Genomic DNA, 57287 nt, shown 5'->3' with positions numbered 1-57287 from the left:
GGCACCGCGCATCCAGCCCGTGCAGCCGCATCACCGCACCACTGAGCCAGCGCCCGCCGGGGCGTCGCACAACCCCCTGGTGCGTCCGTACGCCATGACGGGCGGTCGTACCAGGCCCCGTTACCAGCTCGCCATCGAGGCGCTGGTGCACACCACAGCGCAGCCGCACCAGATGCAGGGCCAGCTGCCCGAGCATCAGCGGATCTGCAACCTGTGCCGGGAGATCAAGTCGGTGGCGGAGATCTCCGCCCTGCTCACGATCCCTCTCGGCGTGGCCAGGATCCTCGTCGCCGACTTGGCGGAGGCGGGCCTGGTCGCCATCCATCAGCCCGGCGGCGACGAGAGCGCCGGCGGCCAGCCAGACGTGACACTGCTCGAAAGGGTGCTCAGTGGACTTCGCAAGCTCTAGCGGAGGGCCTTCCCGCTCCACCACGTCCGCGAAAATCGTGGTGGCCGGCGGCTTCGGCGTGGGCAAGACCACGTTCGTCGGCGCCGTCTCGGAGATCAATCCGCTGCGCACGGAGGCCGTCATGACGTCTGCTTCGGCAGGCATCGACGACCTCACCCATACCGGGGACAAGACGACCACGACGGTCGCCATGGACTTCGGCCGCATCACCCTGGACCAGGACCTGATCCTCTACCTGTTCGGTACGCCCGGCCAGGACCGGTTCTGGTTCATGTGGGACGACCTGGTGCGCGGCGCGATCGGCGCGGTGGTCCTGGTGGACACCCGGCGCCTCGCCGACTGCTTCCCCGCGGTCGACTACTTCGAGAACAGCGGGCTGCCGTTCGTCATCGCGCTGAACGGGTTCGACGGGCAGCAGCCGTACCAGCCGGAAGAGGTACGGGAGGCGTTGCAGATCGGGCCCGACACGCCGATCATCACGACGGACGCGCGGCACCGGGCCGATGCGAAGTCGACGTTGATCACGTTGGTCGAGCACGCGCTCATGGCGCGGTTGCGGTAGGTTTCCGCGGCTGCTGGGCTGCCCCGGGCGGTTTCGTCGCCGGCCGCGGGCAGTCCGGGGCCTGTCGCGCGGGTCCCGCGCCCCTAACGGCAGAAGGGCCCCCTCTCTTGGGAGGGAGCCCTTCTCTGTGTCTGTCCTCAGCGCCAGCTGTGGGGGGCGCGGAAGCCGTTCTCGCGTTCCAGGCGGCGCCAGGGGGCTCTGGCCCGGCCGCGGTGGGCGGGGGTCGGAGTGGCGCTGTGGGCGGCGGCGCGGGCCAGGAGGATCGCCGTGAGGGCGGCGACTTCCTCGGGCTCGGCGTGGCCCTTCTCTACGCGGATGTCAGGGGCGTCCATGGGTGTCAGTCTCCGGGAGTCAGACGTCTGGGGGGTTGCCGTGCCGGGAACGACCGGTTACTGCGGCGGGTTGCCGTGCTTGCGGGAGGGCAGGTCGGCGTGCTTGCTGTGCAGCATCGCCAGCGACCTGATGAGCACCTCGCGGGTCTCGGCCGGATCGATGACGTCGTCCACCAGGCCGCGCTCCGCCGCGTAGTACGGGTGCATCAGCTCGGACTTGTACTCCTTGACCATCTTCTGGCGCATCGCCTCGGGGTCCTCGGCCGAGGCGATCTGACGGCGGAAGATGACGCCCGCGGCGCCCTCGGCGCCCATCACGGCGATCTCGTTCGTCGGCCAGGCGAAGGTCAGGTCCGCGCCGATGGACTGGCTGTCCATCACGATGTACGCACCTCCGTACGCCTTGCGCAGAATCAGCGAGATCCTCGGCACGGTGGCGTTGCAGTAGGCGTACAGCAGCTTCGCGCCGTGCCGGATGATCCCGCCGTGCTCCTGGTCGACGCCCGGGAGGAACCCGGGGACGTCCAGGAACGTGACGATCGGGATGTTAAAAGCGTCACACATCTGGACAAAGCGCGCAGCTTTTTCCGACGCCTCGATGTCCAGGACGCCCGCGAGGACCTGGGGCTGGTTGGCGACGATGCCGACGACCTGGCCGTCCATCCGGGCCAGCGCGCAGATGATGTTGCGGGCCCAGCGCTCGTGCACCTCCAGGTAGTCGCCGTCGTCGACGATCTCCTCGATGACCTTGGCCATGTCGTACGGCCGGTTGCCGTCCGCCGGGACCAGGTCGAGCAGGACGTCGGAGCGGCGGTCGGGGGCGTCGGAGGACTCGGCGCGGGGCGGGTTCTCCCGGTTGTTCTGCGGGAGCAGCGAGAGGAGGTACCGCACCTCGGCGATGCAGGTCTCCTCGTCGTCGTAGGCGAAGTGCGCGACGCCGGAGGTCTCGGCGTGCACGTCGGCGCCGCCGAGGCCGTTCTGGGTGATCTCCTCGCCGGTGACCGCCTTGACGACGTCCGGGCCGGTGATGAACATCTGGGAGGTCTCGCGGACCATGAAGACGAAGTCGGTGAGGGCGGGGCTGTAGGCCGCGCCGCCCGCGCACGGGCCGAGCATCACGGAGATCTGCGGGATCACCCCGGACGCCTTGGTGTTGCGCTGGAAGATGCCGCCGTAGCCCGCGAGGGCGACGACGCCCTCCTGGATGCGGGCGCCCGCGCCGTCGTTGAGGGAGACCAGCGGCGCCCCGGCCGTGATGGCCATGTCCATGATCTTGTGGATCTTCTTGGCGTGGGCCTCGCCCAGCGCGCCGCCGAAGATGCGGAAGTCATGGGCGTAGACGAAGACCGTGCGGCCCTCGACGGTGCCCCAGCCGGTGATGACGCCGTCGGTGTACGGCTTCTTGGCCTCCAGGCCGAAGCCGGTCGCCCGGTGCCGCCGCAGTTGCTCGACCTCGTGGAAGGTGCCGGGGTCCAGCAGCAGCTCGATGCGCTCACGGGCCGTCAGCTTGCCCTTGGCGTGCTGCGCCGCCGTCGCCTTCTCGCTGGGACCGGCCAGCGCCTGCGCACGGATCTCGTGCAGCTCGGCTACTCGTCCGCGCGCGTCCGCCGGCTCACCCGGTGCCTCATCCAAAACGGTCATGTAGCGACCTTACGAAGCAGAGCAAGGAAAGGGGGCCGTCGACTCTGTACAGTCTCCGGCCTGTTTTCCTGGTACGACTGAACAGAACCACCCAGGGACAGTGCCGTTTCGACTGGTCAGAGGGGTCTCCGGTTGTAGGGGCCGGACAAGAAACGGGATCGAGCCGCAATCGAGGCTCCCTGGACCACCCGGTCAGCCGAACCGGTGCAGCAACCGACGGTACAGGCCCGGCGCGAGGCCGCGTACCCGCCCCGGCAGGGTGAGCCAGCCGGGGACGTGGACGTCGTCGCGGCCGTGCCGTACGGCGTCCCAGACCGCGCCCGCGACCCGGCCCGCGGAGGTGGGGCGGGGGCGGGAACGCCGGTACGGGGTGCCGCGCCGGTCGAAGAACGCGGTGTCCACCGGGCCGGGTACGACGAGGGTGACGCCGACGCCGGTGCCACGCAGCTCCTGGCGCAGCGCCTCGGCGAACGCGGCCGTGCCCGCCTTGGCGGCGGAGTACACCGCCTCGTCGCGGACGCCCACGCTACCCGCGACGGAGCCGACCAGCACGACCCGGCCGCGTCCGGCGGCGACCATGGCCGGGAGCACCTCGCGGACGAGGTGGAGGGTGGCGTTGAGGTCGGTGTCGAGGACGTGGTCGATGTCCGTGTGCCGCATCGTCAGGAACGGCCCGGCCCAGCCGATGCCCGCCCCCGCCACGAGCACGTCGACCCGGCCCGCGGCCCCCAGCGCCTCCCGGGCGACCCGGCGCGGCCCCTCCGGCTCGGTGAGGTCGGCGGGCAGCACGACGGCCCCGGTCCCCCGGGCGGTCTCCGCGAGCCGCCCCCGGTGCCGTCCGGTCAGCACCAGCCGCCAGCCCTCGGCGGCGAACCGCCGCGCGGTCGCGGCCCCGATGCCGGAGGAGGCGCCGGTGACCAGCGCCACCGGGGTGTCGGGGGGCGGCGGCGGGGGCGGTCCGGAGGCGCGGCCCGGCAGCCTGGTGGCGCTGGTGGCCGAGTCGTGGACGGGTCCGGGGCCGGAGCCGGTCTGGGTCACTTGGCGGTCTCCCTGGCTGTTGGTCCGGTGGGGCGGCCCGGGGCGGGGGGTGGGGTCGTGCCCGGGCTGTCCCGAATGCGGGGCCCTCCCGCTTCCCAGGACACCGCCACCGGGGCGCCCGGCGCCAGCGGTGGAGCCGTTCGTACGAATATCGGCCACCCGGCCGGGTCCCGCGACCGAAGCGCCGCGGGCGCCGGACCACCCCTGCGGGCCGCGCGGTGCCGCCAGGCGGCGGTACGGGCGGTGCGCGGGCCCGCCCACCGGGATACGAAGGGGAGACCCTTCTGTCGGCCCCCGTGGCGAGGTGACCATGCGCGTGCTGCTCGTCCACCCCAGCGCCCTGATGTACTCCGAGATCTTCCTGCGGCTCGAACCGCTCGGCCTGGAACGGGTGGCGGGCGCGGCCCGCGACGCCGGGCACACGGTGCGGGTGGTGGACCTCCAGGTGCTCAGTCAGGACCGGTTGCGCCGTGAGGTGATGTCCTTCCGGCCGCAGGCGCTCGGCATCTCGCTCAACTACCTGGCGAACATCCCCGAGGCGATCGAGCTGGCCACCCGGGTGAAGCGGGTGGTGCCGGGCTGCTTCGTCTTCTTCGGCGGGCACAGCGTGTCCTTCGTCGCCGAGGAGGTGCTCCAGCAGGCGGACGGCGCCGTGGACGCCGTGGTGCGCGGCGAGGGCGAGCCGGTGATCGCGCCGCTGCTGGACGCCGTACGGGACGGCGGGGTGGACGGTGTGCCGGGCATCGTGACGGCTTCGGGGCGGGGGCCCGCGCCGCTGATGCTGCACAGCATCGACTCTCCGCTCCCGGCACGCGACCTGATGCGCAACCGCCGCCGCTACTTCATCGGCGAACTCGACCCGTGCGCGTCGATCGAGTTCACCCGCGGCTGCCCGTGGGACTGCTCGTTCTGCTCGGCGTGGACGTTCTACGGCCGCAGCTACCGCAAGGCGTCCCCGGAGGCCGCCGCGGCGGAGCTGGCGAGCATCCGGGAGCCGAACGTGTTCATCGTCGACGACGTGGCGTTCATCCGGCCGGAGCACGGGAACGCGATCGCCGCGGAGGTGGAGCGGCGCGGCATCCGCAAGCAGTACTACCTGGAGACCCGCAGCGACGTGCTGCTGCGCCACCCGGAGGTCTTCGAGCGGTGGGCCCGGCTGGGGCTGCGCTACATGTTCCTGGGGATGGAGGCCATCGACGCGGCGGGCCTCGACCTGTACCGCAAGCGGGTCAGTCCGGACGAGAACATCAAGGCGCTGGAGGTGGCCCGCAAGATCGGCATCACGGTCGCCATCAACCTCATCGTCGACCCCGCCTGGGACGAGGAGCAGTTCCGGGTGGTGCGGGAGTTCGCGCTCGCCGTGCCGGAGATCGTGCACTTCACCGTGATGACGCCGTACCCCGGCACGGAGATCTGGCACACCGAGTCGCGGCGGCTGACCACCCGCGACTACCGCCTCTTCGACATCCAGCACGCCGTGGTGCCGACGACGCTGCCGCTGGGCCGGTTCTACGAGGAGCTGGTGCGCACCCAGGCGGTGATCAACCGCAAGCACCTAGGGCTGCGCACCGCGTTCGGGGCGGCCCGGATCCTGGGGCGCAACCTGTTGCACGGGCAGACCAACTTCGCCCGGATGCTGTGGAAGTTCAACAAGGTCTACAACCCCGAGCGCCAGCTCGCCGACCACCGGATGCCGGTCCGCCACGAGCTGCCGCTGCCGAAGCGGCTCGACGTCGGCGACCGGCGGCAGTTGTACGTCCACACGCGCGGGGCGACGCAGGGCGCGCCGAGCCGCCGGGTCGCCGAGTAGGCCGCAGCGGTGGTCGGGATCGCGGTCCCGGCGGCGCTCGCGGCGGGCGGCTGCTTCGCCGTCGCGGGGGTGTTCCAGCAGCGGGCCGCGGCGGCGCGTCCGGACGACGAGGCGCTCTCCCCGCGGCTCCTCGGCCAGTTGGTGCGGGACCGGCTGTGGCTGTGCGGCATCGGTCTCGCGGTGCTCGCGTACGGCTTCCAGTCGCTGGCCCTGGCGTTCGGGCCGCTGAGCCTCGTCCAGCCGTTGATCGTGGCGGAGCTGGTGTTCGCGGTGCCGTTGTCGGCGCGGCTGTACCGGATCCGGCTGGGGCGCCGGGAGTGGCTGGGCACGGTGGCGGTGGCCGGGGGGCTGGCACTGGCGCTGGCGTCGGCCCGGCCGCGGGGCGGGCGTCCGGAGGCGGCGGGGTGGGGGGCGTGGCTGCTGGTGCTGGGGGCGACCGGGGCGCTGGTGGTGCTGGCGTTGGCGGTGGGGCGGGGGCTGTCGGGGCCGTGGCGGGCGTCGGCTACCGCGCTGGCGGCGGGGGCGGTGATGGGCACCCAGTCGGTGCTGCTCGCGGCGACCGTGGACCGGCTGCGGCACGGGCTCCTCTCGGCGCTGGCCGCCTGGCAGACGTACGCGCTGGTCGTCGCCAGCGTCGGGGGGCTGCTGCTGATCCAGAGCGCTTTCCAGCAGGGGCCGTTGGCGGCGAGCGTGCCGGTGATCGACGCGGCCGAGCCGGTGGTCGCGGTGACCGTCGGGACCCTGCTCTTCGGCGAGACGGTCAGCACCGGGTGGCCGGTCAGCGCGGTCACGGTGACGGGGCTGGTGTGCGTGGTGGCGGGGGTGGTGGCGCTGGACACCTCGCGGGTGGTCGCGGCGCTGCACGGGCGGGGGCCGGAGCCGGGGTTCACGCGGCGTGGGCCGGGGGTGTGTGGTCGTCCGGGCTCGGGCGGGTCCAGTGCGGCAGGAGGTCCTCGGTGAGGACCCGGGTCCAGGTGGGGTGGTGGTGACGGGCCGTGGCGGCGGCGGCCCGGCGGACCCCGGTCAGGTGGTGGGGGTCGGTGACGAGCGTGGCCAGGGCGTCGGCCCAGGTGTGCGGGTCGTCGGCGGGTACGACGATCCCGTCCCGGCCGGGGGCGCTCAGCCACTGGGTGGTCGTGGCGCCCTCGGGGAGCAGGACCGCGAGGCCGCTGGCCATCGCCTCGGCGACGACGTTGCCGCAGGTCTCGGTGCGGGACGGGAAGGCGAACACGTCGCAGCCCGCGTACACCTCGGCGAGCCGGTCCTGCGGGAGCGGGCCGAGCAGGGTGGCGTCGGCGCCGAGCAGCCGGTGGACGGCGCCGGTCTCCGCGCCGGAGCCCACCATCACGAGGTGCGCGGCGTCGCCCCGGTCGCGCAGCAGCCGCAGGGCGTGCGCCAGCAGGGGCAGCCCCTTGGAGGCGTCCAGGCGGCCCGCGAACAGCACCAGCGGGCGGTCGGCGGGCAGGCCGTGGCGGTGGGTGAGCAGGGCGCGGGCGGTGGGGTCGGGGTGGAAGCGGTCGTGGTCGGTGCCGCGGCGCAGCGGGCCGACGCGGTGCGGGCCGAGCAGCGGGGCCAGCTCGGCGCGTCCGGCCGGGGTGGGGACGAGGACGCGTTCGCAGGCGCCCAGCAGCCGGTCGCGGCGGCGCCGCAGCCAGCGTTCGGCCTGGTCGGCGAGGACGTCGCCGGGGTGGTGGCCGGGCAGCGGCAGCGCGCGGTCGGCGAGGTGGCGGGTGTAGACCGCGGCCAGCCTGGGGACGTCGGTGTGCACCGACGCCACCAGCCGGGGCACCGGGTCGCCCCTGCGGGCGGCGGCGCGGGCCAGCCGGACGGCCGTGGTGGCGTAGGCGAAGCTGTGGGTGAGGTGCCAGACGTCGTGCCGGGGCAGCAGGGCGGCGAGACGCGGGTGGTACGGGGCGAGGTCGGTGGCGTCCCCGGCCCCCTCGGCGGAGCTGAGCCGGGCGGTGCCGAGCACCGGCCGGAGCATGACGAACCGGACGTGCGGCGCCAGGGTCTCCACGTGGTCCCGCTCCCCCAGGAAGTACACGGTGAGGTCGGGCACGAGGCCGTCGGGGAGCCCGGCGGCGCTCTCCGCGAACCGCTCCCAGCTCTTGACCTGGCCCCCTGACATGGCGTTCCGCGTCAGCTCGACCAGGACGGCGACCGAGTCCACGGTCACTGGGTACCACTGGGCCGGATGATCCAACCGCGACACCCGCCGATGACGTTGAAAGCCGGAGGGAATAGGTCTACCGTCGACCACGTTAGGCTCGTTGAATGTTCAACTTACTGGCCCCGCGGTTCTCCTCCGAGCCGCCCGCAACCCCTTGGGAGACATCATGAGCGACCAGAACCTCACCGCCCTGACCGGTGACTACACCATCGACCCCGCCCACACCACCATCGGCTTCGTCGCCCGGCACGCCATGGTCACCAACGTCAAGGGCAAGTTCCTCGACTTCACCGGCACCCTGCACCTGGACGGCGGCGACCCGGCCAAGTCCACCGCGTCGATCGACGTGCAGATGGCGAGCATCGACACCGGCAACGCCGACCGCGACGGCCACCTGAAGAGCGCCGACTTCTTCAAGATCGACGAGTTCCCGACCATGACCTTCCGGTCCACCTCGGCCGAGTCGCTGGGCGGCGACGACTACCGCGTCACCGGCGACCTGTCACTCCTCGGCGTCACCAGGCCGATCACCGTCGACCTGGAGTTCAACGGCGCCGCGAAGGACCCGTTCGGCAACGAGCGCGTCGGCTTCGAGGGCAAGGCCACGATCCTGCGCTCCGAGTGGGGCCTGACCTGGAACGCGGCGCTGGAGACCGGCGGCTTCCTGGTCTCCGACAAGATCAAGCTGAACTTCGACGTCTCGGCGATCCGCAACGCCTGAGGCCGGTCCCGGAGGGGGCTTCAGAAGCCGCCGCCGAAGTCCCCTCCCCCGAACCCGCCGCCGAAGTCGCCGCCCCCGCCGAAACCGCCGCCGAAGTCACCGCCGCTGAAGTCCGCCCCGGAGACGTCGCCGCCCTCGTAGCCGCCGAAGTCGCCGTACCCGGAGCCGTAGTCGGCGGCGTACGCCGAGGTCGCCATCATGTTGCCCAGCAGGGTGCCGACGAGCAGCGCCGGGAGCAGGCCGCTGCCGTAGTAGCCGCCCGCCCACGGGCCGTAGGCGGGGCCCGCCTCCCAGTACGGGCGGCGGGTGCCGGACTCGGTGACCACCTCGCGGGCCAGCGGGTCCCGGCCCTCGGCGAGCCGGGCCTGGTCGACGGCGCAGACCGGCACGTCGCGCGGGGTGCCGCCCAGCGGGGCCCACTCGGTGTCCGCGACCGACAGTCCGTGCCGTGGGTCGAAGAAGCACGGCGGACGGCGCTCCGGCAGCGGGCGGCCCGCACGGCGGGCGGCCAGCCGGGCCAGCGCGAAGCGGCCGTCGTCCAGGGACTGGGTGACCGGGCGGACGTCCTCCGGTTTCAGCGCCGCCGCCATGTGCGACTTGGCCGTCTCGTAGGCGTCGAGGGCGTGCTCGTAGTCCTCGCGCATCGCGTCCGTGGCGCCCGGCCCACCGGGGTGGAAGTCGAGGCGGTCCAGCTCCTCGCCGAACGCGGTGATGTCCTCGTCCACTACCACCCGCAGCTTCTCCAGCGCGGCCCGCTGCTCCTCCGCGTGCCGACGGCGGTTGCGGCGCACCAGCGTGTACGCGCCCGCGCCCCCGGCCACCAGCACCGCGCCGAGCGTGATCAGACCGCCGGTGGACACGCCCTCGGCGCCGTCGCCGCCGCTCCAGCTGCTCGGCGCCGAGCCGCCGACGTTGCGCAGCGCGCCGTCGACGAAGTCGTTGAGCTGGGCCTTGGCGTCCCCCGCGCCCTGTACCGAGGCGACCAGGTTGGACACGCCCTGCTGGCTCAGCACGCTGCCGTCGGCGCGGGCGTCGAACGCGTCGCCGAGCCTGATGGCGTACAGGCCGGTGACGCCGGTCTCGGTGCGGAGGTTCCGGAAGAGGTCCTCGGTGGGATAGCCCTCGGGGAGGACCGCCACGAAGACCGGCTTGTCGGCGTCCTCGATCTTGGCGGCCAGGGCGTCCGCGTCCGCGGCGGAGAGCTGGTCGGAGGCCGCGGGGTCGACGTAGACGGGGCCGTCGCGGAGGGCCTTGGCCACGTCGGAGAGGTCGGTGGCGGCGTGGGCGTGCGACGCACCGGCCAGCAGGATCGCCACGGCGGCGATCAAGGTCGACAGGAGCAGGCGGGCGGACGTACGCGGCGCGGCCTTCATATGTTCGAAGTTACCCGATTTCGGGGAGAAACGGGCCTGCGCCCCCGGCGCGGGGACGTGCGCTTCGCGCCGGGGGCGCCGGGGGTACTCGTGGTCGTCGGGTGCGGGGCGTCGGTGGCTGGTCGCGCGGTTCCCCGCGCCCCCGCGGGCGCGAGCCGACCCGCCTCCGCTCACTCCGCGGGCTCTACTCCCGCCCTGAGCAAGCCGTACGTGTACGCGTCCTCCAAGGCCTGCCAGGACGCCGCGATGACGTTCTCCGCCACGCCCACCGTCGACCACTCGCCCGAGCCGTCGCTCGTGGAGATCAGGACGCGGGTGGTGGACTGGGTGCCGTGGACGCCCTCCAGGATGCGGACCTTGTAGTCGACCAGGTCGAGCTTGGCGAGCTGGGGGTAGATCTTCTCCAGGGCCACCCGCAGCGCGCGGTCGAGGGCGTTGACGGGGCCGTTGCCCTCGGCGGTGGCGACGATGCGCTCGCCCTTGGCCCAGAGCTTGACGGTGGCCTCGTTGGCGTGGGTGCCGTCGGGGCGGTCCTCGACGATGGCCCGCCAGGACTCGACCTCGAAGTAGCGCGGCGGCTTGCCGCCCTGCACCTCGGCGCGCAGCAGCAGTTCGAAGGAGGCGTCGGCGGCCTCGTAGGTGTAGCCGTTGAGTTCGCGGTCCTTGACCCGCTCGACGACCCGGCCGACCAGCTCGCGGTCGCCGCCGAGGTCGATGCCGAGTTCCCGGCCCTTCAGCTCGATGGAGGCGCGGCCCGCCATGTCGGAGACCAGCATCCGCATGGTGTTGCCGACCTGCTCGGGGTCGATGTGCTGGTAGAGGTCCGGGTCGACCTTGATCGCGGAGGCGTGCAGGCCCGCCTTGTGGGCGAACGCGGAGACACCCACGTAGGGCTGGTGGGTGGAGGGGGTGAGGTTGACGACCTCGGCGATGGCGTGCGAGACCCGGGTCATCTCCCTCAGCCGGCCGTCGGGGAGGACCTTCTTGCCGTACTTCAGCTCCAGGGCCGCGACCACGGGGAACAGGTTGGCGTTGCCGACGCGCTCGCCGTAGCCGTTGGCCGTGCACTGCACGTGGGTGGCGCCCGCGTCGACCGCGGCGAGGGTGTTGGCGACCGCGCAGCCGGTGTCGTCCTGGGCGTGGATGCCGAGCCGGGCGCCGGTGTCGGCCAGCACCGTCGCGACGACCGCCTGCACCTGCGCCGGGAGCATCCCGCCGTTGGTGTCGCAGAGGATCACCACGTCGGCGCCCGCCTCGGACGCGGTGCGGACGACGGCCTTGGCGTACTCCGGGTTGGCGCGGTAGCCGTCGAAGAAGTGCTCGCAGTCGACGAAGACCCGGCGGCCCTGCTCGCGGAGGAAGGAGACGGTGTCGCGGACCATCGCCAGGTTCTCGTCGAGGGTGGTGCGCAGGGCCAGTTCCACATGCCGGTCGTGGGACTTGGCGACCAGCGTGACCACCGGGGCGCCGGACTCCAGCAGCGCTCTGACCTGCGGGTCGTCGGCCGCCGTGGTGCCCGCGCGACGGGTCGCGCCGAAGGCGACCAGTTGGGCGTGCCGGAAGTCGATCTCCTGCTGGGCACGGGCGAAGAACTCGGTGTCCCGCGGGTTGGCGCCGGGCCAGCCGCCCTCGATGAAGCCCACGCCGAAGTCGTCCAGGTGCCGTGCGATGGTCAGCTTGTCCGCGACGGTGAGGTTGATGCCCTCCCGCTGCGCGCCGTCGCGCAGGGTGGTGTCGAAGACGTGGAATGAGTCGTCCAGCTCGCTGGTTGCCGTCTCGGTCATGGTCTGAAGGCTCCTGAGTTGATCTCGGTCTACCGGAATGACCGGCTCCACCGTCCTTCTTATGATCCCTTACGCTCCTTGCCCGGTATGCGGTGGTCCGGGCAAAAGAAAAACCCCTCGCGGGTGCGAGAGGTCTGCGCGCGGGTCGAGGACGACGGTGGCCGCCCGTACCTGGTCGTACGTGGCGGTCACTGCGGACCGGCGCGCCTGCTGCCAATAATCATGGCGAACGAGAGCACGGGGGCAGTCTGGCACAGCCGTTGACCGGATCTCACCGTTGTCTCAGGATGCGGGCGGGTGAGGTCGGGGCGGCGACAGGGACGCGTCCAGGAACTCCCGCACGTGCCCCAGGATCCGTGTGCGGTCCGTGCCGCGCGGGCCGAGGGCGACGTGGAGGGAGAAGCCGTCCAGGAGCGCGCGCAGCCGGGTGGCGAAGCGGTCGGCGTCCACCGGGCGGAACGCGCCGTCCGCCATGCCCTCGGTGAGCAGCGCCACCAGGTCGCGGTGCCAGGCCCCCTCGATGGCGGCCTGGCGCTCGTGGGCGGCGTCGTCGGCGTTCCCCGAGCGGTTCCAGACCTCCAGCCACAGCGTCCAGTGCGGGTCGCGGTGGCCGTCGGGCAGGTACAGGTCGACGTAGGCGGCGAGCCGTTCGCGGGCGGGCGCGGCCCGGGTGAGCAACCGTCCGCGCTCCACGCCGAGGCGTCCCTCGCTCCACTCCAGGGTGCGCAGGAGGAGTTCGTCCTTGGAGCCGAAGTAGTACAGCAGGTGGCCGCTGCTCATGCCGACCTCACGGCCGAGCGCGGCCATGGTCAGCTTCTCCAGACCGCGTTCCGCGATCATCGCCATGGCGGTGGCGAGGACGTCCTCGCGGGGCGGGGCGGGCCTGCGCCGCACACCGGCCATCTCACTCGCTCCTAGGTCCGGTCGTTTGGATCATGCCGCAGACGCGGCGCTGCACAGCCACCGCCGATGCCCTGCGACCTGATCCGAACGACAGGCCCCAGGTCCTCGGCTGCTGCTGGGTGACGCAGTGGATGCCTCCGCCACCGGCGAAGATCGTACGCGCGTCGACGAGGGTGACCGTCCGGTCGGGGAAGAGGCGCCGGAAGATGGCCGCGGCGGTCTCGTCCCGGGGGTCGTCGAAGCCGCAGAGCACGACGCCGCCGTTGCAGAGGTAGTGGTTGACGTAGGAGTAGTCGGCCCAGTGCCCGTCGGCCTCCAGGACGGTCGGGGCGGGCACCTCCACCACCTCCAGCGGGCGGCCCCGGGCGTCGGTCCGCGCCCGCAGCAGGCCGATGACCTCCCGCGTGACCTCGTGGTCGGGGTGCGCGGGGTCGGGCTGGTGGTGGGCGACGACCACCCCGGGGCGGGCGAACGCGGCGACGATGTCGACGTGCCCGAGGGTGCCGTAGCCGTACGGGGGGTAGTCGGCGGTGAGGCCGCGCGGCAGCCAGATCGCCTTGCTGGTGCCGAGCCGGGCGTGGACCTCGGCCTCGACCTCGGCCTTGGTCCAGCCCGGGTTGCGCTCGGGGCCGAGCTGCACGGTCTCCGTCAGCAGGACCGTGCCCTCGCCGTCGACGTGGATCGCGCCGCCCTCGTTGACCAGCGGCGAGGTGTACGTCGTCGTGGCGCCCGCGAGGTCCGCGACGTGCGCGGCGACCTTCGCGTCGTGCTCCCAGCGGGCCCACTCCTGCGCGCCCCAGCCGTTGAACGTCCAGTCGACGGCGGCGAGTTGCCCTCGTCCGTCGGTGAGGAAGGTGGGCCCGACGTCCCGCATCCAGGCGTCGTCGAGTTCCCGCTCGACGGTGTCGACGCCGTCGCCGAGCAGCGCGCGGGCCTCCGCCGACTGGCCGGGGCCGCACACCACGGTCACCGGCTCGAAGCGGCGGACGGCGCGGGCGACCGACGCCCACGCGGCCCGTGCCGCGGCCAGCCCGGCGGGGTCGTCGAAGGTCGGGTTGGCGCCGGGCCAGGCCATCCAGGTGCGCTCGTGCGGGGCCCACTCGGGCGGCATACGGAAGGTCATCGGGGGTCCTAGAGGAAGTAGAGGCGGTTCAGGGCGACCGAGTCGGCCGGTTCCGAGCGCAGCGGCTCCCCGTCGAGGGTGACCAGGCCGGTGCGCTGGTCCACGTCGACTTCTCCGGTACGGGTGTTCCGTCGCAGGTCGGCCGGTCCGATGCCGCGGGTGCCGCGCACCGCGACCCGGCGGCGGCGGGTCGGCAGCCGGTCGCCGCCCTGGTCCACGGCGGCCCGGGCGACGAAGGCGACGGAGATCTCGGCCGGGGTGGCGCCGTGCGCGCCGAACTGCGGTCCGAGGACGAGGGGTTCGCAGGTGTCGGTGGCGGCGTTCGGGTCGCCGACCACGCCGTACGCCGGGAACCCCGCCTTCAGGACGAGCTGCGGTTTCGCGCCGAAGAACTCGGGTCGCCACAGCACGAGGTCGGCGAGCTTGCCGACCTCGATCGAGCCGACCTCGTGGGCGAGGCCGTGCGCGAGGGCCGGGTTGATCGTGAGCTTGGCGACGTAGCGCAGGACGCGGTCGTTGTCGTGGCCGTCGTCGGGGGCGCCGAACCGGGCCTTCATCTTCCCGGCCAGGGCGAAGGTGCGGCGGATGGTCTCGCCCGCCCGGCCCATGCCCTGCGCGTCGGAGGAGGTGATGCCGATCGCGCCCAGGTCGTGCAGCACGTCCTCGGCGCCCATGGTCCCGGCGCGGATGCGGTCGCGGGCCAGGGCGGCGTCGCCCGGCAGGTCGGTCTTCAGGTCGTGGACGGCGACGATCATGCCGTAGTGCTCGGCGACCGCGTCCCGGCCGAAGGGCAGGGTGGGGTTGGTGGAGGAGCCGATGACGTTCGGGACGCCCGCCATCTTCAGCACGTTGGGGACGTGTCCGCCGCCGCAGCCCTCGATGTGGAAGGCGTGGATCGTGCGGCCGTCCAGGACGCGCAGGGTGTCCTCCACGGAGAGGCACTCGTTCAGCCCGTCGCTGTGCAGGGCCACCTGGACGTCGTACTCCTCGGCGACGCGCAGCGCGGTGTCCAGGGCGCGGGTGTGGGCGCCCATGTCCTCGTGCACCTTGAACCCGGAGGCGCCGCCCTCCGCGAGGGCCTCCACCAAGGGGGCGGCGGAGGACGACGAACCCCGGCCGAGGAACCCGATGTTGACCGGCCAGGCGTCGAAGGCGCCGAACGCGTGCCCGAGCGCCCAGGGCGAGTTGACGCCGACGCCCCACACCGGCCCGAACTCCTGCCCGATGACCGTGGTCACCCCGGACGCCAGCGACGCCTCCATGATCCGCGGCGACAGCAGGTGGACGTGGGTGTCGACGGCCCCGGCGGTGGCGATCAGGCCCTCGCCGGAGACGATGGACGTGCCGGTGCCGACCACCACGTCCACGCCGTCGAGGGTGTCGGGGTTCCCGGCCCGCCCGATCGCGTGGATCCGGCCCTCGCGGATGCCGATGGACACCTTCCGTACGCCCTGCACGGCGTCGATCACGACGACGTTGCTGACGACGACGTCACAGGTGTCGCGGACGGCGGCGGCCTTGAGGTGCAGTCCGTCGCGGGCGGTCTTGCCGAACCCGGCCAGGAACTCGTCGCCGGGGCGCTGGGCGTCGGACTCGACGCGGACGACCAGCCCGGAGTCCCCGAGCCTGATCCGGTCCCCGGCGCGCGGCCCGTGCACGGCGGCGTACTCGTACGGGTCCACGCTCACGCTCCCAGGTATCCGCAGGCGGCGGCCCTGCGCAGGGCCTCCTGCCGGGCGCCGGGGGCGTCCAGCGGACCGTCGACCAGCCCGGCGAACCCGATGGCGACCCGCGCGCCGCCGATGGGCACGAGCCCCACCTCGACGCTCTCCCCCGGCCCGAACCGCACCGACGACCCGGCGGGCACGGCGAGCCGCATCCCGTAGGCGCGCTCGCGGACGAAGTCCAGGCGCGGGTTGGCCTCGAAGAAGTGGAAGTGGGAGGTGACGGAGACCGGCACGGTCGCGGTGTTGGTGACGGTGAGCCGCGCCGCCGCCACCGGCTCGTCGTGCGCGGGCCCCGGCAGCAGCGCGCCCGGCGCCCCGGCACCCTGACCGCCGCCGATGGGGTCGTTGACGACGGCGAGCCGGGAGCCGTCGTCGAAGACGGCCTCCACGTGCACCTCGGTGACCACGTCCGCCACGCCCGGCAGCACGTCCTCGGGCCCGAGCACCGACCGGGCCGCCTCGACGGCCTCGGCGAGCCGCCGTCCGTCCCGGGCGGCCTCGCAGACGGCGTCCGCGATCAGCGCGGTCGCCTCGGGCACGTTGAGCCGCAGTCCCCGGGCCCGGCGGGCGCGGGCCAGCTCGGCGGCTCCGAAGAGCAGCAGCCGGTCGCGCTCGGTGGGGGTCAGTCGCATGGGGTGGGCACCTCCTCCGACGTTAGAGCGGCACTCTAACCTGTTAGAGCAGCGTTCTAAAGGGTGAGGGGAGATGCGGCGAGGCCCGCACCCCGGTGCCGGGTGCGGGCCTCGTCGGAGGGAGCGGGCAAGGCTCAGGTGAGCCGGTGCATCCAGCCGTGGGTGTCCTCGGTGGTGCCGCGCTGGATGTCGAGCAGCGCGGTGCGCAGCCGCGTCGTCGTCTCGCCCGGCTGTCCGTCGCCGTGGGTCCACTCCGCGCCGGTGCGCTTGACCGTGCCGACCGGGGTGATCACCGCGGCGGTGCCGCAGGCGAAGACCTCGGTCAGGGTGCCGTTCTCCGCGTCGCGCTGCCACTGGTCGATGGAGACGCGGCCCTCCTCCGCCTCGTAGCCGAGGTCGCGGGCGACGGTGAGGAGGCTGTCGCGGGTGACGCCCTCCAGGATGGAGCCGGTGAGGGTGGGGGTGACGATCTTGTTGCCGTACACGAAGTACAGGTTCATGCCGCCGAGTTCCTCGACCCACTGGTGCTCGACCGCGTCGAGGTAGCAGACCTGGTCGCAGCCCTTGGCGGCGGCCTCGGCCTGGGCGAGCAGGGAGGCCGCGTAGTTGCCGCCGGTCTTGGCGTCGCCCATGCCGCCGGGGACGGCGCGGACGCGGTCCTCGGAGAGCCAGATGGAGACGGGCTTCACGCCGCCGGGGAAGTAGGCGCCCGCCGGGGAGGCGATGACGAGGAACAGGTACTCGTTGGCGGGCTTCACACCCAGCCCGACCTCGGTGGCGATCATGAAGGGCCGCAGGTAGAGGGACTCCTCACCGCCGTGCGCGGGCACCCACGCCTGGTCCTGGCGGACCAGCGCGTCGCACGCCTCGATGAACGTCTCGACCGGCAGCTCCGGCATCGCCAGGCGCCGCGCGGAGCGCTGGAAGCGCCGGGCGTTCTGGTCGGGGCGGAAGGTGGCGACCGAGCCGTCGGGGCGGCGGTACGCCTTCAGGCCCTCGAAGATCTCCTGCGCGTAGTGCAGGACGTTGGTGGCCGGGTCGAGCGGGATCGGCGCGTACGGGACGAGCTGCCCCTCGTGCCAGCCGCGGCCCTCGGTCCACTTGATCGTCACCATGTGGTCGGTGAAGTGGCGGCCGAAGCCGGGGCTGGCCAGTATGGCCTCCCGCTCGGCGTCGGAGAGCGGGCTGGCGGAGGGCTTGAGCTCGATCGTGGGCGTCGTCATGAGTGGTTGTCCTTCACCGGTTGTAGTGACGGGCCGCGCTCACGCCCGTACTGCCAGTGGCCAGTGCTAGGACGTCCGAGCATTCCCTCATTCCGCGGCTCCGCGTTCGATTATCGCGCGCGGCACGCCGAGGAAGAAACAAGGGAGAAAGGGTGTGAACGCGGCCCAGGGGTTGATGGTGGCACCCGGCGGGGACATGCGGAAGCCGCCGGGTGCGGATGCGACCCGGCGGCTTCGAGGAGGAACCGACGGGTCAGCCGGTTACCCGTACGGCGAGCGCGTCGCCGATCTCGGCGGTGGAGCGGGCGGGCCCGCCGACGCGCTCGGCCAGGTCGGCGGCGACCGCGTCCTCGATCCGGGTCGCCTCGGCGTCGAGGCCGAGGTGGCGCAGGAGCAGCGCGACGGACAGGACGGTGGCGGTCGGGTCGGCCTTGCCCTGCCCGGCGATGTCCGGGGCCGAGCCGTGGACCGGCTCGAACATGGACGGGAACGCGCCGGAGGGGTTGATGTTGCCGCTCGCGGCGACGCCGATGCCGCCGGAGACGGCCGCGGCCAGGTCGGTGATGATGTCGCCGAAGAGGTTGTCGGTGACGATGACGTCGAACCGCTCGGGCTGGGTGACGAGGTAGATCGTCGCCGCGTCGACGTGGATGTACTCGGTGGTGACCTCGGGGTACTCGGCGGCCACCGCGTTGAAGACGTTGGTCCACAGGTGACCGGCGAAGGTCAGCACGTTGTTCTTGTGGACCAGCGTGAGCTTCTTGCGCGGGCGGGCCTGGGCGCGGGCGAAGGCGTCCCGGACGACGCGCTCGACGCCGTAGGCGGTGTTGACGGACACCTCGGTGGCGACCTCGTGCTCGGTGCCCTTGCGGATGGTGCCGCCGTTGCCGGTGTACGGGCCCTCGGTGCCCTCGCGGACCACGACGAAGTCGATCTCCGGCTGGCCCTTCAGGGGCGTCTCGACGCCCGGCAGCAGCCTGCTCGGCCGCAGGTTGACGTGGTGGTCGAAGGCGAACCGGAGCTTCAGCAGGAAGCCGCGCTCCAGGACGCCGGACGGGACGCCCGGGTCGCCGATGGCGCCCAGCAGGATGGCGTCGTGCTGCTTGAGGGCGTCGAGGTCGGCGTCGGTGAGGGTCTCACCGGTGGCGTGGTAGCGCCGGGCGCCGAAGTCGTACTCCTTGGTCTCCAGCTTCATGTCCTGCGGGAGGACGGCGGAGAGGACCTTGAGTCCTTCGGTCACGACCTCCTGGCCGATTCCGTCACCGGGGATCACTGCGAGATTGATGCTGCGAGACATGTCGGCACCCTACTCCTGCGTCCCAGGGGATGACACGCGCCGTCCACCATGCGGACGTACGGTCAGTGGCCGGTGGCGCCGCCGTTGTCACGGCGGTCGAGGGCGCGCTGGAGCGCGGCGGCGGCGTTCTTGCGGTCGGAGTCGGTCGTACGCGGGAGGTGACGGACTCGGCGGCGGGCGGTCGTCTCGGCCATGGGGAATCGACTCCTTCGAGGAACCGGGGAAGACGGTTTACGAGAGGCCGGAAGAGGCGGGAGGCCAGGGGACCGCAGGGGTGACCTGCATGGGGTCCGGCTCACCACCGCCATTCGCTGGGTCGAGCGAGACGTTCGGCTCCTACAAAGCTAGGTGAGGAGACCGCGTCTGTCTCCACAATTACTCGGACTTCCTACTATCTGAGACGGCGACCGCAGCAAGGGCATAGAAAAGGGCCGGATTCCCGGAGGAACCGGCCCTTTTCACCAGGGGGTCAGCCCATGTGCGGGTAGGAGTAGTCGGTCGGCGGGACCAGGGTCTCCTTGATGGCGCGGGTGAGCGTCCAGCGCAGCAGGTTCTGCGGGGCGCCCGCCTTGTCGTTGGTGCCGGAGGCCCGGCCGCCGCCGAAGGGCTGCTGGCCGACGACGGCGCCGGTCGACTTGTCGTTGATGTAGAAGTTGCCCGCGGCGTAGCGGAGCTTGTCCATCGTGTACGCCGCCGCCGCGCGGTCACCGGAGATGACCGAGCCGGTCAGCGCGTAGTCGGACACCGACTCCATCTGCGTCAGCATCTCGTCGTACTTCTCGTCCTCGTAGACGTGGACGGCGAGGAACGGGCCGAAGTACTCGGTGGTGAAGACCTCGTTCTCCGGGTCGGTGCACTCGACGACGGTCGGGCGGACGAAGTAGCCCACCGAGTCGTCGTAGCTGCCGCCCGCGACGATCGTGCAGGTCGGGTCGGCCTTGGCGCGGTCGATCGCGGCCTTGTTCTTGGCGAACGCGCGCTCGTCGATGACGGCGCCGATGAAGTTCGACAGGTCGGTGACGTCGCCCATGGTGAGGTAGTCGACCTCGGCGGCGAACTCCTCCTTGAACCCGGAGTCCCAGATCGAGGCGGGGATGTACGCGCGCGAGGTGGCCGAGCACTTCTGGCCCTGGTACTCGAAGGCGCCGCGGGTCAGCGCGGTCTTGAGCACCGCGCGGTCGGCCGACGGGTGGGCGACGAGGAAGTCCTTGCCGCCGGTCTCGCCGACGAGGCGCGGGTAGGTGCGGTACTTCTCGATGTTGTTGCCGACCGTCTTCCACAGGTACTGGAAGGTCTTGGTGGAGCCGGTGAAGTGGATGCCCGCGAGGTCCCGGTGTTCCAAGGCGACCTCGGAGACCTCGATGCCGTCGCCGGTGACGAGGTTGATGACGCCCTTGGGCAGCCCCGCCTCCTCAAGGAGCCGCATCAGCAGCACGGCGGCGTGGGTCTGCGTCGGGGACGGCTTCCACACCACGACGTTGCCCATCAGGGCGGGGGCGGTGGGCAGGTTGCCCGCGATCGCCGTGAAGTTGAACGGCGTGATCGCGTAGACGAAGCCCTCCAGCGGGCGGTGGTCGAGACGGTTCCACACGCCCGGGGAGTTGGCCGGGGGCTGCTCGGCGAGGATCTTGCGGGCGTAGGCGACGTTGAAGCGCCAGAAGTCGATCAGCTCGCAGGGCGTGTCGATCTCGGCCTGCTGGGCCGTCTTGGACTGGCCGAGCATGGTGGAGGCGGCGAGCGTCTCGCGCCACGGCCCGGACAGCAGCTCGGCGGCGCGCAGGATGATCGCGGCACGGTCGTCGAAGGCCATCGCGCGCCAGGCCGGGGCGGCGGCCAGCGCCGCGTCGATGGCGTCCTGGGCGTCCTGCCGGGTGGCGTTGCCGTAGGTGCCGAGGCGGGCCTTGTGGTTGTGCGGCTGTACGACGTCGAACCGCTCGCCGCCGCCCATCCGCCGCTCGCCGCCGATGGTGCAGGGCAGGTCGATCGGGTTGTCGGCCAGCTCCTTCAGCTTCGCCTCCAGCCGGGCGCGCTCGGGCGTGCCCGGGGCGTAGCCGTGCACCGGCTCGTTGACGGGGGTGGGGACCTGGGTCACAGCGTCCATGAGATCCGTAACTCCTTGTACGTGAGCGGGTGTTCGGGTCAGCCCTGGGTGGCCATCGAGCGCAGGAAGAACCGCAGGTTGGCGGGCTTCTCGGCCAGACGGCGCATGAAGTAGCCGTACCAGTCGGTGCCGTAGGCGGTGTAGACGCGCATCCGGTGGCCCTCGGCGGCCAGCCGCAGGTGTTCCTCGCCGCGGATGCCGTACAGCATCTGGAACTCGTACTCGTCCGGCTTGCGCCCGGCGCGGCGGGCCAGTTCCTGGGTGATGGAGATCAGGCGCGGGTCGTGGGAGCCGATCATCGGGTAGCCCTCGCCCTCCAGCAGGATCCTCAGGACGCGGACATACGCCTTGTCGATCTCGTGCTTCTGCTGGTGGGCGACGGAGGCGGGCTCCTTGTACGCGCCCTTGACCAGCCGCACCCGGCTGCCGCCGTCGGCGAGGCGGCGGGCGTCGGCCTCGGTGCGGAACAGGTACGCCTGGATGACGCAGCCGGTCTGCGGGAAGTCCTTCCGCAGCTCGTCGTGGATGGTGAACATCGAGTCGAGCGTGGTGTGGTCCTCGGCGTCCAGGGTGACCGTGGTGCCGATCTCGGCGGCGGCCTCGACGACCGGGCGGACGTTGGCGAGGGCCAGGTCGTGGCCGCCGTCCAGCGCCTGTCCGAACATGGACAGCTTCACCGACATCTCGGCGCGGGCGCCGAGGTCCAGCGGCTTCAGCCGGTCGACCAGCTCCAGATAGGCGTCGCGGGCGGCGGCGGCCTGCGCGGGGGTGGTGATGTCCTCGCCGACGACGTCCAGCGTCAGCTCCAGACCCCGGTCGGTGAGGTCCCGGACGACCGGGAGGATGTCGTCGACCGTCTCTCCGGGGATGAAGCGGTCGACGACCTGCCTGGTCCCGGGGGCCGCCGAGATCAGGCGTCGCATCCGGTCGCTGCGCGAGGCGGCGAGAATCACGGGACCCAGCACGGGGCACCTCCACTGGCACAGGTACGAAAGGGCCGTTCCCTACCATCCGGGTACGGCACGGAGAACCACCGTGAAACCTAAGGATGACTCCGATCGTCGGCCATCGACAGCTGTCACGCATCCGTGCCACGGATCTCAGACAGATGTATGAAAGCCGCCGTGGGATGGGGGAGAATGCCCGGGTGACGCCGGAATTCAGGGCTGACTACCAGGAGCTGGTCGACGAGATCTCGGAGCTGCTGGGCGCTCCGGCGACCCTGGAGAACCGCGACTTCGAGCTGATCGCCTTCGGCGCGTACGACAGCGAGGGCGACCTCGACCCGTCCGCCCTGGACCCGGTGCGCGCCCGCTCGATCCTGACCCGGCGCTCCACGGCCGCCGTCCGCGCCTGGTTCGAGGGCTTCGGCATCACCCGCGCGACCGGCCCGGTGCGCATCCCGCGCACCCCCGAGGCCGGGGTGCACCGGGGCCGCGTCTGCCTGCCGGTACGGCACCGGGGTGTCGTCCTCGGCTACGTCTGGCTGCTCGACAGCGACCCGGGTCCGACCGCGCCGCAGCTCGCGGCGGCGATGGAGGTGACGGTCCGGATCGGCGCCCTGCTCGCCGACGAGGCCCAGCACGGGGCCGACCTCAGCCGGGAGCTGCGGGCGGTGCTCGGGGCCGAGCGCGGCTGGCAGCAGGACATGGCCGTCGCCGAGCTGCGTACCGCCCTCGGCGCCCGCGCGGACGCCCCGCACACGGTGGTGTGCGTGGCCCCGTGGCCGTCCGCCGACCCGGACGACGCGCCCTCGGTGCGTACGGTGCCGGGTGCGACGGCGCTGTGCACGGTGCCGTGGGGTGCGGCGGGCACCGCGCTCGCCCTGCTGATACGGCTCCGTTCGGCGGACGTGCTGACCCCGGCGACCTCGGCGGCGGGGCGGCTGCTGGCGCGGGCCCGCGGGCTGGGCGGCGCCGCCGGGGCGCCCGCGGCCGGGATCGCCACCGCCCGCGGCGGGCTCGCGGAGCTGGGGGCCGCCTGGCGGGAGGCGTCGGCGGCGGCGCGCGCCGCGCTGGCCGAGCCGGTGCTCGGACCGGTCGCCGAGTGGGCGTCGATCGGGCCGTTCCGGCTGCTGACGGCGCTGCCCCCGGAGGTGGCCCACGACCCCGTCGTGCGGTCCCTGCTCTCCCCCGCCCACCGCGAGCTGGCCCGGACCGCCGAGACGTACCTCGACTGCGCGGGCCAGGCCACCCGCACCGCCGCCGAGCTGGGCGTGCACCGACAGACCCTGTACTACCGGCTCTCCCGCGTCGAGCAGCTCACCGGCCTCGACCTGGACGACGGCGAGGACCGCCTGCTGCTGCACATGGCGCTGAAGGGCGCCCGGCTCTGACCGCCCGGCCCGCGGTCAGCTCCCCTCGGTGCCCCCCTTGACGCCCGCGCGGCGCAGCCCCTCCGCGAGCTGCTGCGCCTCGGGGGCGCCCGCGGGGTCGAAGGTCCGCCGGGCGATGAGGCCGGTCATCACGGTCACGTAGAACATGCCGAGGGCGTCCGCGGTCTCGTCGGTGACGTCCTCCTCGCGCCCGCCCGTGAGAGACGCCGGACGAGCCGAGGGAACTCAGCTCGTCCGGCGCTCGGTGAGAGGCGTCGCTCAGACCAGGTTGACCGAGCGCGCCGACGTCGCGCCGATCTCGGCGGCGACCTCGGCCAGCACACCCGCGGGCACCGTGTCGTCCACGGTCAGCACGGCGAGCGCCTCGCCACCGGCGACCGCGCGGGCCACCTGCATCCCGGCGATGTTGACGCCCGCCTCGCCGAGGACCCGGCCGACGGTGCCGACGACGCCCGGCCGGTCCTCGTAGCGCAGGACGGCCATGTGGTCGGCGAGGGCGAGGTCGACGTCGTACTCACCGACGGCGACGATCTTCTGGACGTGCTTGGGGCCGGCGAGCGTGCCGGAGACCGAGACCTCCTCGCCGCCCGCGAGGGTGCCGCGCACGGTGACGACGTTGCGGTGGTCGGCCGACTCGGAGCTGGTGGTCAGCCGTACCTCGACGCCGCGCTCCTGGGCGAACAGCGGCGCGTTGACGTAGCTCACCGTCTCGTCGACGACGTCCTCGAACACGCCCTTGAGCGCGGAGAGTTCGAGCACCTTCACGTCGTGCTGGGTGATCTCGCCGTACACCTCGACGTCCAGGCGGACGGCGACCTCACCGGCGAGGGCGGTGAAGATGCGGCCGAGGCGCTCGGCGAGCGGCAGGCCCGGCTTGACGTCCTCGGCGATGACCCCGCCCTGGACGTTCACCGCGTCCGGGACCAGCTCACCGGCGAGGGCGAGGCGGACCGAGCGGGCGACGGCGATACCGGCCTTCTCCTGCGCCTCGTCGGTGGAGGCACCGAGGTGCGGGGTGGCGACGACCTGGTCGAACTCGAACAGCGGGGAGTCCGTGCAGGGCTCCTTCGCGTACACGTCGAGCCCGGCACCGGCGACCCGGCCCTCCTTCAGCGCCGAGTACAGCGCCTCCTCGTCGACGATGCCGCCGCGCGCGGCGTTGACGATGCGCACGCTCGGCTTGACCTTGCGCAGCGCCTCGTCACCGATCAGGCCGACCGTCTCGGGGGTCTTGGGCAGGTGGACGGTGATGAAGTCGGAGACCTCGAGCAGCTCGTCCAGCGACAGCACCTTCACGCCCATCTGCGCGGCCCGCGCGGGCTGCACGTAGGGGTCGTAGGCGACGACCTTCATCCCGAACGCGGACATCCGCTGCGCGACCAGCGCGCCGATGCGGCCGAGGCCGACCACGCCGAGGGTCTTCTCGGCCAGCTCGACGCCGGTGTACTTGGAGCGCTTCCACTCGCCGTTCTTCAGCGCGGCGTTGGCCTGCGGGATGTTGCGGGCGGTGGCGACGATCAGACCGCAGGCCAGCTCGGCGGCGGTCACGATGTTGGAGGTGGGGGCGTTGACGACCATCACACCGGCCTTGGTGGCGGCGGAGACGTCCACGTTGTCCAGGCCGACACCGGCCCGGGCGACGACCTTCAGTCTGGTCGCGGCGGCGATGGCCTCGGCGTCCACCTTGGTGGCGGAGCGGATCAGGATCGCGTCGACATCGGCGATGGCAGGGAGCAGTTCGGCTCGGTCCGCTCCGTTGCAGTGCCGGATCTCGAAGTCCGGGCCAAGCGCGTCGACGGTCGCGGGCGACAGCTCTTCAGCGATGAGTACGACAGGTTTCGAGCTCACGTGAGTCCTCACAAGTCCAGAACATGCGGACGGCCGTCCCGACGGCCGCAGGCGGAGGAGGTTGGCTAGCCGCGTGGAAGACGCACGACGCTGTGGGCCTGACGCGTATGTAGTACGGCAGTGTAGTGGCGCGGCGTAGGGCGTTATGCGCCTCTCCGGAAAGGATCACCCGTCCGAGGCGGGACGGGTGGGACAACGCCCCTGGTGGCACGCTGCCCGCCATCCGGCGAAGGGGCTGTCGCCCACGCGGCGACAGCCCCTCGGTGCGAAGGCTTACGCCTCCTCGTTGACCCAGCTCATGAGCTTGCGCAGCTCCTTGCCGGTGGTCTCCAGCAGGTGCTCGGAGTCCTGCTTCTTGTACTCGTTGTACTTCTTCAGACCGCCGTGGTACTCGTCCATCCAGGCCTGGGCGAAGGTGCCGTCCTGGATCTCGGCGAGGACCTTCTTCATCTCGGCCTTGGTGGCGTCGGTGATGATCCGCGGGCCGGTGACGTAGTCGCCCCACTCGGCGGTCTCGGAGATCGACCAGCGCATCTTCTCCAGGCCGCCCTCGTACATGAGGTCCACGATCAGCTTCAGCTCGTGCAGGCACTCGAAGTACGCGATCTCCGGCTGGTAGCCGGCCTCGGTCAGCGTCTCGAAGCCCGCCTTCACCAGCGCCGCGGTGCCACCGCAGAGCACGGCCTGCTCGCCGAACAGGTCGGTCTCGGTCTCCTCGGTGAAGGTCGTCTTGATGACGCCCGCGCGGGTGCCGCCGATGCCCTTGGCGTACGACAGGGCCAGCGCGAAGGCGTTGCCGGTGGCGTCCTGCTCGACGGCGGCGATGCAGGGCACGCCGCGGCCTTCCTCGTACTGGCGGCGCACCAGGTGGCCCGGGCCCTTCGGGGCGACCATGCAGACGTCGACACCGGCCGGGGGCTTGATGAAGCCGTAGCGGATGTTGAGGCCGTGGCCGAAGAACAGCGCGTCGCCGTCGTTCAGGTTGGGGGCGATGTGCTCCTCGTAGACCTGGGCCTGGATGGGGTCCGGGACGAGGATCATGATGACGTCGGCCTCGGCGGCGGCCTCGGACGGGCTCACCACGCGCAGGCCCTGCTCCTCGGCCTTGGCCTTGGACTTGGAGCCCTCGTGCAGACCGACGCGCACGTCGACGCCGGAGTCGCGCAGCGACAGGGCGTGGGCGTGGCCCTGGCTGCCGTAACCGATGACCGCGACCTTGCGGCCCTGGATGATGGACAGGTCGGCGTCGGCGTCGTAGAACAGCTCGGCCACTTTGGGTTCTCTCCTTGGGTGCAGGTGTTGCGTCCCACCGTATGACGGTGGGGAGGGGGGAAGTTCGGGGGTCTCGGCATACGGGCGGTCGCGCGTGGGGCGACCGCCCGTTTTCGTCGGTTACGCCGACCGGTCGAGGGCGCGCAGCGATCGGTCGGTGATCGAACGGGCACCACGGCCGATCGCGATCGTTCCGGACTGGACCAGTTCCTTGATGCCGAACGGCTCCAGCATCTTCAGCATGGCCTCCAGCTTGTCGCTGGAACCGGTGGCCTCGATCGTGACGGCCTCCGGGGAGACGTCGACGGTCTTGGCGCGGAACAGCTGGACGATCTCGACGATCTGGGAGCGCGTCTCGTTGTCCGCGCGCACCTTCACCAGGACGAGTTCGCGCTGCACGGCCGCCGACGGTTCGAGTTCGACGATCTTCAGCACGTTGACCAGCTTGTTGAGCTGCTTGGTGACCTGTTCGAGGGGCAGGTCGTCGACGCTCACCACGATCGTGATGCGGGAGATGTCGGGGTGCTCGGTGACGCCGACGGCGAGCGAGTCGATGTTGAAGCCGCGGCGGGAGAACAGGGCGGCGATCCGGGCGAGGATGCCGGGGGTGTTCTCCACCAGGACGGAGAGCGTGTGCTTGGACATGTCTCGTTGCGTCTCTCTCGCTCAGTCGTCTTCGTTGTCGCCGAAGTCGGGGCGGACGTCACGGGCGGCCATGATCTCGTCGTTGGAGGTGCCGGCGGCGACCATCGGCCACACCATGGCGTCCTCGTGGACGATGAAGTCGACGACCACGGGACGGTCGTTGACGGAGTTGGCCTCCTCGATGACCTTGTCCAGGTCGGCCGGGTCCTCGCAGCGGATCGCGTAGCAGCCCATGGCCTCCGCCAGCCGCACGAAGTCGGGGACCCGGGTACCCGCGCTCGGCTGCCTGCCGTCGGCCTCCGGGCCGGAGTGCAGCACGGTGTTGGAGTAGCGCTGGTTGTAGAAGAGCGTCTGCCACTGGCGGACCATCCCGAGGGCGCCGTTGTTGATGATCGCGACCTTGATCGGGATGTTGTTCAGGGCGCAGGTGGTCAGCTCCTGGTTGGTCATCTGGAAACAGCCGTCGCCGTCGATCGCCCACACCGTGCGGTCCGGGACCCCGGCCTTGGCGCCCATGGCGGCCGGGACGGCGTAGCCCATCGTCCCGGCGCCGCCGGAGTTCAGCCAGGTGGCGGGCTTCTCGTACTGGACGAAGTGCGCCGCCCACATCTGGTGCTGGCCGACGCCGGCCGCGAAGACCGTGCCCTCGGGGGCGAGCTGGCCGATCCGCTCGATGACCTGCTGCGGGGAGAGCGAGCCGTCCGCGGGCTGGTCGTAGCCGAGCGGGTAGGTCTCGCGCCAGCGGTTCAGGTCGGTCCACCAGGCGCTGTAGTCGCCCCGGTGGCCCTCGCTGTGCTCCTTCTGCACCGCCTGGACGAGGTCGGCGATGACCTCGCGGGCGTCCCCGACGATCGGCACGTCCGCGGCGCGGTTCTTGCCGATCTCCGCGGGGTCGATGTCGGCGTGGACGATCTTGGCGTACGGGGCGAAGCTGTCCAGCTTGCCGGTGACGCGGTCGTCGAAGCGGGCGCCGAGGGCGACGATCAGGTCGGCCTTCTGCAGCGCGGTGACGGCGGTGACCGAACCGTGCATACCCGGCATTCCCACGTGCAGCTCGTGGCTGTCGGGGAACGCGCCGAGCGCCATCAGGGTGGTGGTGACGGGCGCTCCGGTGAGTTCGGCGAGGACCTTCAGCTCGGCGGTGGCCCCCGCCTTCAGGACGCCGCCGCCGACGTACAGGACCGGGCGGCGGGCGGCGGTGATCAGCTTGGCGGCCTCGCGGATCTGCTTGGCGTGCGGCTTGGTGACGGGCCGGTAGCCGGGCAGGTCCATGACGGGCGGCCAGGAGAACGTGGTCTGCGCCTGGAGGATGTCCTTGGGGATGTCGACCAGGACCGGTCCCGGGCGGCCCGTGGAGGCGATGTGGAACGCCTGCGCGATCGCCCGGGGGATGTCCTCCGCCCTGGTGACCAGGAAGCTGTGCTTGGTGATCGGCATCGTGATGCCGACGATGTCCGCCTCCTGGAAGGCGTCGGTGCCGATCGACTTGGAGACGACCTGCCCGGTGATCGCCACCAGCGGCACGGAGTCCATGTGCGCGTCCGCGATCGGGGTGACCAGGTTGGTGGCGCCGGGTCCGGAGGTCGCCATGCAGACGCCGACCTTGCCGGTGGCCTGGGCGTAGCCGGTGGCGGCGTGCCCGGCGCCCTGCTCGTGGCGGACCAGCACGTGACGGACCCGGGTGGAGTCCATCAGCGGGTCGTACGCCGGGAGGATGGTGCCCCCGGGAATGCCGAATACCGTGTCGGCGCCGACCTCCTCAAGCGAGCGGATGAGGGACTGCGCACCCGTGACACGCTCGGGGGCGGAGTGGTGTCCTCCGGATCGGGGCCGCGGCTGCGGATGATGGGCCCCGGTGGCCTGCTCGGTCATCGGCATTCTCTTCTCGATGCTGAGGGTTTGTGCGGTTTTTTACGGTCTGCGGCTGCGGCACGGCAGGTGCCTGTGCAACAAAAAACCCCTCGTGCCATAAGGCAAGCGAGGGGAGCGCGCCGGGTGGGGTCGCTGGGAGTTCCGGGTCCGTCCGGACGTCACCAGCTTCAGCCGACGCGCTTTCCAAGTACGAGAATTCGGGTGCGCATGGCACAGACCCTCCCCCCGGCACGCACCGACTGTCAAGTGGGTGGGACGGGAGTCTCATCATGTGGGCGACGGGGGGTGCCGAGGGTCGGACCGGCCCTGAGCACACTGGCCCTGCCTCCGGTCATACCGCTGCTCATCCCGCTGGTCAGGGCGCTGCTCATGCCACTGGCCATCCCGCTGGTGACCGGGCCGCCCACACCCGTGGGGTACACCCCCGTACCGCCCCCCGCGAAGGCGGGCTCGGCCGGTGGGTGCGGCACCGGGCAGTGGCCGGAAGTGAGCGCCCGGCGCAGCCGGTACTCGTCCAGCGGACCCGAGAACGCCATGCCCTGCCCGTGGGTGCAGCCGAGCGCGCGCAGGGCGGCCGCCTGCTCCGGCCGGTCCACGCCGTCGGCCACGGACGGCAGTCCGAGGTCGGCGGCGATCCGCAGCAGCCCACCGGTGATCTTGGCGAGCCGGGTGGACTCGACGACGCCCTCGACCAGCGAGCGGTCGAGCTTCAGCACGTCGACGGGGAGCCTGCGCAGCGCCGTGAGGACCGCGCAGCCACCGCCGAAGCCGTCCAGCGCGATCCGTACGCCGAGCCGCCCGAGGCCCGTCAGACGGCGCTCCAGGTCGTCCATGCTGATCCGGGGGTCGATGTCGGACAGCTCGATGACCAGCGCCCCGGACGGCAGCCCGTGCCGGGTGAGCAGCGCCTCGACGGAGCCCGGGGGCAGCGAGCGGTCCAGCAGTCGGCGGGCGCTCATCCGGACCACCACGGGTACGGCGAGACCGGTCGTGGTGCCGCGCTCGGCGGCCTGCTCGACGGCCTCGTGGAGCAGCCAGCGGCCCAGCTCCGCCGTCTTGTCGCTGTCCTCCGCCACCCGCAGGAACTCGGCGGGCGTGAACAGCACCCCCTGCGAGGACCGCCAGCGCGCCTGCGCGGCGACCGACGTGATCCGGCCGTCCGCCAGGGACACCACCGGCTGGTGCAACAGCGTGAACTCGCCGTCGTGCAGCGCGGCCCGCAGCCGGGTGGCCAGCTCCGCCTTGCGCACGACGTCCTGCTGCATCTGTGGCGCGTACAGCTCGACCCGGCCCTTTCCGGCCGACTTCGCGCGGTACATCGCCAGGTCGGCGTTGCGCAGCAGTTCGCCCGCGCCCAGGCCCGGTTCGGCGAAGGCCACGCCGATGGAGGCCGCCACGCGGACATCGTTGCCGTCGATGGAGTACGGCTGGGACAGCGTGATCCGCAGTCGGTCGGCCAGTTCCAGGATGTGCCGTTCGCGGGCCGCGCGGTCGCGGGCGCCGTCCGAGACGATCAGGGCCGCGAACTCGTCGCCGCCGAGCCGGGCGGCGGTGTCGCCCTGCCGGACCGCGTCCTGGAGCCGCCGGGCGGCGTGCACCAGGAGTTCGTCCCCGGCCTGGTGGCCGATGGTGTCGTTGACGGCCTTGAAGCCGTCGAGATCGATGAAGAGCACCGCCGTGCCGCGCAGGGCGGCCCCGCGGTCGGTGGCGCGGCGCCCGGACAGCGCCTGCTGCACCCGCCGGGTGAACAGGGCGCGGTTGGGCAGGTCGGTGAGCGGGTCGTGCTCGGCGTTGTGCTGGAGCTGCGCCTGGAGGCGCACTCTCTCCGTGACGTCCCGGCTGTTGAAGATCAGGCCGCCGTGGTGGCGGTTGACGGTGGACTCGACGTTCAGCCAGCCGCCGCCCCCGGCGCCGGAGCGGAAGCGGCACTCGATGCGGGTGGTCGGTTCCTCCTGGGGGCTGGCGGCGAGGAAGCGGCGCACCTCGTGCACCACGCAGCCCAGGTCCTCCGGGTGGATGAGGTCGGCCAGTTCGCTGCCCACCAGCTCCTCCGCGGGGCGGCCGTAGACCCCGGCGGCGGCCGGGGAGACGTACCGGAGGATGCCGTTGGGCGCGGCGATCATGATGACGTCGCTGGAGCCCTGCACCAGGGAGCGGAAGTGGTTCTCCTTCTGGGCCAGTTCCTGGGTGAGGGTGATGTTGTCGAGCAGCATGACGCCCTGCCGGACCACGAGGGCCAGCACGACGGTGCCGCCGGTGAACAGCACCACGCGGTCGACGCTGCGGCCGTTGAGGACGTTGTACAGGATCCCCAGGGTGCAGACGGCGGCGGCGAGGTACGGCGTGAGGGCGGCCAGGGAGCCGGTGACGGGCCGGGTGGTGGGGTACCGGCTGTGCTCGCCTGGTGCCGTGGGTGGCGCGATGCCGGGTGCGGTGCCCGGCGCGGCGGAGGGCGTGCGGCCCGGTGCGGTGCCTGGCGTGTGGGGGGGCCTGGTGTGCTGCGTGGTGTGCGCCGGGCGCTGTCCGGGCACGTGCTCGTGCACCACGCGCGTGTGCTGCTCCTCCGCGCCGTGTCCGTGCCGGGGCGCGGCCCAGGGGGCGTACGCCAGGAGCAGGGATCCGGCGAACCAGCCCGCGTCCAGCAACTGGCCGGAGCTGTAGTTGTCGTGCAGCAGCGGTGAGGTGAACAGCGCGTCGCACATCACGGTCAGGGCCAGCGCGCCGATCGCGGTGTTGACGGCCGAGCGGTTGGTCCCGGTGCGTCGGAAGTGCAGCGCGAGGACCATGCTGACCAGGGCGATGTCGAGCAGCGGGTAGGCCAGCGACAGCGCGGTGTGCGAGACGCTCGACCCCTCGACGCGGGCCGCCTGGGCCAGCGCCAGACTCCACGACAGGGTCAGCAGCGAGCCGCCGATCAGCCAGGCGTCCAGCGCCAGACAGCCCCAGCCCGCCTTCGTCACCGGCCGTTTGGCGAGCACCAGCAGGCCCACGATGGCGGGCGGCGCGAAGCAGAGGAAGAACAGGTCGGCGTAGCTGGGGCTGGGCACGGCGCGGCCCAGCACCACCTCGTACCAGCCCCAGACCGCGTTGCCCAGGGCGGCCATCGCGGAGGAGAGGGCGAACAGCAGCCAGGCGGTGCGGAACGGGACCCGGCGGCTGCGGGCGTACAGCAGGCAGGACACGGCGGCGGTGGCCGCCGCGGCGCTCAGCCCGAAGTCGCCCATGATCAGCGCGAGCCGCCTCGATCCCCAGCCGGTCGCGGAACCGACGGCGTATCCCGCGCAGACCAGGGCCAGCAGCAGTTGGTGGACCACGCCCGAGCCGCCTCGCGGGCCGCCGCCGGTCCGGCCGCCCGATCCGCCGGAGGCGGACGGACGGCGCAGCGGCGAGGGCCCGGAGACCGGGTGCGGTCGCGGTGTCGTGTCGAGGGTGGTGACGGTCGGCGGCGAGTTCACCGGGGCCTCCCGGTCCGCACCGCTGTCCGGTCACGCTGGTCCCGGACGGCCGGGCGCGCGTGCCTCTCGCGGCTGCTGTGCCCGCGGTGCTGACTGTGGTGCTGCTGGCTGTCGTGCTGACTGTGGTGGCGCCCGTACCGGTGTGGTCCGCACCGGTACGGACCCTGGCGTCCGCCGGTGGCCGGGTGAGGGCCGCGTCTGCGCGCGGCCGTGCGCCAGGGTCGTCGTCGGCGGTCCTGCCGCTTCGGATCGTTGGTCCATAGGCCGTGCATCGCCCGTCGCCCCCCTCGCAGTCTGAAATGTCCATCCCCGGCGCCGAACGGGTCACGGCGCAACCCCTGTCCGGACGATACACCAGTCTCGTCACTCAGGGACATAGCTTCTCTACGCTCCGTGACCATGGATGGGAACACGGGAACGGACCGCACCCGAAGGGTTGCGGACCGTACCCGAAGCGGATGGTCCGACCGCCGCGTCCCGCGCCTATCCGTCCATTGCGCCCGTCGTAAGGATCACGTTGCCCAGCGGCTCCCGGTTCAGAAAACGTTGCAGCTGGGCCACCAGGAGCCGCTGGGCGCGCGGCAGGAACGCGGACGTGGGCCCGCCCACGTGCGGGCTGATCAGCACGCCCGGCGCACGCCAGAGCGGATGGTCGGCGGGCAGCGGCTCCGGGTCGGTCACGTCCAGGGCCGCGGTGAGGCGCCCGCTCTCCAGCTCGGCGAGCAGCGCCTTGGTGTCGACGACCCCGCCGCGGGCCACGTTGACCAGCAGCGCGCCGTCCTTCATCCGGGCCAGGAACTCCGCGTCGACGAGGTGCCGGGTGGCCTCGGTGAGGGGCGTGGAGAGCACGACGACGTCCGCCTCGGGGAGCAGCGCGGGCAGTTCGGTGAGCGGGTGCACCGGCCCGCGCGCCGTGGTGCGCCGGGAGCGCGCCAGGCGCGCCACCCGCGCGAGCTCAAAGGGCGCGAGCCGGTCTTCGATGGCGGCGCCGATGGAGCCGTATCCCACGATGAGGACGTTCTTGTCCGCGAGCGCTGGCCGGAAACCGCCGCGCCACTCCCCCCGGTCCTGTGCCCGTACGAAGTCGGGGATGCCGCGCAGGGAGGCGAGGATCAGCGCCAGCGCCAGCTCGGCGGTGCTGGCCTCGTGCACCCCGCGCGCGTTGCAGAGCAGGACGCCGGGGCGCAGGTGCCGCAGCCCCGGCAGCACGTGGTCGACGCCCGCGGACAGCGTCTGCACGACCCGCACGGAGCGCATGGCGGGCAGCGGCCGTACGCCGACGCCGACGGGCTTCATGTAGGGAACGGTGTAGAAGACGCAGTCGGCGGGGTCCGCGGGGAACTCCTCGGCACCGTTCCAGAACAGGTAGTTCGGCCCCTCCGGGAGCCCCTCGATCTCCTCCGGCGGGATGGGCAGCCACACGTCAGCAGTCATGGCCAGGAGGCTATGTCAGGCCCGCGCGGGCGCAGAGGTTAGGTTGGGGGGCCAGCAGAGGGAGGGTTACGGCCAGGTGGAGCGCAGGACGATCGGCGCGGCGGCGCTCTCGGTGGGGGCCGTCGGACTCGGGTGTATGCCGATGAGCTGGGCGTACAGCACGTCCCGGCAGCGGGGCGACGAGTCGGTCCGGGCGGTGCACCGGGCTCTCGACCTCGGCGTGGACCTGCTGGACACCGCCGACATGTACGGCCCGTTCACCAACGAGCTGTTGGTGGGGCGGGTGTTGAAGGAGCGGCGCGAGGACGCGTTCGTGTCGACGAAGGTCGGGCTGCTGGTGGGTGAGCAGCACATCGTCGCCAACGGCCGTCCCGGCTACGTCCGGCGGGCCTGCGACGCGTCCCTGCGGCGGCTGCAGACCGACGTCATCGACCTCTACCAGCTGCACCGCGCCGACCCCGAGGTGCCGGTCGAGGAGACCTGGGGCGCGATGGCCGAGCTGGTGCGGGCCGGGAAGGTGCGGTCGTTGGGGCTGTGCGCGGTCGGCGCGCGCGGCGGGCGGCGGTCCGGCGCGCGGCTGCACGACACCACGATCCGGCAACTGGAGCGGGTGCAGCAGGTGTTCCCGGTGAGCGCGGTGCAGGCGGAGCTGTCGGTGTGGTCCCCGGAGGCGCTGGACGCGCTGTTGCCGTGGTGCGCGGCGCGCGGCGTCGGCTTCCTCGCCGCGATGCCGCTCGGCAACGGCTTCCTGACCGGCACCCTGACCCCGGGCGAGGGGTTCGAGCCGGACGACATGCGCGCCCGCCACCCCCGCTTCACCGCCGAGATGATGGCCGCGAACCAGCCGATCGTCGCCGGTCTGCGCCGCGTGGCCGCCCGCCACGGCCCGGACGTCACCCCGGCCCAGGTGGCCCTCGCCTGGGTCCTGGCCCAGGGCGACCACGTGGTTCCCGTCCCGGGGACGAAGCGGGAACGCTGGGTGACGGAGAACGCGGGGGCGGCGGGGATACGGCTGACGCCGGAGGATCTGGAGGCGGTGGCGGGACTGCCGGGGGCGCAGGGGTCGTGGGAGTGACGCGGGGCGGGGGCGGGGCGCGCGGGGCCCGGTCATGAGCGGGCCGGGGGTCCGGCCCTGGTTCGGGTTCCGGTGATCGGGAACCTGGGAGGCGCGGGCGGTGTATGACAAGGAGAACCCGCCGGGGGACCGCGTCGAAGGGACATGATCGTGCTACGTCGAGTTGTGCCGACCGTGCTGGCCACGGCCGCCCTCCTGCTCACGGCCGGCTGCTCCGGCGACGACGGGGGAGGGGGACCGCCCTTCGGCGGGAGCCCGCCACCGGACCGAACGGCGGCGGGGGCCTCGCCGTCCGGGCAGGCGTCGGCGGAGGAGACCCCGCCCGCTAAGGGCTCGGCCAAGGTCGTGCGGACGGTCGCCGAGGGCCTGGACAGCCCGTGGGGCCTGGCCGTCCTGCCGGACGACGACCTGCTGGTCTCCTCCCGCGACGAGGCGACGATCACCCGGGTCGACACGGAGACCGGCAAGAAGACCGTGCTGGGCGAGGTGCCCGGCGTCTCCCCGGCCGGTGAGGGCGGTCTGATGGGCCTGGCGCTCTCCCCGGACTACGCCTCGGACCACATGGTCTACGCCTACTTCACCTCGGCCTCCGACAACCGCGTCGTACGGATGCTCTACGACGCCGAGAGGCCGTCCGGCGAGCAGTTGGGCGCCCCGGACACGGTGTTCAGGGGCATCCCGAAGGGCTTCATCCACAACGGCGGCCGGATCGCCTTCGGCCCCGACAAGATGCTGTACGCGGGCACGGGCGAGAGCGGTGAGAAGGGCCTCTCGCAGGACAAGGAGTCCCTGGGCGGCAAGATCCTGCGGCTGACCCCGGAGGGCGAACCGGCGCCGGGCAACCCGTTCGACGGCTCACCGGTGTACTCCTACGGCCACCGCAACGTCCAGGGGCTGGCCTGGGACAACCGACAGCGCCTGTTCGCCGCGGAGTTCGGCCAGGACACCTGGGACGAGCTGAACGCGATCAAGCCGGGTGACAACTACGGCTGGCCGGAGGCGGAGGGCAAGTCCGACGAGCCCGGTTTCCACGACCCGATAGCCCAGTGGCCCACCGACGACGCCTCCCCCAGCGGCATCGCCTACGCCGAGGGCTCCATCTGGATGGCGGGCCTGGGCGGCGAGCGCCTGTGGCGCATCCCGTTGAAGGGCACGGTGGCCTCGGCCGACCCGCAGTCCTTCCTGGAGGGCGAGTACGGCCGACTGCGCACGGTGGCCACCGCGGGCGGCGACAGGCTGTGGCTGATCACCAGCGAGACGGACGGCCGGGGCTCCCCGGAGAACGGGGACGACCGGATCCTGGAGGTGCGGGTGAGCTAGCGGACCACCGTTACCGCTCCCCCGCCCCTCGCCGTTCCGCCACCCCGCACGGTCCCGTCATCGCGCGGCCATCCGGTCGTCCGCACCGGCCGGGAACAGCCCCAGCCGGTGCGCCACCGCCGCGGCCTCCCCCCTCCCGGAGACACCCAGCTTGGCGAGGATGTTGGAGACATGGACGCTGGCGGTCTTGGGCGAGATGAACAGTTCCTCGGCTATCTGGCGGTTGGTGCGGCCCGCCGAGACCAGCCGCAGGACGTCGCGCTCACGGCTGGTGAGGCCGAGGGCGGCGACCGGGTCCGCGGCGGGCGCCGGGCCGGGGTCGACGGCGGGGCGCAGGGCGAGGCGGGCACGCTGGGCGAGCTGGGCGGTGGCCTCGGCGAGGGGCCGGGCGCCGAGGTGCGCGGCGACGGCGTGGGCGAGGCGCAGGAGTTCCGTGGCGCGGTCGCGGTCGTCCTCGGTGCCGGGGGTCCGGCCGGGGGCGGAGGTGAGCAGGGCCTCGGCGAGGCGGTAGCGGACGCGGGCGAGGTCGTACGGCCGCTCCAGCTGCTCGAAGGCGCTGACCACCGGTGACCAGAGGTCGGCGGTGGCGGTGCCCTGGGCGCGCCGGAGTTCGGCCCGGACCCACTGCTCGTGGGCGAGCCAGATGGGGGCGTCGGTGGTGAGCGTCTTGACCGTGCCGAGAAGACGGTCGAGGAACTCCTCACGGCCCGGCTGGGCGGCGGGCAGGGTGCGGGTGTCGGCTTCTGCGGTGGCGGCGGCCAGCAGCAGGGACCAGCCGTAGCGGTGGGTGCCCAGGGGCACCCCGCAGTCGAGGGCCTCGGTCACCACCGCGCGCAGGTCGGGGAGGCGGCCCTCCGCGGCGGCGATGCCCGCGACGATCCGGGCGAGCGGGAGCCGCTGCTGGGGCATGGGGTCATGGGAGCCGAAGTAGCCGCGGGCGGCCTGGAGCTGGCGTTGGGCCTCGGCGACGTCGCCACGGGAGAGGGCGACATGGGCCAGGCACATCGCACCCATGCCCTGGGGCTTGGCGCTCTGGCCCCGGCGCAGCGCGTTCGTCGCGGCCTCGACGGACGCCTCCCAGTCGCCCAGGGAGTACAGCGAGTCGGAGAGGTTGCCCCACACCCAGGCCTCGGCGTCCAGCTGGCCGTACTTGCGGGTGTAGTCGACACCTTCGCGCAGCAGGGCGGCGGCTTCCTTGGAGCGGCCGACGGATTCGAGTTCGGAGGGGAGGTTCACATAGGCGCGGCCCGCGACGCCGACGATGCCCTCGGCCAGGGCCTGCTCCATCGCCTCCCGGGTCTGGGCGAGTCCGGCCTCGTGGTCGCCGGAGTCGACGACGAGGCCGCCGAGGGTGACACGGGCGCTCAGTTCGATCTCGCGGGCGCCGATCATGCGGGCGTACTCCACCGCGCGTTCGGCCGCGGCGAGGGCGTCGGGGCCCGGGCAGTGCAGCATCGACCAGTTGGCGGCGTTGGTGAGGACCTCGGCGTGCACCTCGGAGGGTGGCAGGCCGCGCACCAGGTCCTGGGCGATGCCCAGTTCGCGCCAGCCGTCACCGCGGGCGAGGGCCTGGACGAGGCGGGAGCGCTGGGTCCAGAACCAGGCGGCGCGCAGCGGGTCGGCGTCGTCCTCCAGGAGCCGTAGCGCGCGCTTGGTGATCTTCAGGGCGCGTTCCCGCTCCCCGCAGAGCCGTCCGGCGACGGCGGCCTCGGCGAGCAGGTCGAGGTGGCGCAGCGGGGTGGTCGCCGGGTCGCAGCCGCAGGGCGGGTAGCCCTCGGTGTAGTCGGCGGGGCGCAGGGTGGCGCGGACCTCCTCGGGGGCGCTGTCCCACAGTTCCATCGCGCGTTCCAGGAGCCCGAGTTGCTCGGCGTAGGCGTGGCGGCGGCGGGCGGCGGCGGAGGCGTCCAGGACGGCGGGGAGGGCCTTGGCCGGGTCGTGGGCGTGGTACCAGTAGCTGGCCAGCCGGGTGACGCGCTCGTCCGCGGGGACGAGTGTGGGGTCGGCCTCCAGGGCCTCGGCGTACCGCCGGTTGAGGCGGGAGCGTTCACCGGGGAGCAGGTCGTCGCTGACGGCCTCGCGGACCAGGGAGTGCCGGAAGCGGTAGCCGTCGCCGCTGGGCGCGGCGAGCAGCAGGTTGGCGCCGACGGCGGCGCGCAGCGCCTCGATGAGGTCGTCCTCGGAGAGCCCGGCGACGGCGGCGAGCAGCCGGTACTCGACGGTGGACCCGCCCTCGGCGACGATCCGGGCGACCCGCTGGGCGCTCTCGGGCAGCGCCTCGACCCGTACGAGGAGCAGGTCGCGCAGGGAGTCGGTGAGGCCGGTACAGCACCCCTCGTGGGCGGCGACGGCGAGTTCCTCGACGAAGAAGGCGTTGCCGTCGGAGCGGTCGAAGATGTCGTCGACCTGGGCGGGGTCGGGTTCCTCGGCGATGATCCCGGCGATCTGGCGGGCGACTTCGGCGCGGTTGAAGCGGGCGAGTTCGATCCGGCGGACGGTGCGCAGCCGGTCCAGTTCGGCGAGGAGGGGACGCAGCGGGTGGCGGCGGTGGACGTCGTCGGAGCGGTAGGTGGCGAGGACGACGAGGCGGCCGGTGTGCAGGGTGCGGAACAGGTAGGCGAGGAGGTGGCGGGTGGAGGTGTCGGCCCAGTGCAGGTCCTCCAGGGCGACGACCACGGTGCGGTCGGCGGCGGCCCGTTCCAGGAGTCGCGCGGTCAGTTCGAAGAGGCGGGCCATGCCCTCCTCGTCGTGGCGTCCGGTGGGCGCCTCGCCGAGTTCGGGGAGGAGCCGGGAGAGTTCGCCTTCCTGGCCCTCGGCGGCGGCGGCCAGTTCGTCGGGGAGTTCCCGGCGCAGGGCGCGCAGCGCGGTGGAGAACGGGGCGAACGGCAGTCCGTCGGCGCCGATCTCGACGCAGCCGCCGACCACGACGACGGCGCCCGCGTGGCAGGCGGTGGCGGCGAACTCCTCGATCAGGCGGGACTTTCCGACGCCCGCCTCACCGCCCACCAGCAACGCCTGCGGCTCGCCCGCGGTGGCGCGGGCGAGCGCGTCCTGCAAGGTGCTCAGCTCTGCGGTGCGGCCGACGAACACGGGGCTGACTGACCTGGTCTCCACAGCCGAGAGCATCGCACGGGGGTCTGACAGCGCGGCACCGGTTTTCTCCCGGTGCGGTGTGCGGCCGACCGCGGTCATGCGGTGCGCGGGAAACGGAGCCGCCTGGCCCGCCCCGTATGGCTCTCGCTCTCGGCGGTGCTTGGTACGGCGTCGCGGCGGGCGCGGAGCACCTGGCGGGCCAGCCGCTCCTGCTCGGCGCGGCGGAGCAGTTCGGTGGCGCGGAGCTGGTGGAGGTCGTACTCGTGCATGGCTTCTCCCGGTCTGGAGGTGGGTTTCGGTTTCGCCGTCTGGCGATGCCTCAACCTTCGTCTCCAAGGCGGGTGGGCCGCATGGGGAGAGTTCCGCATCTTCCGCGGGGGCGGGGCCTTAGATGCGGTGCGGGGCCTCAAGCCGGTGCCCTAAGCCGGGGGCCGGGGCCTTAGTCAGGTGCGCCGCGCCTGCCTGGGTGCGGGCCCGCCGACGAGGAGCCGTCGTAGGGCTGCACCCGCTACCCCGAGGGCAAGGAACCCCAGCACGTGGGCGACGCGTGGGAGACGGGCTGGGAGACCCACTCGGTCGACGGGAACGGCGGGGTCGTCGAGGTTCCCGGCGCCTGAAGGCCGCCCCGCGCGGTCGTGCCTCAGCCCGTGGCCGGGAGCCCGAGCAGGACGTCCGTGTACTTCAGTACGGCCAGCAGCAGGCCGATGACACCGAGCGAGACGCCCGCCCAGGCGACCGACTTGATCCACGGCGCCTGCGGCCGGCCGGGGACGCCGAACGCGGGCCGGGCGAGGACCACCACGCCGACGACCAGCGCGGCCAGCGCGAACAGTCCGGCCCACAGGGCGTTGGCCTGCCAGGCGTCGCCGTAGCCGCGCCGGACCATCTCGGCGACGTCGGACGACTGCGAGGTCTCCAGTTGGCCGATGAGGGACTGGCGGGCGGAGGCCACCGTGCCGACCCAGCTGCCGGTGAGCGAGACGACGCCGAGCGCGGCGGCGACGACGGCACCCGCGCCCTGCCCGACACCGGAGGCGGCGCCGGAGGTACCGGAAGCGGCCTCGGGAGCGCCGTCCTCGGCGGCGGCGTCGGCTTCCGTCGCGTCATCCCCGTCGGCCGCCGAGGCGGCGGTCGCCCCGGTGGTCACCGTCTCGGTGGCCGCCTCGCCGACGGTGTCGGTGCCGGTCTCGGTGCCGGTCTCGGTGCCGGTCTCGGTGCCGGTCTCGGTGCCGGTCTCGTCCTCAGTTTTCGTACCCATGCCCCGCACCGTACGGACGCTGTCTGAGAGCCGTCTTAATGATCGCTGTGCGCGGCACGCGCGCGTGCGGCACGCCACTCCGGCGCGAGGACGGCCCAGATCTCGTAGTCCTGCCGGCCGCCGTTCCAGGGGTGGCTCTGCCGCAGGACGCCCTCCCGGGTCATGCCGAGCCGCCGTGCGACGTTGATGCTGGGCGTGTTCCCGGACGCGGCGTGCCACTCCACGCGATGCAGCCCGCGGTCGTCGAAGGCCCAGTCGATCAGGACGCGCGACGCCCGCGTGACGAGTCCCCGCCCGGCCGCCGCGGGCTCCAGCCAGCAGCCGATCTCACAGCACCCGGTCGCGGCGTCGAGGGAGACGAACAGCACACCGCCGACGAGGGTGCCGTCCAGCCAGATGCCGTGGATGGAGCCGCGGTCGGCGGCGCGCTTGTCGGCGTACGCCTGGATGACCCCCCGCGCGGAGTCGACGTCGGTGGCCTTCGCCCCGAACGGGACGTGCTGGTTGATGAACTCCCGCCCCCGGTCGAGGTGGGCCAGGAACTCCTCCGCGTGCCAGGGTTCCAGCGGGCGCAGTTCGGCTCCGTCATCGTCCAGAGGTATCGCGTACATCCGGCTGCCGCTCCTTCTCGAGTACGTCCACGACGTCCGAGAGCCTCTCATGATCGGTACGGGCGGTACGGCACTCGGGCGGCTCGATGCTGATGCGCGGCATCCGGCGGTCCAGCCAGTCCGGCAGCCACCAGTTGGCGCCGCCGAGCAGGTGCATCAGGGCGGGCACCAGCAGCGTCCGCAGCACGAAGGCGTCCAGGGCGACGGCGGCGGCGAGCGCGATGCCGAACATGGCGATCACGCGGTCCCCGCTGAGCACGAAGGCCAGGAAGACCGAGATCATGATCACGGCGGCGGAGTTGATGACCCGGCTGGTCTCGGCGAGCCCGACGCGGACCGCGCGCCGGTTGTCGCCGGTCTCCAGCCACTCCTCGTACATCCGGCTGACCAGGAAGACCTGGTAGTCCATGGAGAGCCCGAAGAGGACCGACACCATGATCACGGGCAGGAACGGTTCGATGGGGCCGGCGCGGCCGAGGCCGAGCAGGTCGCTGCCCCAGCCCCACTGGAAGACCGCGACGACGATTCCGAAGGCGGCGGCGACGGCGGCGACGTTCATCGCGGCGGCCTTGAGCGGGATGCCGACCGACCGGAAGGCGAGCAGGAGCAGCAGACAGCCGAGGCCGATGACGACGCCGACGAACAGCGGCAGTTTGCCGACGATGACGTCCGCGAAGTCGTCGTAGCCCGCCGTGACGCCTCCCACGTGCAGGTCGAGGGAGGTGCCGGACTCGGCGCGCGGCAGCACCTCGTCGCGCAGCCGTTCGACGAGGTCGCTGGTCTGCTGCGACTGCGGCGAGGACTCCGGTACGACGGTGAGGTACGCGGTGTCGGCGCCGGAGTTGTAGACGACCGGGGTCACCGACGCGACACCCTCGGTGGTGCGCAGGGTGCTGTCGAGGTTGTCCAGGGCGAGCCGGTCGGAGCCGCCGTGCACCTGGGTGACGAGGGTGAGCGGCCCGTTCACACCGGGTCCGAAGCCGTCGGCGAGCAGGTCGTACGCCTGCCGGGTGGTGGAGGTCTGGGGGTTGTTGCCCTGGTCGGAGGTGCCCAGGTGGAGCGAGAGCGTGGGCAGGGCGAGCAGCGCCATCCCGGCGAGGGCGAGGGCGCCGAGCTTTTTTGGGTGCCGCTCCACGAAGGCGGACCAGCGCGCGGCGAACCCGGTGGGCAGCTCCGGCTCGGGTCCGTGGTGGGTGAGGCGGCGGCGTTCGCGGCGGCTGAGCGCGCGCGTTCCGATGAGGGACAGCAGGGCGGGCAGCAGGGTCACGGAGGCCGCGACGGTGAGGACCACGGTCAGCGAGGCGGCGATGGCGACGCCGTTGAGGAAGCTGAGTCGCAGGATCAACATGCCCAGCAGGGCGATGCACACCGTCGCACCCGCGAACACCACGGCACGCCCGGTGGTGGCGACGGCGTTGGTGACCGACTCGGTGACGCCGAGCCCGCGTTTCAGGCCGCGCCGGTGCCGGGTGACGATGAACAGGGCGTAGTCGATGCCGACGCCGAGCCCGATCAACATGCCGAGCATGGGCGCGAAGTCGGCGACGGTCATGAAGTGCCCGAGCAGGACTATCCCGGCGTAGGCCGTGCCGACGCTGACCAACGCGGTGGCGACGGGCAGCAGGGAGGCGGCGAGCGAGCCGAAGGCGAGGAACAGCACGAGGGCCGCGACGACCACGCCGACCGCCTCGGCGAGGTGTCCGCCGGAGGTCTCGGTGAGCCCTATGGCGCTGCCGCCCAGCTCCACCTGGAGCCCGTGGCCGTCGGCCGCTTCGGCGGTGTCGACCAGGGCCCGCGCCCGACCCGCGTCGACGTCCCTGGCCTGGTCCTCGAAGGTGACCGTGGCGTAGGCGGTGCGGCTGTCCGCGCTGATCTGGGCGGTGCTCCGGCCCTCGTAGGGGCTGCTGACGGCGGCGATGCCGGGCAGTTCGGCGATCTGGTCCAGGGTGCGGGTCATCGTCTGTTCGACGTCGGCGGCGCGGACGGTGCCGGAGTCGGTGTGCCAGACCACGCGGTCGTTGTCGCCGCCGAGGCCGGGGAAGCCCTGCTGGAGCAGCTCGCCCGCGCGGCCGGACTCGGTGCCGGGCACGTGGTAGTCGTTCGAGTACGCCGACCCCGCGACGGAGGCGGCGGCGGTCACCCCGCCGAAGGCGAGCAGCCACAGCAGAACGGCGACCAGTCGGTGCGTGACGCACCAGCGTGCGAGGACTGCCACGTGCCAGCTCCCAAGGTGACTCTTGTGATCTTTGACCGGGAACAGCCGAACAGTCGTCCATGCACTGAAAGCCCGCAAAGAACGCTTGAGCGATGCACCGCCACTCTTGCAGTTGAAAATGATCCTTTGTGGCATTCGTGGGCTGATTCACAAGAGTGGGAGACCGTTCACAGGACAATCAGGTGAACTTCTCAGGTCACCGGAGCCGATCGCCGCCCACCGAAACCAGGTGCGGTGCCGCACGGGCCACTGTTACCGTCCGCGCGTGCCCGACGACCTCACGCAGCGCCTCACCCACCCCCGCTACCCCCGCAGCAGCGCCTACGACGCCCGCTGGACCATCGAGAACCAGATGGGCCCGCACGCGCTGTGGCTGCTGGAGTGGCTCGCCCCGGCGCTCGGCCTGGACGCCCTGCCCCCGGGCGCCCGCGTCCTCGACCTGGGCTGCGGACGCGCCATGACCTCGGTCTTCCTGGCCCGGGAGTACGGCGTCCAGGTCACCGCCGCCGACCTGTGGATCAAGCCGGACGACAACGCCGGGCGCCTCGCCGAGGCCGGGGTCGCGGACCGCGTGCTGCCGGTCCTGGCCGAGGCCCACGACCTGCCCTTCGCCGAGGGCACCTTCGACGCGATCGTCTCCGTCGACGCGTACCAGTACTTCGGCACCGACGACCTCTACCTGCCGACGCTGGCCCGGCTGCTCAAGCCCGGCGGGCGGATCGGGGTGGTCGTCCCGTCGGTGCGGGAGGAGATCGACGGTACCGAGCCGCCGGAGCCGTTGGAGCCGTTCTGGGAGCCCGCCTTCTGGTGCTTCCACTCCCCCGACTGGTGGCGGCGGCACTGGACCCGCGGCGGCGCGGTGCGGGTCGAGGCGGCCGACTGGCTGACCGACGGCTGGCGCGACTGGCTGCTGTGGAGCGAGGTGTGCGCCGAGGAGAGCCCGAGCGAGTTCATGGCGGGTATGGCCCGCGAGTCGGCGGAGATGCTCCGCGTCGACCAGGGCGCGAACCTGGGGTTCGCGCGGGTCGTGGGACGCCGTGGCTGAGCGCACGCGAAGGGGCCGCACCGATGCCGGTGCGGCCCCTTCGGCGTAAGGACCGGGGTCAGCCCTCGCTGACGCCCAGCTTCTGCAGGATCAGCTCCTTCACGCGGGCCGCGTCCGCCTGCCCGCGGGTCGCCTTCATCACCGCGCCGACCAGCGCACCGGCCGCGGCCACCTTGCCGCCGCGGATCTTGTCCGCGACGCCCGGGTTCCCGGCGATGGCCTCGTCGACGGCGGCACCGAGGGCGCTCTCGTCGGAGACGACCTTCAGACCGCGCTTGTCGACGACCTCGTCCGGCGTGCCCTCGCCCGCGAGGACGCCCTCGATGACCTGGCGGGCCAGCTTGTCGTTCAGGTCGCCTGAGGTCACCAGCTCGGCGACCCGGGCCACCTGCGCCGGGGTGATCGCCAGCTCGTCCAGCGCCTTGCCGGACTCGTTGGCGGTGCGGGCCAGCTCGCCCATCCACCACTTGCGGGCGGACGCGGCGTCGGCACCGGCGTCGATGGTGGCGACGATCGGCTCCAGCGCACCGGCGTTCAGGATCGCCTGCATGTCGGTGCCGGAGACGCCCCACTCCTCACGGAGCCGGTTGCGGCGCACCAGCGGCAGCTCGGGCAGCGCGGACCGGATCTCCTCGACCCACTCGCGCGAGGGGGCCACCGGCACCAGGTCGGGCTCCGGGAAGTACCGGTAGTCCTCGGCCTCCTCCTTCACCCGGCCCGACGTCGTCGACCCGGTGTCCTCGTGGAAGTGCCGGGTCTCCTGGACGATCGTCCCGCCGTCGTTCAGTACGGCGGCGTGCCGCTGGATCTCGAAGCGGGCCGCGCGCTCCACGGACCGCAGCGAGTTCACGTTCTTGGTCTCGGAGCGGGTGCCGAACTTCTCGGTGCCCTTCGGCATCAGCGACAGGTTCACGTCGCAGCGCATCTGGCCCATCTCCATCCGGGCCTCCGAGACGCCGAGCGCGCGGATCAGCTCGCGCAGCTCACGCACGTACGCCCGCGCGACCTCCGGAGCGCGCTCCCCGGCACCGACGATCGGCTTGGTGACGATCTCGATGAGCGGGATGCCCGCGCGGTTGTAGTCGAGCAGCGAGTGCGAGGCGCCGTGGATGCGGCCGGTGGCGCCGCCGACGTGCGTCGACTTGCCGGTGTCCTCCTCCATGTGGGCGCGCTCGATCTCCACGCGGAAGGTCTCGCCGTCCTCCAGCTGCACGTCGAGGTAGCCGTTGAAGGCGATCGGCTCGTCGTACTGGGAGGTCTGGAAGTTCTTCGGCATGTCCGGATAGAAGTAGTTCTTCCGGGCGAAGCGGCACCATTCGGCGATCTCGCAGTTCAGCGCGAGTCCGATCTTGATCGCGGACTCCACGCCGGTCGCGTTGACGACCGGGAGCGCGCCGGGCAGGCCGAGGCAGACCGGGCAGGTCTGGGTGTTCGGGTCGGCGCCGAGGGAGGTCGAGCAGCCGCAGAACATCTTGGTGGCGGTGCCGAGTTCGACATGGACCTCAAGGCCCATGACGGGGTCGTAGGACGCCAGCGCGTCCTCGTACGACACCAGGTCGGTCGTGGTGGTCACGGTGAAAACTTCCCTCTCAGCCCAGCAGGACGTCGTCGTCGCCCAGCCGCTTCAGCTCGCGGTAGAGAAGGGCGAGGTTGGTCACGACGGCGGCGCCGGTCAGTACGGCGTCCAGCAGCCGCAGGGTGTCACTCTCGCCCCGGGCCTTCTTGATCTGCTTGTAGACACCGACGGCGCCGAACGCCGAGGTGGCCATCGAGACGTACAGACCGGACTTGGACTTCCTGAAGTCCTTGGCCTTGTTCAGTGCGCTCACAGCGACGGTGCCTCCTCCAGGAGCGGGTGCCCCCACTTTTCCACGAAGGCGGCCTCGACCGCGGCGCCGACCTTGTAGAGGCGGTCGTCCCGCATCGCGGGCGCGATGATCTGCAGGCCGACCGGCAGGTTGTCCTCCGGCGCGAGGCCGCAGGGCAGGGACATCGCGGCGTTGCCCGCCAGGTTGGTCGGGATGGTGCACAGGTCCGCGAGGTACATCGCCATCGGGTCGTCGGCGCGCTCGCCGATCGGGAAGGCGGTGGTCGGCGTCGTCGGCGACACGATCACGTCGACCTGCTCGAACGCCTTCTCGAAGTCCCGCGTGATCAGCGTGCGGACCTTCTGGGCGCTGCCGTAGTAGGCGTCGTAGTAGCCGCTGGACAGGGCGTACGTGCCGAGCATGACGCGGCGCTTGACCTCGGCGCCGAACCCGGCCTCGCGGGTCAGGGAGGTGACCTCCTCGGCGGAGCGCGTGCCGTCGTCGCCGGTGCGCAGGCCGTACCGCAGGCCGTCGAAGCGGGCCAGGTTGGAGGAGCACTCGGACGGCGCGATCAGGTAGTACGCCGACAGGGCGAGGTCGAAGGACGGGCAGTCCAGCTCGACGACCTCGGCGCCCAGCTCCTTCAGCAGCTCGACGGACTCGTCGAACCGCTGGATGACACCGGCCTGGTAGCCCTCGCCGCGGAACTGCTTCACGACGCCGACGCGCATCCCCGCGACGCTGCCGTTGCGGGCGGCCTCGACGACCGGCGGGACCGGGGCGTCGACGGAGGTGGAGTCCATCGGGTCGTGCCCGGCGATCACCTCGTGCAGCAGCGCCGCGTCCAGGACCGTGCGGGCGCAGGGGCCGCCCTGGTCCAGGGAGGACGAGAACGCCACCATGCCGTACCGCGACACCGCGCCGTACGTCGGCTTCACGCCGACCGTGCCGGTGACGGCGGCGGGCTGGCGGATGGAGCCGCCGGTGTCGGTGCCGATGGCGAGCGGCGCCTGGTACGAGGCCAGGGCCGCGCTGGAGCCGCCGCCGGAGCCGCCGGGGATGCGGGTGAGGTCCCACGGGTTGCCGGTCGGGCCGTAGGCGCTGTTCTCGGTGGAGGACCCCATGGCGAACTCGTCCATGTTGGTCTTGCCGAGGATGACCACGTCGGCCGCCTTCAGCCGCTTGGTGAGCGTCGCGTCGTACGGCGGGATCCAGCCCTCCAGGATCTTCGAACCGACGGTCGTGGGCACGCCCTCGGTGGTGAAGATGTCCTTCAGGGCGAGCGGGACACCGGCGAGCGGGCCGAGCTTCTCGCCGCGCTCCCGCTTGGCGTCCACGGCGCGGGCCTGGGCGAGGGCGCCCTCGCGGTCGACGTGCAGGAAGGCGTGCACCTTCTCGTCGACGGCCTCGATCCGGGCCAGGTGGGCCTCGGTGACCTGGACCGCGGTCAGCTCGCCGGAGGCGATCTTCGCGGCGGTCTCGGCGGCGGTGAGCTTGATGATGGGACTGTCCGTCATGGGGTGTTACTCCTCCCCCAGGATCTGCGGCACCTTGAAACGCTGCTGCTCCTGGGCCGGGGCGCCGGAGAGCGCCTGCTCGGGGGTGAGCGAGGGGCGGACCTCGTCCGGGCGCATGACGTTCGTCAGCGGGAGCGGGTGCGAGGTCGGCGGTACGTCTTGGTCGGCGACCTCGCTGACGCGGGCGACCGCGCCGATGATGTCGTCCAGCTGGCCAGCGAAGTGGTCAAGCTCTTCGGGCTTCAGCTCCAGACGCGCCAGCCGGGCGAGGTGGGCGACCTCCTCGCGCGTGATGCCAGGCATTCAGCGGTCCTCTGGGGTGAGTGTGTGTGGTTTGGGGCCCAATCCTATGGGGCGGGGGGCGGTGGCCGTGCAACGGCTTCCGCCAGGGCCGGAGGCTGGGAAACTCAGCCCCTCCGGCAGCCCCCGGGGAGGGGAACGGGCAAGGGCGGCGGAGGCGGACTACTCGTCGGCCGCCGACGCGGGCAACACGGCGGCGGGCCGCTGCCACCCCCGCGCCCCCCGCGCGAGCAACCACGCCGTCGTCTCGTCCGGCGGCATCGCCGCGGCGACCAGCCACCCCTGTACGGCGTCACAGCCCAGGTCCCGCAGCCGCTCCCAGGTCTCGTCGTCCTCGACGCCCTCGGCGACCACCAGCAGCCCCAGCGAATGCGCGAGGTCGACCGTGCACCGCACGATCTCCGCGTCCTCCGTGTCCACGGCGAGCCGCGCCACGAACGAGCGGTCGATCTTCAGTTCGCTCACCGGCAGCCGTCGCAGGTGCACCAGCGACGAGTACCCGGTGCCGAAGTCGTCCAGGGACATCTTCACGCCGTGCCCGGTGAGCCCGGCGAGGGTGTCGGCGGCCCGCTGCGGGTCCTCCAGCAGCACGTGCTCCGTTATCTCCAGCTGGAGCGCGCCCGCCGGGACCCCGTGCCGGGCCAGCCGCGCGGCCACGGAGCCCGCGAAGCCGGGGGTGTGCACGTCGCGCGGGGAGACGTTCACCGCGACCGGCACGAACAGGCCCTGCGCGCGCCACTTGGCGACCTGCCCGAGCGCCGTCTCCAGGACGTAGTCCGTGAGGTGCTGCATCAGCCCGGAGGACTCGGCGATCGCTATGAACTCGTCCGGCGGCACCCTCCCGCGCTCCGGGTGCACCCACCGCACCAGCGCCTCCAGACCGGCCACCTTGCCGTCGAACCGCACCTTGGGCTGGTAGTGCAGCTGCACCTCGTGCGCGTCGAGCGCCCGGCGCAGGTCGGCCAGCAGGCCGAGGCGGTCGGGGGTGTTGGAGTCGCGCTTGGACTCGTAGACCTCCACGCCCGTGCGGTCCCGCTTGGCCTGGTACATCGCCACGTCGGCGCGGCGCAACATGCCCTCGGCGTCGTCGGCGTGGTCGGGGAAGACGGCCACTCCGGCGCTGGCCTCCAGGACCAGGGTGAGGCCGTCGAGATCGAGGGGAGAGCTGAGTTCCGCGACGAGGCCGCGGGCGATACGGGTCGCGGACGTGGTGGAGTCGGCGACCGGCAGTAACACGGCGAACTCGTCCCCGCCGAGCCGCGCGGCCTCCGCGCCGCGCGGCAGCGCCAGCCGCAGCCGGTCGGCGGTCTGGAGCAGCAGCCGGTCACCGGCCAGGTGTCCCAGGGTGTCGTTGACCGACCGGAAGCGGTCGAGGTCGATCAGCATCAGGGCGGAGCGGGCGCCGATGCGTTCGGCGTCGTCGAGGGCGGTCCAGATGCGTTCGAGGAGCCACTGCCGGTTGGGCAGTCCGGTCAGCGGGTCGCGCAGTTGCTCCTCGGCGCGGGCGCGGGCCATCCACAGGGTGGAGTCGAGCGCGATGAGCGGGATGGCGAACAGCGGCAGCAGGATCGGCTTGGCGACGGCGACGACGCAGACCAGCGGCGCGATGCCGAGCAGCGCGACGGCGACCAGGCCCTGTCTGACCAGGGCGGAGCGGGCGATGGTCGGCAGTCCGTGGCCGGTGCGGGGCGTGTGCAGGTACCACAGCAGGGCGCGCGTGACCGCGAGGTAGGCCACCGCGACCAGGACGACGCCGGGGGCCGTGTAGACGGTCCAGGTCTCCGGCGGCCAGGGGCGCTCGACGGACGGCACCCGGCCGAAGGCGGCGAGGACCAGCGCGCCGGCGCCGATGCCGAGGATGTCCGCCGCGCCGTGCAGCACGCCCTGCCGCCAGCGGTGCCGCCTGGCGACGCCGACCAGCACGACGACGGTCAGCGAGACCATCCCGGCGGAGACCCAGCCGTACAGCAGCAGGACGGCGAGGGTGAGGGCGGCGCCGGAGCCGGTGCCGCCCCACCAGCGGGCGCGGCCGAGGGCGACGAGGTGACCGACGATGATGCCGGTGAGGACGGCGAGGGACCAGCCGACCGTGCCGGACGGGAAGAGCGCGTGGTTGCCGGTGAAGGCCCGCAGGAACCCGGCGCCGAGCACGAACGCCGCGGCGGCCACGACGGCCGCGGGCAGGGCGGGCCAGGACAGCTGGCGGTCGGCGTCGCCGTCCGGACCGGCGCCGTGGTGTCCGGCGGGGTGGCCCGCGCCGTGGTGTCCGGTGACGTGTCCGCCCAGACCGGGGTGGACCGCGCCCAGGCGTCCGGGCCCGGCGTGCCCGGGTCCGCCGTGTCCGGGCCGGACGTGCCCGGGTCCGGGGTACGGCGGTGCCGCTGCCGTACGGCCCTCCTCGCGGGTCCGCCACAGCGGGCGGCGGCCCGCACGCCACGCGCCCGCCATCCGGCGCAGCGTCGAGTCCGGCGCGGCGCTCTCGGTCGGTTCCATTCCCGTCCCTCTCACAGCCGGCGGTGCCCACGCCACGCGGCCCGACGCCCGACAACCATCCTTGGCGCCGCGTTGGAAAACCCTTTCCCGTGCCCTTCAAGGCCCTTCGAGAGCACGGAGGTGCCCCAGCCGCAGCTGGGCACGGCAGGCGCACACCTCAACAGTAGGCCGCAGAAGCCTTCCACGGGCAGCGGTCGTCGGCGGTCGCCCGATTGCGCCCATGCCACCCTTATGCATCTGATATGCGCCGATCGGGTGGCCTTCAACCGCTACTCCTCGGCCGGAAGTGCGGCGTTCGCGGCGGCGTCCGGGCCCTGTTCGAGAAGGATGTCGAACCCGTTCTCGTCCAGCACCGGAACCTTCAGCTGCATCGCCTTGTCGTACTTCGATCCGGGGTTGTCACCCACAACGACGAACGCGGTCTTCTTCGACACCGAACCGGTCACCTTGGCGCCCCTGGTCTGGAGGGCCTCCTTGGCGCCGTCGCGGGTGAAGTGCTCCAGCGTCCCGGTCACGACGACGGTGAGCCCCTCCAGCGGACGCGGCCCCTGGTCCTCGCCGGAGCCCTCCTCCTCCATCCGGACCCCGGCCGCCCGCCACTTGCGGAGGATCTCCTGGTGCCACGGCTCGGCGAACCACTCCTTCAGCGAGGCCGCGATGATCGGCCCGACGCCCTCGGTCGCCGCCAGCTCCTCCTCGCTGGCCTGCTCGATCCGCTCCACGGACCGGAACTCCCTGGCCAGCGCCTCGGCCGCGACCGGGCCGACATGACGGATCGACAGCCCGGTCAGCACCCGCGCGAGCGGGCGCTCCTTGGCCGCCGCGATGTTCTCCAGCATCGCGAGCGCGTTCTTCTTGGGCTTGCCCTCCTGGTTGGCGAAGACCGTGACGACCTTCTCCTCGCCCGTCTTCGGGTCCCGCTTGGGCAGCCCGCTGTCCTGGTCGAGGACGTACGCCTTGATGGGCAGCAACCGCTCCTCCGTGAGGTCGAACAGGTCGCCCTCGTCGGCCAGCGGCGGGGTGTCCGGTTCCAGCGGCTTGGTGAGCGCGGCGGCGGCCACGTAGCCGAAGTGCTCGATGTCGAGCGCCTTGCGGCCCGCGAGGTAGAACAGCCGCTCCCGCAGCTGCGCGGGGCACGCGCGGGCGTTGGGACAGCGCAGGTCCACGTCGCCCTCCTTCATGGCCTTCAGCGTCGTACCGCACTCGGGGCACTCGGACGGCATCACGAACTCGCGCTCGGTGCCGTCGCGCAGGTCGACCACCGGGCCGAGGATCTCCGGGATCACGTCACCGGCCTTGCGCAGCACCACCGTGTCCCCGATGAGCACGCCCTTGGCCTTGACGACGTCCTGGTTGTGCAGGGTGGCGAACTCCACCTCGGAGCCCGCGACCGTGACCGGCTCGACCTGCGCGTACGGCGTGACCCGGCCGGTGCGGCCGACGCCCACGCGGATGTTGACCAGCTTGGTGTTGACCTCCTCCGGCGCGTACTTGTACGCGATCGCCCAGCGTGGGGCGCGGGAGGTGGAGCCGAGGCGGCCCTGGAGCCGGATCTCGTCGAGCTTGACGACCACACCGTCGATCTCGTGCGCCACCGAGTGCCGGTTCTCGCCGTAGTGGGCGATGAACTCCCGTACGCCGTCGAGGTCGTCGACCACGCGGTTGTGCGGGGACGTCGGCAGCCCCCACTCCTTCAGCAGGTCGTACGCCCGGGAGAGCCGGGTCAGGCCCTCGAAGCCCTCCAGGGCGCCGATGCCGTGGACGACCATGTGCAGCGGCAGCGTCGCGGTGACCCTGGGGTCCTTCTGGCGCAGCGAACCCGAGGCGGAGTTGCGGGGGTTGGCGTACGGCTTCTCCCCGGCCGCGACCCGGCGGGCGTTGAGGTCCTGGAACGCCTCCATCGGGAAGTAGACCTCGCCGCGGATCTCGACGAGCCGGGGCACGCGGTCGCCGTTGAGGCGGTGCGGGATCTCACCGATCGTCATGACGTTCGGCGTGACGTCCTCCCCGGTCTGGCCGCTTCCCCGGGTGGCCGCGCGGACCAGCCTGCCGTCCTCGTACGTGAGGTTGATCGCGAGGCCGTCGACCTTCAGCTCGCACAGCAGGTGGTAGTCGGGGCCGCCGACGTCCTTGGCGACGCGTTCGGCCCAGGCGGCGAGCCCCTCGTCGTCGAAGACGTTGTCGAGGGAGAGCATCGGCTGGCGGTGCTCCACCTCCGCGAGGTCCGTCTCGTACGCCACCGCGACCTTCTGGGTCGGCGAGTCGGGCGTGCGCAGCTCCGGGTACTCCTCCTCCAGCGCCTCCAGGGACCGCAGCAGCTCGTCGAACTGGGCGTCGCTGATGACGGGCGCGTCCTTCCCGTAGTACCGGGCGCGGTGCTCCTCTACCTCCTGGGCGAGCTGCGCGTGCCTGTCCCGTGCCTCTGCGGGCACCGTCGTCTCCGCCTGCTTGTCCCCGGCCACCGTGTTGTCCTCCCGTTACTCTGGGTTGTCCGCGAGGGATCTCGCCGCCCGGACGCAGTGGGCGAGCGCCCGGCGGGCGTACTCGGGGGACGCGCCCGCGAGTCCGCACGCCGGGGTGACCGTGACGACATCCGCGAGAAGACCCGGATGCAGCCCCAGCCTGCGCCAGAGCGTCCTGACACCACTGACGCTACCGGCAGGGTCTGACAACGGGCCGTCGGTGCCCGGCACCACACCGGCGAGCAGCCGGGTACCCGCTTCGACGGCTTCCCCGATCACCTCGTCGTCACGCTCGGTGAGGAGCGCGAAGTCGAAGGAGATGCCCGCGGCACCGGCCCGGCGCAGCAGCGCGAACGGGACGTCCGGCGCGCAGGAGTGCACCACGGCCCGGCCGTCCCCGCACACCGCCATGACGTCCCGCAGCCCGGCCTCCACGACCTGGCGGTCGACGGCCCGGTGCGTGCGGTAGCCACTGGCCGACTTCACCTGCCCGCGCAGGACGGCGGTCAGGGACGGCTCGTCGAGCTGCAGCACCACGCGCGCGCCGGGGATGCGGCGCCGTACCTCGGCCAGGTGCTCCCGCAGCCCCTCGGCGAGGGAGGCGGCGAGGTCGCGGCAGGCCCCGGCGTCGGAGAGCACGGCCTCGCCGTTGCGCAGCTCCAGCGCGGCGGCCAGCGTCCACGGCCCGACCGCCTGCACCTTCAGCGGGCCCTCGTAGCCCTGGGTGTACTCCTCCAGGGCGTCGAGGTCCTCCCCCAGCCAGGAGCGGGCCCGCCGGGTGTCCCGCCCCGGCCGGTCCCCCAGCCGCCAGCCGCTGGGCTCCACGCGCGCGTACAGCTCGACGAGCATCCCCGCGGTCCGCCCGATCATGTCGGCGCCGGGCCCGCGGGCGGGCAGTTCGGCGAGGTACGGGAAGTCCTCGAAGGACCCGGTGACGGTCTTGGCGGCCTCGCGGGCGTCGGTGCCGGGCATGGACCCGACGCCGGTGGCCGTGCCGAAGCTCATCTCGCTGTTTTCGCTCACCGGTGCAGCCTACGGAACCGCCAGCGGCCGGTCAGCGCCCCGGACGCACCGTCAGGTCGTTGACCTCCGCGTCCGCGGGCAGGTCGAGCGCCATCAGGATCGTGGTGGCGACGGACTCGGGGTCGATCCACTTCCCGGGGTCGTACTCCTTGCCCTCCTGCTGGTGGACCTTGGCCTGCATGGGGCTGGCGGTGCGGCCCGGATAGACGGAGGTGACGCGCACGCCGTGGGCGTGCTCCTCCTGGCGCAGGGAGTCCGCGAGGGCCTTCAGACCGTGCTTGGAGGCCGCGTACGCCGACCAGCCCGCGTGGGCGGCGAGTCCGGCGCCGGAGTTCACGAAGAGGACGTGACCGCGGGCGGTGCGCAGCTGGGGCAGGAAGTGCCGGGTCAGCTCGGCGGGGGCGAGCAGGTTGACGTTGAGCTGGTGCCGCCAGTTCTTCGGGGTGAGGTCGCCGACGGGGCCCAGATCCACCACACCGGCGATGTGCAGCAGCGAGTCGACGCGGTCGGGCAGGGTCTGGTGGGAGAAGGCCCAGCTGAGCCGGTCCGGGTCGGCGAGGTCGCCCACGAGGGTCCTGGCGCCGGGGAACCGTGCGGCCAGCTCCTTCGCGCGGCCCGCGTCGCGCGCGTGGAGCACGAGTTCGTCCCCGCGCGCGTGCAGACGGCGGGCGACGGCCGCGCCGATGCCGGAACCGGCCCCGGTGATCACATGTGTAGCCATGCCCGCCATGCTCGCACCCCCGGGGCACTCACTGGATGCCGAGGCTCTCTTCCAGGTAGGCCATGGCGTCCACCGGCTCCTCCGCGAAGAACACCAGGTCGGCCAGGGGCCGGGGCAGGAAGCCCTCGTCCTCCATCCGCCGGAACTGCTCCCTCAGCCCGTCGTAGAAGCCCGCGGTGTTCAGCAGGACCACCGGCTTCCCCGTCCGCCCGTGCTTCTTCAGCTCCAGGATCTCGGTCGCCTCGTCCAGCGTGCCCGTCCCACCTACCATGATCACGACGGCGTCGGCCTTCTCGAGGAGCAGCCTCTTGCGCTCGGCGAGGTCCCGTGCGATGACCATCTCGTCGGCGCCGGGCCGGGCCCTGGCCGACAGGAACTCCACCGACACCCCGACCAGCCGCCCGCCCGCCTCCTGCGTGCCGTCGGCCACCACCTTCATCAGCCCGACGTCGGAGCCACCCCACACGAGCGCGTGCCCGCCCTTGCCGATCAGCTTGGCGAACTCCCGCGCGGGACGCGTGTACCGCTCGTCCAGGTCGGCGGCGGAGAGGAAGACACAGATGTTCATGGGGCAACCGTACGTGGGAACAAACCGCGCCCGCGGCGGCGCTGTCCCGGTATGGCCGAAGGACACACGATCACCATCGAGCAGGGCACGCAACACGTCAGGGCCGTCCACGAGGGACAGGTCCTGGCGGACAGCCACCGCCCGTTGATCCTCCGTGAGACGGGCTGTCCGCCCCGCTACTACATCCCTCCGCAGGACGTACGCCTCGACCTCCTGACCCCCTCCGACACCCACACCTACTGCCCCTTCAAGGGAACGGCGTCCTACTGGTCGCTCCCCGACGCCGAGGACCTCGTCTGGTCCTACCCGGAGCCGAAGCCGGACGTCGCGCAGATCAAGGACCACCTGTGCTTCTACAACGTGGACGTGTTGTAGACGATTGAGTTCCGTGCCGCGTGGCAGTCTCCGTGGCATGGACAAGCAGACCATCTCGCGCGACGGCACACCGATCGCGTACGAACGCTCCGGGGACGGCCCCGCCGTGATCCTGGTCAGCGGTGCGATGTCGACGGGGGCCACGGTGGCACCCCTGGCCGGGTCCCTGTCGGACCGCTGCACCGTCCTGGCCTACGACCGCCGGGGCCGCGGCGCGAGCGGCGACACGGCGCCGTACGCGGTGGACCGTGAGGTCGAGGACCTCGCGGCACTGATCGACGCGGCGGGCGGCGAGGCGGCGCTCTACGGCGTCTCCTCGGGCGGCGCGCTCGCCCTGCGCGCGGCGGCCAGCGGACTGCCGGTCCGTCAGGTCGCCGTCTACGAGGTGCCGTACGCCCTGGACGACGCGTCCGCGCGGGAGCGCGCCGAGTACACCGAGAGTCTGACGGCGGCCCTCGGGGACGGCCGCAAGGGCGACGCGGTCGCCCTCTTCCTCTCCCTGACCGGCCTGGCCCCCCAGCTCATCCAGGGCGCCCGCCAGTCCCCCATGTGGTCCGAGATGGAGACCATCGCCCCGACGCTCGCCTACGACGACCAGGTGATGGCCGGCGGCCGCATCCCGCACGACCTCCTCACCCGCGTCACCTGCCCGGTGCTGGCCCTCGCGGGCGGCGCGAGCGAGGAGTGGATGCGGCGGGCGGCGCGAGCGGTCGCGGAGGCGGTGCCGGAGGGCACGTACCGCGTGCTCACCGACCAGAACCACATGGTGGAGCCGGGGGTGCTGGGGCCGGTGCTGGGGGAGTTCTTCGCAGGGTAGGACGCGTCCTCGCTGGGATAGGGCTTCTCACAGGCACGTTGTGCGTGTGGTCGAGCATGTCGCTGAGCCGACCACACGCGTCAGCCGCAGGTCAGGGCGGCAGCACCGCACCACGCCACATCAGCGGTTCCTCCTCCTCGAACCACCTCGCACGGTGGTCGGCGTCGGCGAGCACCAGGCGCATCTCCCGCTGAAAGGCGGGGCCATGACCCGCCACCTTGAGGTGGCACAGCTCGTGGGCCAGCACGAAGTCGAGCAAGGGCGGCGGCAACTGCATGACCGCCCAGTGCAGCCTGATGACGCCATCCGGCCCGCAAACGCCCCAGTGGTCCGGCAGATCCGCCATCTCGACCGCCTTCGCCACCGCGCCCACGCGAGACTCCAGGGACGGCAGACGGGCACGCGTCCAAGCGGTGCCTCGCTCGATGTACCAGTCAGCAATGTCCCGAGCCGCCGCTCCCGTGGTCGCGGTGCTGGGCAGTTCAAGCCACCCCCGGTACAGCCGTACTCTTCGCCCATCCTCGGCCGGGACCAGCCTGAGCCGATAGCGACGCCCAAGGTAGGCAAAGCTGCTGCCGCTGACCAGTTCCTTCACCGGCTCCAGCGGCCGTCGCTCACGCCGTCTGATCTCCTCGGCGAGACGTGGCAGCCTCTTACGTACGGCTGAAGCCACGTCCCCTGGGTCAGCGTCCACCGGCACGGCGAACAGCACGTGACCGTCCGGGGCCACCTCGATGCCGAGGGTGGTGCGCCGTGGCCGCAGGTCAACGCGCCACCGCCACTCTGAAGGGATCGGCAGCGCGGCGATGGCCTGCTGGACGGATTGACGCACCGCCCACTTCTATCACCCACCGCCGACAGCCTCGCCTTCTGCGGTCTCGG

The 57287-nt window shown here is 72.3% G+C and carries 47 protein-coding genes and 1 pseudogene (1 of these 48 only partly in view); 11 read left to right on the top strand and 37 right to left on the bottom strand.

The features are described 5' to 3' along the window. Together ABZ659_RS00475 and ABZ659_RS00470 are read left to right on the top strand one after the other, a co-directional pair. Positions 1 to 409 carry the 3' portion of a DUF742 domain-containing protein gene (locus ABZ659_RS00475; RefSeq protein ID WP_360211915.1) on the top strand. Its footprint begins 164 nt before the window's first position, so 409 of the gene's 573 nt are visible here — the last part of the coding sequence; its start codon lies off the left edge, out of view; the stop codon is at positions 407 to 409. After that, a complete protein-coding gene (locus ABZ659_RS00470) occupies positions 390 to 971 on the top strand; it encodes an ATP/GTP-binding protein (protein WP_159535964.1) in 582 nt (193 codons plus the stop codon). The genes ABZ659_RS00475 and ABZ659_RS00470 overlap by 20 nt, the downstream gene beginning before the upstream one ends. A gap of 137 nt (positions 972 to 1108) precedes the next feature. Here the strand turns inward: ABZ659_RS00470 and ABZ659_RS00465 are convergent, their stop codons facing one another. The 3 genes from ABZ659_RS00465 to ABZ659_RS00455 form a co-directional block, all read right to left on the bottom strand. Then, positions 1109 to 1303 (bottom strand): acyl-CoA carboxylase subunit epsilon, encoded by a 195-nt coding sequence (locus ABZ659_RS00465; RefSeq protein ID WP_360211913.1) that lies wholly within the window; start codon positions 1301 to 1303, stop codon positions 1109 to 1111. 57 nt (positions 1304 to 1360) lie between these two features. Beyond that, the gene (locus ABZ659_RS00460; RefSeq protein ID WP_360211911.1) at positions 1361 to 2944 is read right to left on the bottom strand and encodes an acyl-CoA carboxylase subunit beta; all 1584 of its coding nucleotides are present in this window, start codon (positions 2942 to 2944) and stop codon (positions 1361 to 1363) included. A gap of 192 nt (positions 2945 to 3136) precedes the next feature. Further along, positions 3137 to 3922 carry an SDR family NAD(P)-dependent oxidoreductase gene (locus ABZ659_RS00455; protein ID WP_360212274.1) on the bottom strand — a complete coding sequence of 262 codons (786 nt, stop codon included), beginning with the start codon at positions 3920 to 3922 and terminating at the stop codon, positions 3137 to 3139. A 370-nt stretch (positions 3923 to 4292) separates the two neighbouring features. On the opposite strand from ABZ659_RS00455, the gene hpnR reads away from it, so the two are divergent. Next, positions 4293 to 5792, top strand: a complete 1500-nt coding sequence (gene hpnR / locus ABZ659_RS00450) for a hopanoid C-3 methylase HpnR (RefSeq protein WP_360211909.1) — start codon at positions 4293 to 4295, stop codon at positions 5790 to 5792. 9 nt (positions 5793 to 5801) lie between these two features. Next, complete coding sequence (locus ABZ659_RS00445) at positions 5802 to 6752, top strand: DMT family transporter (protein ID WP_360211907.1); 951 nt, start codon at positions 5802 to 5804, stop codon at positions 6750 to 6752. Here the strand turns inward: ABZ659_RS00445 and ABZ659_RS00440 are convergent. Continuing rightward, a complete protein-coding gene (locus tag ABZ659_RS00440; RefSeq protein ID WP_360211905.1) occupies positions 6679 to 7962 on the bottom strand; it encodes a glycosyltransferase in 1284 nt (427 codons plus the stop codon). The two genes, ABZ659_RS00445 and ABZ659_RS00440, sit on opposite strands and share 74 nt — an antisense overlap. A 166-nt stretch (positions 7963 to 8128) precedes the next feature. Between ABZ659_RS00440 and ABZ659_RS00435 the strand changes: the two genes are divergently transcribed. Further along, positions 8129 to 8683, top strand: coding sequence for a YceI family protein (locus ABZ659_RS00435; RefSeq protein WP_360211903.1), 555 nt, complete (start codon positions 8129 to 8131; stop codon positions 8681 to 8683). Positions 8684 to 8703: 20 nt separating this feature from the next. Here the strand turns inward: ABZ659_RS00435 and ABZ659_RS00430 are convergent, their stop codons facing one another. The 11 genes from ABZ659_RS00430 to ABZ659_RS00380 all read right to left on the bottom strand — a co-directional run bounded on the left by ABZ659_RS00430 (position 8704) and on the right by ABZ659_RS00380 (position 21811). After that, positions 8704 to 10056: a hypothetical protein gene (locus ABZ659_RS00430; protein ID WP_360211901.1), complete on the bottom strand. Its 1353-nt coding sequence runs from the start codon at positions 10054 to 10056 to the stop codon at positions 8704 to 8706. A gap of 170 nt (positions 10057 to 10226) precedes the next feature. After that, positions 10227 to 11840 carry a citramalate synthase gene (gene cimA, locus ABZ659_RS00425; protein ID WP_360211899.1) on the bottom strand — a complete coding sequence of 538 codons (1614 nt, stop codon included), beginning with the start codon at positions 11838 to 11840 and terminating at the stop codon, positions 10227 to 10229. A 282-nt stretch (positions 11841 to 12122) separates the two neighbouring features. Then, on the bottom strand, positions 12123 to 12743 hold the full coding sequence (locus ABZ659_RS00420; protein ID WP_360211897.1) for a TetR/AcrR family transcriptional regulator: 621 nt from the start codon (positions 12741 to 12743) through the stop codon (positions 12123 to 12125). A 1-nt stretch (position 12744) separates the two neighbouring features. Beyond that, positions 12745 to 13866 carry an agmatine deiminase family protein gene (locus ABZ659_RS00415; protein ID WP_360211895.1) on the bottom strand — a complete coding sequence of 374 codons (1122 nt, stop codon included), beginning with the start codon at positions 13864 to 13866 and terminating at the stop codon, positions 12745 to 12747. An 8-nt stretch (positions 13867 to 13874) separates the two neighbouring features. Next, positions 13875 to 15554 carry an urease subunit alpha gene (locus ABZ659_RS00410; RefSeq protein ID WP_360211893.1) on the bottom strand — a complete coding sequence of 560 codons (1680 nt, stop codon included), beginning with the start codon at positions 15552 to 15554 and terminating at the stop codon, positions 13875 to 13877. Beyond that, on the bottom strand, positions 15551 to 16225 hold the full coding sequence (gene ureA / locus ABZ659_RS00405) for an urease subunit gamma (RefSeq protein WP_360211891.1): 675 nt from the start codon (positions 16223 to 16225) through the stop codon (positions 15551 to 15553). The genes ABZ659_RS00410 and ureA overlap by 4 nt, the downstream gene beginning before the upstream one ends. Positions 16226 to 16359: 134 nt before the next feature. After that, positions 16360 to 17448 carry a branched-chain amino acid aminotransferase gene (locus ABZ659_RS00400; RefSeq protein ID WP_360211889.1) on the bottom strand — a complete coding sequence of 363 codons (1089 nt, stop codon included), beginning with the start codon at positions 17446 to 17448 and terminating at the stop codon, positions 16360 to 16362. Between the two features lie 253 nt (positions 17449 to 17701). Continuing rightward, entirely contained in the window at positions 17702 to 18745 is a 1044-nt protein-coding gene (locus ABZ659_RS00395) for a 3-isopropylmalate dehydrogenase (protein ID WP_360211887.1), read from the bottom strand. Between the two features lie 62 nt (positions 18746 to 18807). After that, on the bottom strand, positions 18808 to 18939 hold the full coding sequence (locus ABZ659_RS00390; RefSeq protein WP_360211885.1) for a hypothetical protein: 132 nt from the start codon (positions 18937 to 18939) through the stop codon (positions 18808 to 18810). A 275-nt stretch (positions 18940 to 19214) separates the two neighbouring features. Further along, positions 19215 to 20846 carry an L-glutamate gamma-semialdehyde dehydrogenase gene (gene pruA / locus ABZ659_RS00385; protein ID WP_360211883.1) on the bottom strand — a complete coding sequence of 544 codons (1632 nt, stop codon included), beginning with the start codon at positions 20844 to 20846 and terminating at the stop codon, positions 19215 to 19217. Between the two features lie 38 nt (positions 20847 to 20884). Next, positions 20885 to 21811 (bottom strand): proline dehydrogenase family protein, encoded by a 927-nt coding sequence (locus ABZ659_RS00380; protein ID WP_360211881.1) that lies wholly within the window; start codon positions 21809 to 21811, stop codon positions 20885 to 20887. Between the two features lie 164 nt (positions 21812 to 21975). On the opposite strand from ABZ659_RS00380, the gene ABZ659_RS00375 reads away from it, so the two are divergent. Next, the gene (locus ABZ659_RS00375; RefSeq protein ID WP_360211879.1) at positions 21976 to 23181 is read left to right on the top strand and encodes a helix-turn-helix domain-containing protein; all 1206 of its coding nucleotides are present in this window, start codon (positions 21976 to 21978) and stop codon (positions 23179 to 23181) included. Positions 23182 to 23196: 15 nt separating this feature from the next. On the opposite strand, the pseudogene ABZ659_RS00370 reads toward ABZ659_RS00375, so the two are convergent. From ABZ659_RS00370 to ABZ659_RS00340, 7 genes and pseudogenes are all read right to left on the bottom strand, one after another. Further along, positions 23197 to 23382, bottom strand: a pseudogene (locus ABZ659_RS00370) (TetR/AcrR family transcriptional regulator); the annotation flags it as partial. Between the two features lie 57 nt (positions 23383 to 23439). Further along, positions 23440 to 25029: a phosphoglycerate dehydrogenase gene (gene serA / locus ABZ659_RS00365; RefSeq protein WP_360211877.1), complete on the bottom strand. Its 1590-nt coding sequence runs from the start codon at positions 25027 to 25029 to the stop codon at positions 23440 to 23442. A 273-nt stretch (positions 25030 to 25302) separates the two neighbouring features. After that, the gene (gene ilvC, locus ABZ659_RS00360) at positions 25303 to 26301 is read right to left on the bottom strand and encodes a ketol-acid reductoisomerase (protein WP_360211875.1); all 999 of its coding nucleotides are present in this window, start codon (positions 26299 to 26301) and stop codon (positions 25303 to 25305) included. Positions 26302 to 26421: 120 nt separating this feature from the next. Next, the gene (ilvN, locus tag ABZ659_RS00355; RefSeq protein WP_360211873.1) at positions 26422 to 26946 is read right to left on the bottom strand and encodes an acetolactate synthase small subunit; all 525 of its coding nucleotides are present in this window, start codon (positions 26944 to 26946) and stop codon (positions 26422 to 26424) included. A 21-nt stretch (positions 26947 to 26967) separates the two neighbouring features. Then, a complete protein-coding gene (locus tag ABZ659_RS00350; RefSeq protein WP_360211871.1) occupies positions 26968 to 28818 on the bottom strand; it encodes an acetolactate synthase large subunit in 1851 nt (616 codons plus the stop codon). Between the two features lie 242 nt (positions 28819 to 29060). Then, a complete protein-coding gene (locus ABZ659_RS00345; RefSeq protein WP_360212272.1) occupies positions 29061 to 32201 on the bottom strand; it encodes an EAL domain-containing protein in 3141 nt (1046 codons plus the stop codon). A gap of 555 nt (positions 32202 to 32756) precedes the next feature. After that, on the bottom strand, positions 32757 to 33707 hold the full coding sequence (locus ABZ659_RS00340; RefSeq protein WP_360211869.1) for a 2-hydroxyacid dehydrogenase: 951 nt from the start codon (positions 33705 to 33707) through the stop codon (positions 32757 to 32759). A gap of 76 nt (positions 33708 to 33783) precedes the next feature. On the opposite strand from ABZ659_RS00340, the gene ABZ659_RS00335 reads away from it, so the two are divergent. Then, complete coding sequence (locus ABZ659_RS00335; protein ID WP_360211867.1) at positions 33784 to 34782, top strand: aldo/keto reductase; 999 nt, start codon at positions 33784 to 33786, stop codon at positions 34780 to 34782. 144 nt (positions 34783 to 34926) lie between these two features. Continuing rightward, positions 34927 to 36102, top strand: coding sequence for a PQQ-dependent sugar dehydrogenase (locus ABZ659_RS00330; protein ID WP_360211865.1), 1176 nt, complete (start codon positions 34927 to 34929; stop codon positions 36100 to 36102). A gap of 57 nt (positions 36103 to 36159) precedes the next feature. Here ABZ659_RS00330 and ABZ659_RS00325 read toward each other — a convergent pair whose 3' ends face one another. From ABZ659_RS00325 to ABZ659_RS00305, 5 genes are all read right to left on the bottom strand, one after another. Next, the gene (locus tag ABZ659_RS00325; RefSeq protein ID WP_360211863.1) at positions 36160 to 39291 is read right to left on the bottom strand and encodes an AAA family ATPase; all 3132 of its coding nucleotides are present in this window, start codon (positions 39289 to 39291) and stop codon (positions 36160 to 36162) included. Continuing rightward, positions 39288 to 39461 carry a hypothetical protein gene (locus ABZ659_RS00320; protein ID WP_360211861.1) on the bottom strand — a complete coding sequence of 58 codons (174 nt, stop codon included), beginning with the start codon at positions 39459 to 39461 and terminating at the stop codon, positions 39288 to 39290. The genes ABZ659_RS00325 and ABZ659_RS00320 overlap by 4 nt, the downstream gene beginning before the upstream one ends. A gap of 371 nt (positions 39462 to 39832) precedes the next feature. Next, on the bottom strand, positions 39833 to 40450 hold the full coding sequence (locus tag ABZ659_RS00315; protein ID WP_360211859.1) for a hypothetical protein: 618 nt from the start codon (positions 40448 to 40450) through the stop codon (positions 39833 to 39835). A gap of 35 nt (positions 40451 to 40485) precedes the next feature. Then, the gene (locus ABZ659_RS00310; RefSeq protein ID WP_360211857.1) at positions 40486 to 41061 is read right to left on the bottom strand and encodes a GNAT family protein; all 576 of its coding nucleotides are present in this window, start codon (positions 41059 to 41061) and stop codon (positions 40486 to 40488) included. Continuing rightward, complete coding sequence (locus ABZ659_RS00305) at positions 41036 to 43276, bottom strand: MMPL family transporter (RefSeq protein ID WP_360211855.1); 2241 nt, start codon at positions 43274 to 43276, stop codon at positions 41036 to 41038. The genes ABZ659_RS00310 and ABZ659_RS00305 overlap by 26 nt, the downstream gene beginning before the upstream one ends. A 265-nt stretch (positions 43277 to 43541) precedes the next feature. Here ABZ659_RS00305 and ABZ659_RS00300 point away from each other — a divergent pair, with 265 nt between their 5' ends. Continuing rightward, positions 43542 to 44321: a methyltransferase domain-containing protein gene (locus tag ABZ659_RS00300; RefSeq protein WP_360211853.1), complete on the top strand. Its 780-nt coding sequence runs from the start codon at positions 43542 to 43544 to the stop codon at positions 44319 to 44321. A 58-nt stretch (positions 44322 to 44379) separates the two neighbouring features. Here ABZ659_RS00300 and gatB read toward each other — a convergent pair whose 3' ends face one another. From gatB to ABZ659_RS00255, 9 genes are all read right to left on the bottom strand, one after another. Then, positions 44380 to 45894 (bottom strand): Asp-tRNA(Asn)/Glu-tRNA(Gln) amidotransferase subunit GatB, encoded by a 1515-nt coding sequence (gatB, locus tag ABZ659_RS00295; RefSeq protein WP_360211851.1) that lies wholly within the window; start codon positions 45892 to 45894, stop codon positions 44380 to 44382. 16 nt (positions 45895 to 45910) lie between these two features. Further along, a complete protein-coding gene (locus ABZ659_RS00290) occupies positions 45911 to 46150 on the bottom strand; it encodes a hypothetical protein (RefSeq protein WP_360211849.1) in 240 nt (79 codons plus the stop codon). Continuing rightward, positions 46147 to 47646, bottom strand: a complete 1500-nt coding sequence (gatA, locus tag ABZ659_RS00285) for an Asp-tRNA(Asn)/Glu-tRNA(Gln) amidotransferase subunit GatA (protein ID WP_360211847.1) — start codon at positions 47644 to 47646, stop codon at positions 46147 to 46149. Before gatA ends, ABZ659_RS00290 begins: the two co-directional genes overlap by 4 nt. 6 nt (positions 47647 to 47652) lie before the next feature. Beyond that, the gene (gene gatC, locus ABZ659_RS00280; RefSeq protein ID WP_004925108.1) at positions 47653 to 47949 is read right to left on the bottom strand and encodes an Asp-tRNA(Asn)/Glu-tRNA(Gln) amidotransferase subunit GatC; all 297 of its coding nucleotides are present in this window, start codon (positions 47947 to 47949) and stop codon (positions 47653 to 47655) included. Positions 47950 to 48108: 159 nt separating this feature from the next. Beyond that, entirely contained in the window at positions 48109 to 50439 is a 2331-nt protein-coding gene (locus ABZ659_RS00275) for a bifunctional diguanylate cyclase/phosphodiesterase (protein ID WP_360211845.1), read from the bottom strand. Between the two features lie 269 nt (positions 50440 to 50708). Continuing rightward, positions 50709 to 52901 carry an NAD-dependent DNA ligase LigA gene (gene ligA / locus ABZ659_RS00270; RefSeq protein ID WP_360211843.1) on the bottom strand — a complete coding sequence of 731 codons (2193 nt, stop codon included), beginning with the start codon at positions 52899 to 52901 and terminating at the stop codon, positions 50709 to 50711. A 15-nt stretch (positions 52902 to 52916) separates the two neighbouring features. Next, entirely contained in the window at positions 52917 to 53924 is a 1008-nt protein-coding gene (locus tag ABZ659_RS00265; RefSeq protein WP_360211841.1) for a methionine synthase, read from the bottom strand. A 31-nt stretch (positions 53925 to 53955) separates the two neighbouring features. Continuing rightward, positions 53956 to 54654: an SDR family oxidoreductase gene (locus tag ABZ659_RS00260; RefSeq protein ID WP_360211838.1), complete on the bottom strand. Its 699-nt coding sequence runs from the start codon at positions 54652 to 54654 to the stop codon at positions 53956 to 53958. Between the two features lie 19 nt (positions 54655 to 54673). Then, positions 54674 to 55213 carry a TIGR00730 family Rossman fold protein gene (locus ABZ659_RS00255; RefSeq protein WP_360211836.1) on the bottom strand — a complete coding sequence of 180 codons (540 nt, stop codon included), beginning with the start codon at positions 55211 to 55213 and terminating at the stop codon, positions 54674 to 54676. 51 nt (positions 55214 to 55264) lie between these two features. Between ABZ659_RS00255 and ABZ659_RS00250 the strand changes: the two genes are divergently transcribed. Both ABZ659_RS00250 and ABZ659_RS00245 read left to right on the top strand, forming a co-directional pair. Continuing rightward, positions 55265 to 55588 (top strand): DUF427 domain-containing protein, encoded by a 324-nt coding sequence (locus tag ABZ659_RS00250; RefSeq protein ID WP_360211834.1) that lies wholly within the window; start codon positions 55265 to 55267, stop codon positions 55586 to 55588. Between the two features lie 37 nt (positions 55589 to 55625). Beyond that, positions 55626 to 56405, top strand: a complete 780-nt coding sequence (locus tag ABZ659_RS00245) for an alpha/beta fold hydrolase (RefSeq protein ID WP_360211832.1) — start codon at positions 55626 to 55628, stop codon at positions 56403 to 56405. 91 nt (positions 56406 to 56496) lie between these two features. On the opposite strand, the gene ABZ659_RS00240 is transcribed toward ABZ659_RS00245, so the two are convergent. Then, positions 56497 to 57237, bottom strand: coding sequence for a YgjP-like metallopeptidase domain-containing protein (locus ABZ659_RS00240; protein ID WP_360211830.1), 741 nt, complete (start codon positions 57235 to 57237; stop codon positions 56497 to 56499). Positions 57238 to 57287: the final 50 nt, after the last annotated feature.

Origin of the sequence: Streptomyces sp. NPDC006997 (genome assembly GCF_040635175.1) — a bacterium.
Lineage (GTDB): Bacteria > Actinomycetota > Actinomycetes > Streptomycetales > Streptomycetaceae > Streptomyces.
This window is presented reverse-complemented; position numbering and strand designations above follow the sequence as displayed.

Coding starts and splice junctions, on each gene's coding strand:
- ABZ659_RS00465 (WP_360211913.1), bottom strand. CDS start 1,303: ATGGACGCCCCTGACATCCGCGTAGAGAAGGGCCACGCCGAGCCCGAG.
- ABZ659_RS00460 (WP_360211911.1), bottom strand. CDS start 2,944: ATGACCGTTTTGGATGAGGCACCGGGTGAGCCGGCGGACGCGCGCGGA.
- hpnR (WP_360211909.1), top strand. CDS start 4,293: ATGCGCGTGCTGCTCGTCCACCCCAGCGCCCTGATGTACTCCGAGATC.
- ABZ659_RS00435 (WP_360211903.1), top strand. CDS start 8,129: ATGAGCGACCAGAACCTCACCGCCCTGACCGGTGACTACACCATCGAC.
- ABZ659_RS00430 (WP_360211901.1), bottom strand. CDS start 10,056: ATGAAGGCCGCGCCGCGTACGTCCGCCCGCCTGCTCCTGTCGACCTTG.
- cimA (WP_360211899.1), bottom strand. CDS start 11,840: ATGACCGAGACGGCAACCAGCGAGCTGGACGACTCATTCCACGTCTTC.
- ABZ659_RS00420 (WP_360211897.1), bottom strand. CDS start 12,743: ATGGCCGGTGTGCGGCGCAGGCCCGCCCCGCCCCGCGAGGACGTCCTC.
- ABZ659_RS00415 (WP_360211895.1), bottom strand. CDS start 13,866: ATGACCTTCCGTATGCCGCCCGAGTGGGCCCCGCACGAGCGCACCTGG.
- ureA (WP_360211891.1), bottom strand. CDS start 16,225: ATGCGACTGACCCCCACCGAGCGCGACCGGCTGCTGCTCTTCGGAGCC.
- ABZ659_RS00400 (WP_360211889.1), bottom strand. CDS start 17,448: ATGACGACGCCCACGATCGAGCTCAAGCCCTCCGCCAGCCCGCTCTCC.
- ABZ659_RS00395 (WP_360211887.1), bottom strand. CDS start 18,745: ATGTCTCGCAGCATCAATCTCGCAGTGATCCCCGGTGACGGAATCGGC.
- ABZ659_RS00390 (WP_360211885.1), bottom strand. CDS start 18,939: ATGGCCGAGACGACCGCCCGCCGCCGAGTCCGTCACCTCCCGCGTACG.
- pruA (WP_360211883.1), bottom strand. CDS start 20,846: ATGGACGCTGTGACCCAGGTCCCCACCCCCGTCAACGAGCCGGTGCAC.
- ABZ659_RS00375 (WP_360211879.1), top strand. CDS start 21,976: ATGGGGGAGAATGCCCGGGTGACGCCGGAATTCAGGGCTGACTACCAG.
- ilvN (WP_360211873.1), bottom strand. CDS start 26,946: ATGTCCAAGCACACGCTCTCCGTCCTGGTGGAGAACACCCCCGGCATC.
- ABZ659_RS00350 (WP_360211871.1), bottom strand. CDS start 28,818: ATGACCGAGCAGGCCACCGGGGCCCATCATCCGCAGCCGCGGCCCCGA.
- ABZ659_RS00340 (WP_360211869.1), bottom strand. CDS start 33,707: ATGACTGCTGACGTGTGGCTGCCCATCCCGCCGGAGGAGATCGAGGGG.
- ABZ659_RS00330 (WP_360211865.1), top strand. CDS start 34,927: ATGATCGTGCTACGTCGAGTTGTGCCGACCGTGCTGGCCACGGCCGCC.
- ABZ659_RS00325 (WP_360211863.1), bottom strand. CDS start 39,291: ATGACCGCGGTCGGCCGCACACCGCACCGGGAGAAAACCGGTGCCGCG.
- ABZ659_RS00320 (WP_360211861.1), bottom strand. CDS start 39,461: ATGCACGAGTACGACCTCCACCAGCTCCGCGCCACCGAACTGCTCCGC.
- ABZ659_RS00315 (WP_360211859.1), bottom strand. CDS start 40,450: ATGGGTACGAAAACTGAGGACGAGACCGGCACCGAGACCGGCACCGAG.
- ABZ659_RS00310 (WP_360211857.1), bottom strand. CDS start 41,061: ATGTACGCGATACCTCTGGACGATGACGGAGCCGAACTGCGCCCGCTG.
- gatA (WP_360211847.1), bottom strand. CDS start 47,646: ATGACGGACAGTCCCATCATCAAGCTCACCGCCGCCGAGACCGCCGCG.
- gatC (WP_004925108.1), bottom strand. CDS start 47,949: ATGCCTGGCATCACGCGCGAGGAGGTCGCCCACCTCGCCCGGCTGGCG.
- ABZ659_RS00275 (WP_360211845.1), bottom strand. CDS start 50,439: ATGGAACCGACCGAGAGCGCCGCGCCGGACTCGACGCTGCGCCGGATG.
- ABZ659_RS00260 (WP_360211838.1), bottom strand. CDS start 54,654: ATGGCGGGCATGGCTACACATGTGATCACCGGGGCCGGTTCCGGCATC.
- ABZ659_RS00255 (WP_360211836.1), bottom strand. CDS start 55,213: ATGAACATCTGTGTCTTCCTCTCCGCCGCCGACCTGGACGAGCGGTAC.
- ABZ659_RS00250 (WP_360211834.1), top strand. CDS start 55,265: ATGGCCGAAGGACACACGATCACCATCGAGCAGGGCACGCAACACGTC.
- ABZ659_RS00245 (WP_360211832.1), top strand. CDS start 55,626: ATGGACAAGCAGACCATCTCGCGCGACGGCACACCGATCGCGTACGAA.